Here is a 54,882-nt window from a genome sequence, read left to right as displayed (position 1 = left end):
ACCCGTGGGGCGAAGTGCCCCGGAACAGGCGGTATGTGACGCGACAGGTGGCGCCTGCCTCTGTTGCTTTACGAGGCGACATGGCACGATCGCGACGTTGCCGAAAAGTTACTGACGGTAAGTCAGATGTGCGTTACCCGGCTTCGGTTGCCTTTCTCGCATTCAGCTTGATTGTCACCATTGCCGGAATTGCCCGCCATCGCTGTCATTGCCGCCACCTCTGTCATCGCTGTCATTGCTGCCGTTGCCGCCAATATCGACTGAGTCGCCTTCACCTGGAGGCGAGCCCGGAGAACCGACCCGGAGGGGGAGCTCGTGAACCGACGCCACTGTGCCACTGCCGCGATCACGCTGGTCTGTGCGCTGGCCCTGCTGACGGCCCCGGTTCAGGCCATGGCCGCCCCGGCTCCGAACCCTTCGCCGTCCCCGGCCGCCTCTTCCCCGGCCGACTCCTCTCCTTCCCGGTACTCCAACGCGGACCTGGAGAAGGTCCGCGAGCAGATCGAGACGCTGTACCGGAAGGCGGGCGCGGCGACGGACGCGTACAACCTCGCCGAGGAGCAGACGAAGAAGCAGTCCGGCGAGATCGTGAAGCTGGCCAAGGCGATCGTCGACGGCCAGGCGCGCATCGCCGCGCTGAAGGACCGGGCGGGCGCCCAGGCCCGCGAGCAGTACCGCAACGGCGGTCTGCCGCCCGGCGCCCAGCTGGCCCTCAGCAACGACCCGAAGCTCTTCCTCGACGGGATCAACAAGGTCCGGCAGAGCCAGCAGGCGTCCAAGTCGCTCCTGACCGAGCTGAACCAGACGCAGAAGGACCTGGAGCTGTACACCCAGGACGCCAGCGCCAACTGGGAGAAGCTGGAAGCGAACCGGGTCAAGCAGGCCAAGGCCAAGAAGAAGATCAACGCCCAGATAGCGGCGGCGAAGAAGCTTGAGTCGCAGCTGGAGAAGAAGGAGCGCGACCGGCTGCGCCAGCTGGAACAGGACGCCGCGAACAAGGCGCAGACCGCCTGGCTCTCCTCCGGCGCGATCAAGGAGGTCAGCGGCGAGGCGAGCAAGGCCGGCCAAGCCGCGGTGGCCTTCGCGACCGCGCAGATAGGCAAGCCGTACGTCTGGGGAGCCGAGGGCCCCGGTTCGTACGACTGCTCGGGCCTGACGTCCCAGGCGTGGCTGGCCGCGAAGCGGCCGATCCCGCGCACCTCGCAGGAGCAGTGGCGGCTGCTGCCGCGCATCGACATCCGGGACATGCGCCCCGGCGACCTGATCATCTATCACGCCGACGCCAGCCATGTCGGGATGTACGTCGGCGACGGCGCGATCGTCCACTCCCCGCGCCCCGGCCGCAGTGTCACGCTGGCGGGCGCGGGCTCGATGAAGATCCTCGGCGTGGTCCGCCCCGACAAGTAGGCGCAGCAGGCATCGAGCCCAACGAGTAGGCGCAGCAAGCAGCGTGCAGCCGTCGTGAGCGGTGGCTCCCTGCTCATGTGAGCCGGGCCACGCGGCCGTTCACGGGCGGGTGATGTTCGTCATGGGCCCTTCCCGGCCCGTACGACGGCCCATCGCGCCGGATCCGTGTCAGGACGCGGCTTATGGCGCCGCATATGACAGCGGCCGCTTTCCGCGTGCCATTCCGTTCCCCCGCCGTGTGCCGCTATCGTCCCCGACTGGCGGTGCGTCGATCGGCGTTCCGCCGCACCCTCGGGGGAGGGAAGGAAACCCGAACCGATGCCCGTACCCGTACCGCAGCAACGCGCCGTTCCCGCTGCGGAGACCACCCATGGCGCCGACCTCACCCTGCTGGTGATCGAGGACGACCCGGCGGGCACCACCATCACCGTCCCCGAGCTCTCGGCAGCTGCCGGAACCCGGGTCCGTATCCGTACCGCCCGCAACCTCACCGAGGCCGGGCGGCTACTCACGGACGACGTCGACTGCATCCTGCTGGACCTCGCGCTGCCGGTCACGGGCGCGGGACCGGCGGCCCCCGACGCCGGTGAGCGGCCCCAGCCCGCCTCCGAACGGCCCGAGCCCGTCTCCGGGCGGGCCGACGAGCTGGCGGCCCTCACCCACGTACTCCGCATCGCCCCGCTGCACGCGGTGCTCGCGCTCACCGCGCGGGACGACACGGAGCTGGCGGCCGAGGCGGTACGGGTCGGGGCGCAGGACTACCTCTTCCGGGGCGAGCTGGACGCGCGCGTCCTGAGCCGGGCCATCCGGTACGCCGTGGAGCGCAAGCGCGCCGACATCGCTCAGCACCAGCTGACCGAGTCCCGGCTGCGCGCCCAGGAGAACGCCCGCCTGGAACGCGGCCTGCTGCCCACCCCCCTGCTGGACGGTTCCGACCTGAGCTTCGCCGCCCGCTACCGCCCCGGCCGCAGCCGCGCCCTTCTCGGCGGCGACTTCTACGACACCGTGCGCACCCCGGACGGCACGGTGCACGCGATGATCGGCGACGTCTGCGGGCACGGCCCGGACGAGGCGGCGCTCGGCGTCGAGCTGCGGATCGCCTGGCGGGCGCTGACCCTGGCCGGGCTGTGCGGGGACGAGCTGCTGTCCACGCTCCAGCAGGTGCTGGAGCACGAACGGCAGAGCGAGGAGATCTTCGCGACGCTCTGCACCGTCGACATCGCGCCCGACGGGCGCCGGGCCGGGCTGTGCCTGGCCGGTCACCCCGCCCCGCTGCTCGCCCGCCACGGGCAGCCGGCCCGGCTGCTCCCCTACGAGGACGGCGGCCCGGCACTGGGTCTGCTGCCCCGGGCGAGGTGGCCGCGCAGGCAGGTCGAGCTGGGCGGGTCCTGGAGCCTGATGATGTACACGGACGGCCTGATCGAGGGCCGTGTGGGGACGGGCGGCAGCGAGCGCCTCGGCCAGGACGGCATGGTCGCCATGGTCAACGAGCGGCTGGAGCAGGGCCTGGCGGGCGAGGAGCTGCTGGAGGCGGCGGTCACCGAGGTCCGGGAGCTGAACGGTGGCGAGCTGACGGACGACGTGGCGGTACTGCTGCTGGGCCGGGACCCGGAGCGGACACGACGGCGGGGCGGCAGCGCACCGCGCTCCCGCCCCGCGTCACCCGTGGCCGGGCGCCCCCTGGGCGCTCAGCGCCCGCCGTTGTAGGGGCCGTACGGGCCGTCGCTGCTGGACCCGCCCCGGCGGCCACCGCCGCCGCCCGAGACTTCCTTGATCGCGGGCCGTACGTCGACCATGAAGACGATCGACGCGATGAGGCCGGCGATCTGGAGGAAGAGCATGGGGATGAGCAGGTTCACGGCGACGGCGACGCCGAGAATGATCAGCCAGAACGACTTGCTCTTCTTGTCGGCGGCGCGGTAGGCGTCCTCCCGGGCGGTCGCCGCGAAGACGAACGCGACCACAGCCAGCACCAGCATCGCCAGATAGAGCAGCTGGAGGATCGTGCCGAATCCTGAGAGCAACATGGTGTACCGCCTAGTGAGTGGATGAACGCCCTGCGGCCGAGTGGGCCACGGTACCGGGACAACGATCCGGCCACCGGTAAAGGTGCCCGCCCCACGCCCCGGTCACGCGTACCGGGGCGCGGAATGACCCTCCGGGGTCACGTGCCGGCGGGCGGCGGGGTCTTCTTGGCCGCGGGCTTGCGCGGGGCGGGCGTCTTCTTGGCGGCCTTGGCCTCGGCGGCCGCGGCCTTCGGCTCGTCGGACTTGACTGCTACGGACTCCACGGGCGCGGGCTCGGCGGATTCGGGCTTGGCGGCACCGGCCGCGGGAGCGCTCTTCGGGGCGGCCTTCGGCTCGGCGGACCTGGGCGCGGCGGACCTGGGCGCGGCGCTCCTGGGCGCGGCCTTCGGCTCGGCCTCGACGACGGCCGAGATCTCGACGATCTCCTCGGCCGTCTCGCCGCGCCAGGTCCGCACAGTCTGCTCGCCGCGCTCGGCGACCTTCTCGTACGTCTCCCGGGCCTTGATCGCGTACTCGGCGGCCACGCCCACACTGCGCAGCGCCAGGTCCTGAGCGGTCTCGCCCAGCTTCTTCAGGTCGGCGGCGTCGAACGATCCGAACACCTCGGTGACCTTGGCCTGCACGGTGGCCTGGGCCTCCTTGGCCTGCGTGGTCACCTTCTCCTGCACAGCCTTGGGGTCCGTGTTGCGGACGGCGTCGATCCGCTCGGGCGCCTCGGCCCGCAGCTGCTCGATCAGCGCCGGAACCTTGCGCGCCTGCTGCACGGCCAGGTCGGCCGTGCCTGCGGCGAAGTAGAGGGGAGTGGGGTCGGTGAGGGTCTTGCGCAGGTCATCGGTGATGGCCATGACTGTGGTCCTCCCGGATCATCAGAACCAGCTGCTAGCTGTGAGGGTCGTGGTCTTTCCTGGCGTCCGCACCGGCGTCCGCGCCCGTGTCGACGCCCATGTCCGCGTCAGCGTCGGCGGCCGCGCCGACGTCCGCGCCGACGTCAGCATCGGCTTCGGCTTCGGCTTCGGGGACGAAGCCGTTCTCGCGGCGGAAGGAGTCATAGATCTGCAGCAGGACGTTCTTCTGCCGCTCGTTGATCGAGGGATCGGCCAGAATGACGGCCCGCGTCTCCAGCTCCTCCCGCTCCCGCTCGTCGAGAATCCCCGCACGCACGTAGAGGGTCTCGGCCGAGATCCGCAGCGCCTTGGCGACCTGCTGGAGCACGTCCGCACTGGGCTTGCGCAGCCCGCGCTCGATCTGGCTGAGATACGGATTCGACACCCCGGCGGCATCGGCGAGCTGCCGCAGCGAGAGCTGCGCCGCACGGCGCTGCTCCCGCAGGTACTCACCGAGATTGCCGACGTTGAGTGATGCCATGACTCGATAGTGCAACATCTCTGCTAACTATTGCAAGCACATGCTTGCAATAGTGTCGCGCGCCACGGCCTTGCCGTCGAAGATCATTCCGTTGGAGCCTGGGGCATGCAGACTCTCCCGACCTTCGTCCTTGTCCACGGAGCCTTCGCGAACTCGTTCTCCTTCGCGCCGCTCCAGGCCGAACTCGCCCTGCTCGGACACCGTTCGGCCGCGGTCGATCTTCCGGGGCACGGGTTCGAGGCCACGTTTCCCGCGGCCTACCAGGCGCCTCAGGATCTCGGGGCGCTCGCCGTTGAACCGGGTGGCATCAAAGGGGTCACCCTCGCCGACAACGCCGCCCGGGTGATCGACGTCCTGGAACGCGCCCGGCGGAACGGGCCCACCGTCCTCGTAGGCCACAGCCGGGGCGGGGTCACGGTCACCGCGGTCGGCAACCAGCGACCCGACCTGGTCGACCGCATCGTGTACGTCTCCGCCTGGTGCCCGGTCGACCTGCCCGTCGGCGACTACTACGCGGAGCCGGAGATGGCGGACGTGGACCCGGCCGCCTTCGCTCCGGCAGTCGCCGGGAATCCGGTCGAGCTCGGCCTGATCCGCACCAACTTCCGGACCGCCGACCCGGATGCGCTCGCCGCGTTCCGCCACGCCTTCGCCGCCGACCTCACCGACGACGAGTTCCGGACCTTCCTGAACACCTTCCAGCCCGACGAGAACCTCGACGCCGGCACGTCCGCCGACCGGGCGCAGGCGGCCACCTGGGGCCGGATTCCCCGGACCTACGTCCGCCTGACCGCCGACGCCAGCCTGCCGCCCGCCGTGCAGGACCGCATGATCCGCGAAGCGGACGCGCTCACCCCGGACAACCCCTTCGACGTCCGGACGCTGGAAGGAAGCCACCTGCGCTGGCTCGCCCGCCCGAAGCCCGCCGCCGAGCTGCTCGCGAGCCTCGCAGAGCTCTGATCGCTCCGCGCCGAGTCCGGCGGGCCGGAAGGCAGGAGAGGTGTCAGAGCCCAGTCGTGTCCTCCCTCGTACGGGACAGGGCCGCCACCTCCGCCCCCGACAGCGTGAGACCGGCCGCCGCGGCCGAGTCGCGGGCGGAGGCGGGCCTGCGGGCGCCCGGGATCGGAATCACGACCGGGGACTGCGCCAGATGCCAGGCCAGGCAGACCTGCTGCGGGCTGACACCGCGGGCGCGGGCGACGGCGTGGAAGGGGGTCTCTCCGGGCGGCACGGTGGCTCCCGGGGCGTCGACGGCGCTGGGCGAGATGCCGCCGAGCGGACTCCACGGCAGGAAGGCCAGGCCGAGTTCGGTGCACATGTCGAGGGTGTCCCGGGTGGAGCGGTGCAGCGGGGAGAAGCGGTTCTGTACGGCGACCAGGCGTGGGCCGAGGATTTCGCGTGCCGTACGGATCTGCTCGCGGTCCACGTTGGAGAGGCCGACCCTCCGGATCGTGCCGGCGTCGGCCAGGTCCCGCAGTGCGCCGACCGACTCGGCGAAGGGGACCGACGGGTCCGGTTTGTGCAGCTGGTAGAGGCCGATGGCCTCCACGCCGAGCCGGGCAGCCGAGGCCTCGGCTGCCCGGCGCAGGTGGCGCGGGTCGCCGTTCACCGTCCATGACCCGTCGCCCGGGCGGCCGCGACCGCCCTTGGTGGCCACCAGCACCTCGCCCGCGCCGCTGCCGTAGGCGGCCAGCGCGCGGGCGATCAGCCGTTCGTTGTGGCCGAGTTCACCGGCGTACCACTGGTAGCAGTCGGCGGTGTCGATCAGCCGCACACCGGCGTCGAGCGCGGCGTGGATCGTGGCGATCGCCTGCTCCTCGCGCGGGCGCCCCTCGACGGAGAGCGGCATGGCGCCGAGGCCGATGCGGCCCACCGCCACGCCGTCGATGGTCCGGGGGCCCTCGACGGCCCGGGTGCCGGGCGTCCCGGGCACCCCGGGCATGGTGGGCGCGGTGGGAATCGTTGCGGTCGGCCTGGTTTTCATCGTTCTTCGTGCTCCTTCAGGGCCTGCGGCAGCCAGTCGGTGACGGAAGAGAAGCGGAAGCCCAGACCGGATGCCCGGCCGGTGTCCATCGCATAGCAGCGGTCGAAGGAGAACGGGGAGAGCAGCTCGTCCGGGCCCTCCACCAGCCTCGGCCGCGTACCGGTCGCGCGGCCGATCTCCGCGCACAACTCCCGTACGTCCAGGGCTCCGTGGGATGCCGCGTTGACGGGGCCGGTGAAGTCGGCCGCCGCGGTCCAGGCCAGGAAGCGGGCGATCTCCGGCTCGTGGATGAAGGACGCGGGCTGCGGAGCGGCGTGGACCACGACCGGAAGGCCGCGTCCGATCCGCTCGGCGTAGTGGGCGAGCCGCCCGGTGAAGTCGGCGCCGCCGAGGACGTGCGCGGTGCGGACGGCGGCGACGTCGAAGGGCGCCTCCCGGGTGAGCACCGCCTCGGCCTGGCGCTTGCCCTCGCCGTAATGGCCCGCCAGGAAGCGCTGGTCCGCCCAGGGCAGCCCACGGTCGACCGGCCAGGCGGACGGGTCGACGGCCGCCTCCGGGAAGGGCGCCCCGCCCGGCCGGCCCGGTCCGCCCGGCCAGCCCAGCTCGGCGTACACCTCGACCGTGGAGGTCATCACATAGCGCCGGGTACGGCCGCTGAAGACCCGGGCGGCGACGGCCGCTTGGAGCGGTGAGTAGCAGACCTGGTCGACGACGGCGTCGAAGCTCCTGCCCGCCAGGGCGGTGCGCAGCGCGGCCTCGTCGTCGCGGTCGGCGCGCAGGTGGATCACACCGTGCGGTACGGGTACCGAGCCCCGGTTCACGACGGTCACCGCCGCGCCGGAATCCCGCAGGTCCTTGATCAGCCGCCGCCCGAAGTAGCGGCTTCCCCCGATCACGCACACGTCCATACCGTGGCCCCTCTCCCATGCGTCGGCGTCTCCGTACGGCGGCGTCCCCGTACGGCGTCCACGTGAGTCTGTTCGACCTCAGTCAACGGCGGTAGTGTTGATCCAGGCACCACGTCGTTAGGAAAACTATTGATCGACGTTCAACGGCTGGCCGTCCTGCGCGAGGTCGCCCGGCACGGCAGCTTCAACCGCGCCGCCCTCGCCCTGCACTGCACGCCCTCGGCCGTCTCACAGCAGATCGCCGCGCTGGAGCGGGGCCTCGGCGCACCCGCCGTCGAGCGTTCCACCCGAGGCGTCACGCTGACCGACGCGGGCCGTCTGCTGGTGGAGGCCGCGGACTCGATCGCCGCCGAACTGGCCGACACCCAGAGGCGTATCGAGCAGCTGACCGCCGAGCGGACCGCGCTCACCATCGCCACCTTCGCCAGCGGGGGCCGACGGCTGCTGCCCTCCGCCCTGTCCGGATTCGTCGCCGACCACCCGGAGGTGGAGCTGACGGTCCTGGAGGCGGAGCCGGAGGAGAGCCTGCCGGGCGTCCGCGAGGGGCGGGCCGATCTCGCCCTCGCCTACCACTTCGAAGGCCCGCCGCCCGCCCGGCCCGGCGACCGGTCCGGCCTGGACTGGACGCCCCTCGGCGAGGACCCGCTACGGGTCGTGCTGCCGCGCGGCCATCCGGCAGCGGCCCGCTACCGGCAGCGGCCCGAGCCACTGCACCTGGCCGAACTGGCCGACCAGCGCTGGGTCCTGGGCTGCCGCAAGTCGGCCTCCCAGCTCGCCGGGTACGCCGATCTCGTCGGCGTCGAGCTGAGGATCTCGTGCACGGCGACGGACTACGACTTCGCCCAGTCGCTCGTCCGCGCGGGTGTCGGCATCGCGCTGATTCCGGAGATCGGACTGATCCCGGAGATCGGTGTGGCCCCGGAGATCGGACCGACCCCGGACACCGGGCCGGCCTCCCACCCGGAGCTCACCGCTCTCCCGCTGGCCGAGCCGAGCCCCCGCCGCCACCTGGGCCTGGCTCTCTCCCGCCGCCGTCGTGGCCCCGCGGCCGTCCTGGCCGAGGAGTTGGCGTCCAGGCTCCTGGGCCGGACGGAACTCGCCGCGCCACCCTGAGCCCCGGCGCCCTGAGCTCCGGCGCCCTGAGCTCCGGCGCCCTGAGCTCCGGCGCCCTGAGCTCCGGCGCCCTGAGCTCCGGCGTCCTGAGCCCAATGCCGCCAAACGCCTCACGGCATCTCGTGCAGCACCAGCGCCTGAGCGAACGGTACGCCCGTACGTTCCGCGTACGTCATGCGCTCGCGCACCTCTCGCAGGGTGCGCGGCCGGTAGCCGGGTCCGCCGCCGGGCTCCCGTCCGCCGAGGCGCTGACGCGAGCTGCCGGTCGGCGTTCCCGTCGGCGCGGGTCACCTCACCGCCGACTTCGTGGTCGACGCCCTGCTGCTCCGCCCGCGCCACCGGACAGAATGGCCCCGGAACCCACGGCAGCTGAGAGCCGAACGGAGCTCGGGCATGACCAAGAAGTGCGTCCTCTTCGACGTCGACGGCACCCTGATCGACGCCGCCGACAACCAGCGCCGGGTCTGGGCCGACTGGGCCCGGCAGCACGGGCTCGACCCGGAGGCCGTGCACCGTACGGCGCTGCGCACCCGCCCCCTGGAGACGTTCGCCGAGGTCGCGCCGGACCGGGACCCGCAGGCCTGCCTGGACCTGCTGCACGCGCTGGAGGACGAGGACGTACGCAACGGCTCCTACGCCGCGTTCGACGGTGCCGCGGACCTGCTCGGCGCTCTGCCCGCCGGGTCCTGGGCGCTGGTGACCTCCAACTACGCGCACCGGGTGCGCGGCAGATTCGCCCGTACGGGGCTGCCGCTGCCCGCTGTGATCGTGGACGCGGCGTCGGTGCCGGAGGGCAAGCCGTCCCCGGTTCCGTACCTGCTGGCGGCCGAACGGCTGGGCGCCGATCCGGCGGACTGCCTGGTGATCGAGGACGCCCCTTCGGGGATACGGGCCGGACTGCGGGCGGGGATGACCGTATGGTCAGTCAACTCTGTTGGCCAGGAAGGCACTTCATCGGCTCACCGGGAGTATCCGGAACTACGCGCGGCCCTGCCGGACATCCACGCCTTCCTCGGCGACGGACCTCCCGTCACCTTCCCCGCCGCCCGCGGCTTCGACGCCGTGCTCTGCGACCTCGACAACGTCATCCGCTTCTACGACACCGCCCCGCTCGCCGCCCTGGAACGGGCCGCCGGACTGCCGGAAGGCACCACGACGGAGGTGGCCTACGCGCCCGAGGTCGATCTCCCGCTGCTCCTCGGCCGGATCACCCCGGACACCTGGGTGGAGTCCATCACCGCGAGCCTCACCGGCCGCGTCGGCGCCGACCGCGCCCGTGAGCTCGGCCGGGCGCTCGCCGACGCGCCCTTCCGGGCCGACGAGGAGGTGGTCGAGCTGCTGCGCCGGGCCAGGACCCACGTACCTCTGGTGCTCGTCACCAACGCGACTCCCCGACTGGACGCCGATCTGGCCCTGCTGGGCCTGAGCGACCTGGCCGACGCGGTGGTGAGCAGTGCGGTGGAGCAGGTGGCCAAGCCCGACGCGGCCATCTACCGCATCGCCGCCGCGCGGGCGGGCGTACCGATGGAGCGCTGCCTGTTCGTGGACGACCGCCAGGAAAACGTCGACGCGGCCACCGCCCTCGGTATGACCGGCATCCTCTACCGCGAACCCGCCGATCTACGGCGGGCGTTGGGGCCGTGCGCGCAGTACGCGAACCACCCGGGTCGGGCGCGCTGAGCCCCGGGCAACGGGAGCCGGTTCACCCCCGCCCCCGCCCCTCCAGACCCGTCCGCAGCTGGACGAACGCCTCCTCGGCCGCCTGGACCGCGCTCGCGTAGACGCGGTCCGCGCTCTCGCCCGCGTCGATCCGGCGCCAGTTCTCCAGGGCCAGGATGCGCAGGACCGCGATGATCTGCCCGGCCGCGAGCTTGTCGGGGACCCCGCCGCCCAGGGCGCGGGCGAGGGCGGCCTCGGAGCGGCTCTGGTAGGCGTGCAGACGGGCGACCAGGGACGGGGTGCCGTACAGCAGGCGGAGGAAGGCCAGGACCTGGGGGGCGTCGCAGAGGCCGGTCACCGGGTCGCGGCGGTCCAGGCCGTCGAGGAAGTGGCGGCGCAGGGCGTCCAGCGGGGTCTCGTCGGGGGAGCTGGCCGTGACCACCCGCGCGGCCTCGTCCTCGTGGTCGGCGAACCGGTGCAGGACCAGGTCCTCCTTGGCGGGGAAGTACCGGAACAGCGTCGGCTTGGAGATGTCCGCCGCGGCCGCCACCTCCGCCACGGACACCTTGTCGAAGCCCCGCTCCAGGAACATCGCGACGGCCGCGTCGGACACCGCCTGGTAGGTCAGCCGCTTCTTGCGTTCCCGCAGGCCGACCGGCGCGGGCTCATGCCCCCGGGCGGGTCCGCGGGAGGGCGCGCCGGCGCCGGACCCGTCAGTGCCGCCGTTCCCGGGCTTCTCTCCGTTCATGACCATGAAGCGTACGCCCTTGACGTCAAGCGGACTTGACGTCACCGCTCGTCCTTCGGATGAGCGCCTCGACCCCGTCCAGCAGGCGTTCCAGCCCGAAGACGAACTCGTGGTCCGGGTCGTCCGGCTCGCTCATCACCCCGGACTCCAGCAGCCGGGAGATCCCGGGGTGCCGTTCGGGGTCGACGAGCCGCCTCAGCGTGCGCTCGTTCGAGGCGACCACGTCCTCGGGCGCCACCCCGCGCGTCGTGACGGCGGCGGCCAGGTCGCCCATCAGGAGCGCCTCGCTGCGGACGAAGTTGGAGACCAGCAGGATCACCGAGATCTTGTCGCCCTCGCTGAGCCCGCTGTCCGCCAGCGCCTGGAGCCCCTGCTCCCACCAGGCGAGCGAGTTCGGGGTCGCGGGCGGGCCCCCGATGGGGATCCGGAGGACCCACAGATTGGCGTGGAACCGGTCCCGCTGCGCCGACGCCCACTCGGTGAGCGCCTCCCGCCAGCCCGCGCCGGCCTCCAGGGCGGACAGCGGCTCCGGGGGGCCGACAGCCGCCTCCTGCATCAGGACGTACAGCTCGTCCTTGGCGGAGACGTACCGGTACAGCGACATCGTCGACGCGCCGACCTCCTGGGCGACCCGGCCCATCGACACGGCCGCCAGCCCGTCGGAGGCCGCGACCGCGACCGCCGCCGCCACGATCCGCTCCAGGCTCAGGCCGGGCTTCGGGCCCTTGGCGGGGCGCTCCCGCAGCCCCCAGGCCGCCTCCAGGCTGGCCGGCAGATCGCCGCCGCCCGGGCTGGTCCTCTCCGTCACCCTCATCCCCTTGCCCGGCGTCTCGTCCACGCCGCCGCCCTGTCCCGCGCCCCCGCACGCCTTGACCCCATCCTAGGGATGCGTAATGCTTACGCAATAACGCGTATGGCATACGCAGAAAGGGGGCCGGTCATGACCGACCCGATCCACCGCGGCGGAAGCACCACCGCCGCCATCGACGCCACCGCCACCGCCACCGCCACCGCCACCATCGAGGCGTACGGCCTCACCAAGTCCTACGGAAAGTCCGCAGTCCGCGTCCTCGACGGAATCGACCTCCGCGTCGGGCCCGGCAGCGTCTTCTCCCTCCTCGGGCCGAACGGGGCCGGGAAGACCACCACCGTGCGGATCCTCGCGACGCTGACCGAGGCCGACTCCGGCACCGCCCGCGTCGCGGGGTACGACGTCGTCGCCGACCGGAGCGCGGTACGCCGCTCGATCAGCCTCACCGGGCAGTTCGCCGCCGTCGACGAGACCCAGACCGGCGAGGAGAACCTGCGGATGATGGCCCGGCTCACCGGCGCCAACCGCGCCGATGCCCGCCGCCGGGCCGCGGAACTGCTGGAACGCTTCGACCTCACCGCCGCCGCCCGCCGCCCGGCCGGTACGTACTCCGGCGGCATGCGGCGCCGCCTGGACCTGGCCGCCGGGCTCGTCGGATCACCGGAGCCACGGGTGCTCTTCCTGGACGAGCCGACGACCGGGCTCGACCCGCGCAGCCGCCAGCAGCTCTGGGAGGTCGTCCGCGAGCTGGCCGAACGCGGCGCGACCGTCCTGCTCACCACGCAGTACCTGGAGGAGGCCGACCACCTCGCCGACCGGATCGCCCTGATCGACAAGGGCCGTATCGCCGCCGAGGGCACCGCCGCCGACCTCAAGTCCCGCGTCGGGGGCCACCGCCTCGACCTGGCCCTCACCAGCCGCGAGGCCTACCTCCGGCTGGCGGGCCGCGCGGTCCACCATTCCCCCGAGACCCTGACGCTCGGCATCCCCACGGACGGCTCCGCCGCCCACGTACGAGCCCTGCTCGACGAGACCGACCCGACGGGCCGCGACATCGACCGCTTCAGCCTGCACAGCGCCACCCTCGACGACGTGTTCCTGGCCCTGACGTCCTCGGAGGCTCCCGCCCATGTCTGACATGACCGCCGTCCGCACGCGCGGCAGCTCGCCCGGTTCCCTCACCCACACCGCCGTCATGGCAGGGCGCAGCCTGCGCATCAGCAGCCGCAACACCGACGCGCTGATCACGGCGCTGGCCCTGCCGATCATGCTGATGCTGATCTTCGTTTACTTCTTCGGCGGCGCGATCGACACCGGGACGGACTACGACTCGTACGTCATGTACGTCGTCCCGGGCGTCCTGCTCCTGTCCGCCGGGTTCGGCGCCGCGACCACCGCCACAGCCGTCAGCGAGGACATGAAGGGCGGCATCATCGACCGCTTCCGCTCCCTGGACGTGAGGGGTACACCGGTGCTCGCCGGTCATGTGGCGGCCAGCACCGTCCGCAATCTCTGCGCCACCGCCCTGGTCTTCTGCGTCGCCCTGCTGATCGGCTTCCGCCCCGCCGCATCCCCGGCAGGCTGGCTGCTGGTGGCCGCCGTCCTGGTCGCCTACATCGTGGCGCTGTCCTGGATCTCGGCGGCGATCGGCCTGCTGGCCCGGAGCCCGGAGGCGGCGAGCGGCTTCACGTTCTTCATGTCGTTCCTGCCCTACCCGAGCAGCGCGTTCGTCCCGATCGACAAGATGCCGAGCTGGCTGCACGGCTTCGCCGAGCACCAGCCGATCACCCCGGCCATCGAGTCCCTGCGCGGGCTGCTCCTCGGCCAGGACGTGGGCAACGCGCCCTGGATCGCGCTGGCCTGGGCCGCCGGGCTGCTCGTCGTGGCGGTCAGCGCCTCGGAGGCGCTGTTCCGCATCCGGACGCGCTGATCACCCGGCGCCGTGCCGTTCCGGCCCCGGGCGCACCGGCCCCGGTCCCCCGGCCGGCGGTCCTCAGAACACGTCCGGGCACCACGGCCGCCGCCCCGTACGGAACACCGCGTCCCCCGTCGCCACCGCACCCGCCCGCAGCTCCTCGGCCCGGCCCAGGTCCACCAGCCGCCGCAGCGACTCGTCGCCCAGGTAGAGCGCCGCCAACTCCCCCACCCCGAGGGCCAGATCGGCGCTCCGGGTGGTCGGGGTGCAGCGCGCCCCCGAATCCGAGACGTCCAGCAGGAAGCGGCCCCCGGCCAGCCCCGCGTCGTCCCGGACGTCGAGGACGAGCGACGCCTCCACACCGTAGGTCCGGGCCTCCAGGGCACGCGGCACGTCCAGCATCCGCAGCCACAGCCAGTCCGCGTTCGTGACCATCCGGGCCGCCCGGGGGTCCGGAAGCAGCAGCGGGAGCAGGTCGTCGGGGGCGCGGTAGCCCGAGCGGACCGTGGTGATCCAGTCGATCGAGCAGAGGTAGTGCCACAGGGCCCGCTCGGCCGCCGGATTCAACGCGATCAGGTCCCGTACGGTCGCCGTGTTCAGCGGCTGCTTGGCGTCGCCCCACTTGTCGTCCGCGCCGTAGACCATCAGGCCGTCGACCTCGCCGTCGGCCGTGCGGTGCACCACGTAGAACGGCTCGGTCCACTTCTCGTGCTCCGGGCGGAGCCCGGACCCGGTGTGCTGCTGCCACCAGCGCTCGTCGCGGCTGACGACACCGGGGCGGAGTTCGGCGAGCCGGGCGTGCACCTCGGGGCCGAGCTTGCGGACGTCGGCACCGTCGACCAGCTCGATCCGGCCGCCGCCCTCCGGCTGCCCCGACCGCCGCGGATCGAGCCCGGCCCGGTGGACGGAGACCTCCCACTCGGCGGTCCAGGTGGCGGGGCCGAAGCCGTACCGCCCGTAGATCGGATACTCGGCGGCGATCAGCGAGGCGAGGGGCTCGCCGCGCTCCTTGGCCGCCGCCAGGTCCGTCGCCATCATCCGGCTCAGCAGTCCGCGCCGGCGGTGCGTGGGCGTCACCGTCACCCCGCTGATCGCGTCGGCCGTCACGGTGCCCCCGCCCACCACGGTCAGCTGCTGGGCGAACGAACGGAACGTCGCCACGCAGCGCCCGGCGTCGAAGGCGCCCTGCACCCGCGAGAGGTCCACCTGGGCGACCCGGTCGGCGACGAGCTCCTCGCCCGGTGTGTTCGGAGTGAGGAAGCCGGTGCCCACCGCCTTCATCCAGTCGGCGAATTCGGGCGCGGTGACCGTGCGGACATCAAGGCTCATGCCCCCACGCTAGGCACGCGCGTCTCAGAATGTCGCGCGAATTTCCCCGACCTCGGCAGCCCCGCCGAGCAGCGGCGAACGCCCGATCCGGGCGACGACCGGGGCGTCCACGCCGAGCAGTTCGAGCGCGCGGGCCAGCACCGGGCCGAGCGCCCGGCCCGCCCCGTCGTCGACCTTGAAGGCCAGGGCCCGGCCGTCGGCCAGGGCCACCGCCTGGACAGCCTCGGCGCCCATCTTGGAGAGCGCCCCGGGCACCTCGCTCATCAGCCAGGTGTCCGGCCGCCTGGTGCCCGCGACGTACTCCGGGTGGGCGCGCATCGCGTCCGCGACCCGGCGCTCGGCGCTCCCGGGCTCCGCCAGCACGAACGACCGGAAGGCGCGGGCCAGACCGGTCAGCCCGATCGCCATCAGCGGGGCCCCGCAGCCGTCCGTACCGACCGCCGCGACCGGCTCGCCCGCCGCCTCCGCGACGACCTGCCCCACCAGCCGCTGGAGCGGGTGGCCGGGGTCGAGATAGCTCGCGGTGTCCCAGCCGTTGCGGACGCAGACGGCGAGCATGGCCGCGTGCTTGCCGGAGCAGTTCATGGTGATCCGCTCGCGTACCTTCCCGGCGGCCAGGTACGCCTCCGCCTCCACCGGGTCCAGCGGCAGGTCCGGCGGGGTCTGGAGGTCGGCCGCGCGCAGCCCGTGCTCGGCGAGCACCGTGCGTACGAGTTCGAGGTGGAAGGGCTCCCCCGAATGGCTGGCGGCGGCCAGGGCCAGCCGCTCGCCCGACAGATCGAGGCCGGCCCGCAGGATCGCGGCGGCCTGCATCGGCTTGTTGGAGGAGCGGGGGAAGACGGGCGCCGCCGGGTCCCCGACCGCCCGCTCGACGCTGCCGTCGGCCGCCAGCAGCACCAGCGAGCCCCGGTGGTGGCCCTCCACGAAACCGGACCGTACGACCTCTGCCAGAACGGGCGGGGCGGGGGCCTGAGCAGGGGATATGGCGGACGAGGCGTCGGTGGACGTCATGGTGGGCCTTCCGGGGACGGGGGTGCGGGACCCGCGCCCGGAAGGATCGCTTCAGGCGAGCAGGTCGTCTACTTGTGCTTCACCGTCACGGTACCTGCGGGCGATCTCCGCGCTGCAATCGTCGGCCGTGCGCTGGAGCTCGTGACGACGCCGGGAGACCTGCTGTTCGTAGCGGACGAGCCGGCCCATGGCCGTGAGCAGCTCCTCGTCCGTCCGGGCGTCCAGATCGGACAGCTCGACCTCCGCGAGCGTCTCGGCCGCCAGCTGCCGGAACTCGTCCCCGCGCGGCGTCGTCAGCGTGACGTGCCGGGCGGACGAGCGGTGCCGGGACGGGGTGTCGGCCAGGATCTCCGAGAGCCGGTCGACCACCGCGGCCTCCTCGACCGGCGCCTCCGGGTCCCGGCGGCGGGTCAGTTCCGCGCGCAGGATGTCGATCCGGCCCTGCACGAGGCGGCGTACGTAACTGAGATCGGCCTCGTCGCGCTGGGCGTCCCGGCGCAGCGTCCGCAGCTCCGGCAGCCGCAGCCCGCCGAACCCTCCGTCGCCGCCCGCCTGCTCCGGCACGGCGGTCCCGGGCGCCCCGGGTACCGGCGGCACGGACGGGAGCACGGGCCCCTGTCCGGTCAGACTGCGCTGTACGGGTGACCGCAGGGTGCTGGCGCGGTGACGTGTGCCCGGTACGGCACCGGGAGATTGTCCGGCTCCATATGTACTCATGCTGTTCCGTCCCCTCGACCGGTGCGTCGGCACACCGACATCGTGCATCGTGCCACCCCGCAGCGGGCCCACGCAGGTGCTCTGTACCCGTTCAGCCCAAGATAGGTTGGTCTGTATGCGTGCAGTGGTACAGCGAGTGGATGGCGCGAGCGTCTCCGTCGCCGGTGCGGGCGACGACCCCTCGGCGCCCGGAATCGTCGGGGAGATCGTCGGCGAGGGCCTGTGTGTGCTGGTCGGGGTGACCCACGACGACACCCCCGAGAAGGCGGCCCAGCTGGCCCGCAAGCTCTGGTCGGTGCGCATCCTGGAGGGCGAGAAGTCCTGTTCGGATGTGAACGCCCCCCTCCTGGTGATTTCCCAGTTCACTCTCTACGGGGACGCCCGCAAGGGTCGCCGTCCCACCTGGAACGCGGCCGCTCCGGGCCCGGTCGCCGAGCCGCTGGTCGACGAGGTCGTCGCCCAGCTGCGGGCCCTGGGGGCGCAGGTGGAGACGGGCCGGTTCGGAGCGGACATGCGGGTCTCGCTCACGAACCACGGCCCGTTCACGGTGATCATCGAGGTGTAGCCGTACGCGGGCGGGGCAGCCCTCCACGGCTACGGCTCGACGACCGTCTCCTGGGCCGCCGCCGTGTCCCCCGCGATCAGCTCGGCGTCGACCGCCACGTTCCGCTTGACCAGGGCCAGCGCGATCGGCCCCAGCTCGTGGTGGCGGGCCGAGGTGGTGATGAAGCCGAGCTGACGGCCCTCCTCGCCGTCGGCGGCCAGCCGCACCGGCGTCCCGTGGCCGGGCAGGTGCACCTCACTGCCGTCCAGGTGCAGGAAGACGAGGCGACGCGGCGGCTTCCCCAGGTTGTGGACGCGGGCGACGGTCTCCTGACCCCGGTAGCAGCCCTTCTGGAGGTGGACGGCGGTACCGATCCAGCCCAGCTCGTGCGGGATGGTGCGGTGGTCGGTCTCGAAGCCGACGCGCGGCCGGTGGCCTTCGACGCGCAGCGCCTCGTAGGCCAGGATGCCCGCGGCGGGCCCGCTGGCCGCCGCGTACGACTCCAGGTCGGCACGCGGCAGGAACAGGTCCCGGCCCTGCGGGGTCTCCCGTACGGTCGCGCCGTCGGGGGCCTCCGCGATGGAACCGGCCGGCAGGTGCACGACCGCGATGTCCTCCGTCCGGTCGGCGACCTCGACCCGGTAGAAGAACTTCATCGACTCCAGGTAGGCGATCAGCTCGCCCTGTGTCCCCGGCTCGACGTGCATCCACACCGTCGTCCCGTCGTCCACCAGGTACATCGCGTGCTCGATGTGCCCGTTGGCGGAGAGGATCAGCGCCTCGGTGGCCTGGTGCGGGGCGAGGTCGCTGACGTGCTGGGTGAGCAGCAGGTGCAGCCAGCTCAGCCGGTCGTCGCCCGTCACGGTGACGACACCGCGGTGGGAGAGATCGACGAAGCCGCTGCCGTCGGCGAGGGCGCGTTGCTCGCGGAACAGATCGCCGTAGTGCGCCGCGACACCTTCGTCGCGGCCTTCGGCGGAGACGGCGCCTGGCAGGGACAGCAAGGGGCTCTTCATGCGCCCAGCCTACGACTTGGCGGAGGCGTCCTTCGCGGCCGTCGGCTCAGCCGTCTTCGTAGCCGTCTTCGTAGCCGTCTTCGTAGCCGTGCAGTCCGCGCAGCGGCCGAAGATCGCGAAGTGCTTCATATCGGTGTCGAACCCGAAATCGGCGCGCAGCTTCTCGGTGAACTCGGCGACGACCGCGAGATCCGCCTCGATGACGTCCTTGCAGTCCCGGCAGACCAGGTGGATGTGGTGGTGCCGATCGGCCAGGTGGTACGTCGGGGCGCCGTGCCCGAGGTGGGCGTGGCTGACAAGACCGAGCTCCTCCAGCAGCTCCAGGGTCCGGTACACCGTGGAGATGTTCACGCCGGACGCCGTCTTGCGCACCTCGCACAGGATGTCGTCCGGAGTCGCGTGCTCCAGGGCGTCGACGGCCTCCAGAACGAGCTGGCGCTGAGGCGTCAGCCGGTAGCCACGCTGCCGAAGATCGGTCTTCCAGTCGGTGCTCACCACAGGGCCAGTGTAGGGCGGGACGAGCACCGACCGGCCGTGCTCGTTCCGGAAGGACGCTCTCCTTCCGGAGAGGGGCCTACTTGAAGAACGCGATGCCGTCGTCCGGCATGTCCCCGAGGCTCTTCGCCATCTCGGCGACCTCCTCGGGGGTGACGACCTTCTTGAGGTGCGCCGACATGTAGGGGCGCAGCTCGACCTCGGGCGTCGCCTTCTCGCCGACCCACATGAGGTCGCTCTTCACATACCCGTAGAGCCGCTTGCCCCCGCTGTACGGGCCGGAGGCCGCCGTCCGGGCGACCGCGTCGGTGGCCAGGTCGATCTGCGGCTTCTGGTCGGCCAGCTCGCCGTACCAGATCTCGACGACGCCCTGGTCGCGGACCATGACGACCTCGACCTTGCGGTTCTTGTCGATGCGCCAGTAGCCGGACTCCGACTCCAGCGGCCGGACCTGCTTGCCCTCGGCGTCCAGGACCCAGGTGCGGGAGACGTACTCCAGGAAGTCACGGCCGTCGTGGCTGAAGGTGACCTCCTGGCCGAAGTTGCACTTCTCGGCGCCGGGGAAGTCGGACACGCCCGCGCCCGCCCAGTTGCCGAGGAGGAAGGCCAGCGGGACGAGGTCCGGGTGGAGGTCGGACGGAATCTCGATCATGAGCGGCTCAGACGATCTGTGAGGGGGTGCGGGCGGGCGATCGGGGTACGGCGAAGGTCAGCGCTGGCCCTGGTACAGCTTCTTCACAGCGACCGCGGTGAAGGCGAGGACGCCCACGCAGACCAGGACCAGCAGGGCGGTGAAGAATGCCTCAAGCACAGGGGGCTCCTCGTGACGAGCGGGTGGCGGCGGTACAGGGCCGGGCCCCAGCCTAATGGGTGGGGGCCCGGCCCTCTCGTCCAGGTGGCCGCTGCGTCGGCCCTGTTCCGGCGCTCAGGCCAGCAGCTGGTTCTGCAGGATCACCGTCTGCTGGAAGGGGACGCGCGCCGCCTCTCGCTTGCCCGGGCGCTCGTGGACGATCAGTGCGACCGTGTCGCCCGCCAGCGTGTACGCCTGCCGGACGTGCTCGGCGCCGAAGGGAGCCTGCTCCTCGAAGACGAACGACGAGAGGTTCTCGATGTCGTTGTCCGAGCCCCAGTGGTCGTCGAACCGCATGGTGTCCGTACGGTCCAGCGGCGTACCGGCCGACGAGCCGACGTTCAGGTCGTCGATCAGGCCGCTCGCGAACGCCGTCGAGTTGAACCTCAGCAGATAGACCCGGGACACCGTGCCGTCCGGCATGGTCCACCCGCGGGCCGCGATGTGGCGCGGCGGCGCGTCCTTGAGGAGCTGGGCGACCGACTCCCGGTTCTGCGGCCGGTAGGCGGCGAGGAAGGTCTCCGTGGAGATCCAGCCGCCGGTCAGCTTCTTGTCCGGCTTCGCTCCGGCCGGGGCGGGCAGGAGCAGCTCGCGCAGGTCGGCGTGGTGGATCTCGGCCGGGTTGCCGGTACTGAACGGCCGGGGCTTACCGGCCGGGAGCGCGGGCAGCGACAGCTTCGGGTAGTCCCAGCGCCCGTCGCCCTCGGTGGCGAGCCCGGGCACGTCGGTCCGCTCCAGGGACGCGATCCCGAAGGCCGTACCGGTGCCGAGCAGCCCGAACACCAGGGCGGCGGCCGTCCACCGCGCCACGGCCCGCAGGACGCGCCGGGGCGGCCGGGGCGGCGTGGGCGACAGCGGCACGGCAGCCGCCTCGGGTGCCTCGGGTGCCTCGGGTGCCACGGGCATCTCGGGTGCCGCAGGTGTCCCGGGCGCCTCGGGCACCTCGCGCGCCTCGGGCTTCCCGGGCGCCTCGGGCATCCCAGACGACTCGGGCGTCCCGGGCGTCTCCGGGGTCATCGTCCGCTCGCTCATATGTACTCCCCCGGGGACGTGATGTGGTCGAGCTGGTCCTTCACCAGGTCCCTGACCCCCGACGGGCTGAACGGCTTGCTGCCGTACGCCTCCACGGAGACCGAGACCTCGCCGTCGTACGCCAGGCACAGCACACCGTCGAGGGTGTTCTTGTCGCCCTTGGGCAGGCGATAGCAGGTGGCCTTCTTGTGGCCCTCGATGCGCGGCCCCTTGCGGAAGCCTCGGAAGGAGTCCATCAGTTCCTTGCGGTCCAGGTAGGACCGGCGTACCGCCCGCTTGTCCTGCATCTTCATGACCTGGATGTTCACGACGAGGTCGTTCGCCTGCGAGGTGTACGAGCGCTGCGCGATGCCCTGGATACGGAGCTTCTCGACGAACTTGTTCAGCTCGCGGCGGTCCTTGCCCGCCAGGCCGCGCCCCATCTCCTTCATCGCCGCGGTGGCCTTCGCTCCGCTGGTCTCGTTGTCGTTGCCGAGTTCGCCGATGTCCGGGCCGAGGCGGTAGTCCTCGGGCACCGGCAGCAGCAGCTTGGACAGCTCCGTGTCGTGGCGGCCCCGGGACGGATCGCCCGCCGGGCCCTTGCCGGCAGGCGCGTGGTCCTCGTCCCAGACGGTCGTCGTGACCTTCCGGTCGGCGGTGTCCACGGTGGCGTTGGTGTAACCGGCCGCACCGCCGACCGCCGCCAGCACCAGAACGACGGGCAGCGCGGTCATCAACACCCGGCGCACGCGGCTCGCCGGGGCGGGGGCAGCCGCGGGCGCGGGCTCGACGGTCGGCTCCGACTCGGCGGTCGGCGCGGGCTCGGCGGTCGGCGCGGGCTCGGGTGCGGGCTGCGCCACAGGGGTCGTCTCGTCGTTCACAGCCGCTCCAGCTGTCGCTCGGCCAGCGTCCGGATGTCCTTCTTGCTGATCGGGACGGTGTCGTAGATGTTGATGTCCATCGCGATGTCACCGCGTACGGCCAGCGCCCTGGCCCGGTACGACGGGAGGTATCCGGCCTCCCGCTCGACCGGGAACAAGAAGTACCGCCCCTCGCGGCTCCCCTTGATCGCGTGGCCGAGGTTGCCCGCGCCGCCCTTTTCCTCGTCCATGTACGCGACTTGGTCGGCGACGTGGTCGGAGGCGCCGAGCAGGTCGCCGGACCGGAACTGGATCAGCTGGACCTGGATGTCGCCGTACTGCCCCCGCCGCCACGAGGCCGAGGCCACCCGGCGGAAGTCGCCCCCGGCCAGCGACTCGAACATGTAGTTCGGGTCCTTGTAGAAGTCCTGGGCGTATTCGGGCAGGGTCGCCCAGCCGTCACCGATGCCCAGTTCGTCGGCGAGCGACTTCTTGGCGCCCTTCGGCTTGTCGACGAGCAGCTTGCGCAGATCGCCGTCGGTCTTGACCTGCCGGTCCTGCGCAACGGGCAACGGGGCGGGGACCCGGTCCGCGGGCAGCGCCTTCGCCGGGTAGCCGAGGCCGGGCTGCGACAGCGCGGAGAGCGGTGTCGGCGGCCGCTCGGCCTGTATGCCGTAGCCCACGGCGACGCCGCCCGAGATCCCGAGCAGCGCGGCCGCGGTGATGATCAGCGTCGTACGCCCACGCGGCCGGCGGCGAGGCCCGGGCGTGCCGACCGGGGCCTCCGGCGCGGCAGGAATGGTGTCGTTCGGTTCCAAAAGGGTCCCCCCAAGAGACCTGAGGCGCGGGTTCCCTTACCTGCGCGCACATGTGACCCCCAGGTCAGCAAGGAGGTTGCCCCTCGGACGATTACAGTTCGGCATATGCCGAAGAAGCTAGTGATCAAGGTGACCGCCGGGCCCGAGGCCGCCGAGCGCTGCTCGCAGGCCTTCACCGTGGCGGCGGTGGCCGTCGCCAGCGGTGTCGAGGTCTCGCTCTGGCTGACCGGGGAGTCCTCGTGGTTCGCCCTGCCGGGCCGGGCGGCCGAGTTCGAACTGCCGCACGCCGCCCCGCTGCCCGATCTGCTGGACTCGATCCTGGCGGGCGGCCGGATCACCCTGTGCACGCAGTGCGCGGCCCGGCGCGAGATCACCGAGAAGGACGTGCTGGAGGGCGTACGCATCGCGGGGGCGCAGGTCTTCGTGCAGGAGGCCATGGCGGACGGCACCCAGGCGCTCGTCTACTGACAGCTCAGTAGCGCTTCTTGCCGTCCAGCTCGTCCCACCACTCGTCGGACTGCGGGTCCCCGGTGGGGTCGTCCCACCAGCGGTCCTCCGGGCCGCGCCGGCTGGCGATCATCGCGGCGATCGGCGGGATCACCATGGCGACCCCGCACATGCCGATGGCGACCGGCATGGACCACAGGCGCACGACGGCCCAGGCGGACACGAAGAGCGCGATGCATCCGCCCATCATGAGGAGGTAGTTCCGCCTGCGTCGGGCGTACATGCTTCCAGCGTAGGACTCCGGGCGCCGGACGGCACGAAGGGCCGCACCCCGCGTCAGGTGGCGTCCAACCCCCTGGGGTGCGGCCCTCCGGCCGTTCTGGGTGCCGGGGAAACCCGGCGTGCCGTGGATCCCGGGGGATCAGACGGCGATGGCGACCTCGGAGAGTCCGCCCGTCTGCGCGACGACCGTGCGGTCGGCGCTGCCGCCCGGGACCAGGGCGCGAAGCGTCCAGGTGCCCTCGGCGGCGTAGAACCGGAACTGTCCGGTGGCCGAGGTCGGGACCTCGGCGGTGAACTCACCGGTCGAGTCCAGGAGGCGCACGTAGCCGGTGACGGGCTCGCCGTCGCGGGTCACGCTGCCCTGGATGGTGGTCTCACCGGGCTTGATCGTCGAAGCGTCGGGGCCACCGGCCTGTGCTCCACACATGGTTCTGTCCTTCTGGTCGGGTCGTGCGGGTCGGTCGGAACTGCTGGGTGTGCGCTACTTGTTGGCGCCGAGTTCGATCGGCACGCCGACGAGGGAGCCGTACTCGGTCCAGGAACCGTCGTAGTTCTTGACGTTCTCCTGGCCGAGCAGCTCGTGGAGCACGAACCAGGTGAGCGCGGAGCGCTCACCGATGCGGCAGTAGGCGATGGTGTCCTTCGACAGGTCGACCTGCTCGTCCTCGTAGAGGGCCTTGAGCTCGTCGTCCGACTTGAAGGTGCCGTCGTCGTTGGCGTTCTTCGACCACGGGATGTTGCGGGCGCTCGGCACGTGGCCCGGGCGCTGCGACTGCTCCTGCGGGAGGTGCGCCGGGGCGAGCAGCTTGCCGCTGAACTCGTCGGGCGAACGCACGTCGACCAGGTTCTGGCTGCCGATGGCCTTCACGACGTCGTCGCGGTAGGCGCGGATCGACTCGTCCTGCGGCTTGGCCTTGTACTGGGTGGCCGGGCGCGTGGGAACGGCATCGGTCAGGTCGCGGGAGTCCAGCTCCCACTTCTTGCGGCCGCCGTCGAGGAGCTTGACGTTCTCGTGGCCGTACAGCTTGAAGTACCAGTAGGCGTACGACGCGAACCAGTTGTTGTTGCCGCCGTAGAGGACGACCAGCGTGTCGTTGGCGATGCCCTTCTCGCTGAGCAGCTTCTCGAAGCCGGCCTGGTCGACGAAGTCGCGGCGGACCGGGTCCTGGAGGTCCTTGGTCCAGTCGATCCGGATCGCGTTCTTGATGTGGTTCTTCTCGTACGCCGAGGTGTCCTCGTCCACCTCGACGATCGCGACCTGCGGGTCGTCGATGTGGGCCTCGACCCAGTCGGCGTCTACCAGGACGTCGCTGCGGCTCATGTTGTTCTCCTCCGGGGCAGTCTGCGGCGGGGTGGTGCGGAGTTGCTGAGTGCGGGTGCGGGGTGCGGCTGTACGCGCGGAGGCACGGAACGCGGCGCGTACGGGACACCCGGGGGCGGCCCTGACGACGGTCGAAGGGCCGGGGGAGGCGGGGCGGTGGGAACGGCCCCGTTCAGAAGGGGCGACAGAGCATGGCGGCGACGCGGCACAGGTCTACTGCCCGCCGCTTCGTGAGATCCGCCTGTCGCTTCATGGGTCCGATCGTAGGGAGGTACGCACGGAGATGTCACCGCCGTGTCGTATTGTGAGACACGATCATCCATGATGCGGGACGAGAGTGTGGTCGCCGCGCCGCGCATCCGCCGCCGGGCCCCTGGCGGCGGCTCCGGCATCTGCGGACCGGACGGGGGCGTCTCACTATCCGGATCAGCGGGTACGTACCCGCTCCCGGCCGGGCTCTCCCCTGCGTACAGCCCCGTCCGGCGCTCAGCCCGTCAGGGAGACGTCCGAGCCGGTCACCTGGATCTCCAGGCCCTTCTCGGTCACCTCGATCTTGCGCAGCTCCAAGCCCTTCGGCAGGCCGTCGATGTCACCCTCGAAGTCGGTCTTCTTACGGACCAGTTCCTCGACGCCGGGCAGTCCCTCGCCCGGCACCTGATCCGCGCGCACCTTGATCGTGTGACCGTCGAGGCGGGTCACGGTGGAGAGCACGCTGCGCGAGATCGGGCGGCCGAGGATCTCGACCGTGCCGGTGACCTTCGCCTTGCCGTTGCCGCCGTACTCGACGACGACGCCGTCGCTGGCCGCCGCCGTCAGGTCCTCGTAGGTGACGAGGGCGGTGCCGGTGGCGCGCGCGGCCGTAGCGCTGCGGTAGCCGGAGCCGAGCTTCACGTCGTGCAGCTGGGCCCGCACCTCGCTGACCCGCGTCGTGCGGCCGGCGGCGCTGGTGTTCATGCCGGTGAGGCTCACATCGACCCGGTCGAGCTGTGAGCCCGCGAGCTGGGTGAGGAAGGGGAATCCCTTGATCGAGATGTCCGTGGAGCCCGCGCTGCCGCCGCTGATCGTGACCCGGTCCTCGGCCTCGGACTCGGCGAAGTGGACCGCCACACGGTCGACGGCGATGAAGAGGCCGCCCAGCACCACCACCAGGACCAGCAGTATTCGCAGTGCGCGCATGTGTGTCGTTCCCCCACCCTGAGCCGATCGGTCCCCCCGGCGCCGCCCGTGAGCCTACTGCCGCAGGAATGGACGCCCCGGATGATCGACGAGCGGCGGCCCCCGATCGGTTCCCGGGGAACCGGTCGGGGGCCGCCGCGGACGAGCGTGCCGGTGGGCGTGGTGGCCGTCAGACGATGGCTCGGCCGATCAGATAGACCGCCGGGGCCGCCACGGTGAGCGGCAGCGCCACCCCGGCCGTCATGTGCACGAACCGCGACGGGTAGTCGTAGCTCGCCACCCGCAGCCCGATCAGCGCGCAGCCGCCCGCCGCGAGGCCCAGCAGGGCCCCCTTCACGCCGAAGTCCGTCCATCCGCCCACCGCGACCCCCGCGCCCGTACCCGCGAGCAGGGCCACCGCGACGGAGACCGTGCCGGGCAGCGGCAGCGCCCGGGCGAGCACAGCGGCCGCGACCGCCACCCCTCCGACCGTCACCGCGTCCGGGACCGCCGCGAGGTGTCCCCCCGCGAGGACCGCGAGGGCGGCCGAGACGACGGTGGCCATCAGGCCGTACATCCGCTCGTCGGCTCCCGCGTGGCTGCGGAGCTGGAGGACCACGGTGAGCAGCACCCAGACGCCCAGGGTGCCCAGCAGCGCGGCGGGACCGTGCTCCCGGCCCGCCGCGAGCAGGGCTGCATCGGCGACGAGCCCGCCGGCGAAGGCGAGCACGATGCCCTGGCGGGCGGGCCACATGCCGTTGAGCCGGAACCAACCGGCAGCGGTCACCGCCTGGAGCAGCACGACCGGGACGAGCAGGGCGTACGACCCGATGGCCGCGCCCCCGGCGAGGAGCAGGCCGAGGACGGCGGTGAGCGCCGCGGGCTGCATCCCGGGCGCGATGATCGGCGAGCGCCCCTCGGCGCGGGCCCGCTGGGCGTCGGTGATCCGGGCGTTGCCGAGAGTGGTGGGGGCGCTGTACCCGGAGCCGTCGGCCACCGGCCGCGCGGTCGCGGGCTCGGGCGCGGGCGACGGCGGTGCGGCGGGTGCGGGCGCGGCCGGGACCTCGGGCGGCAGCGGAAGGGATCCCGAGGCCGCCTGGGACGGCAGATAGGCGGTGTCGGCCGCGGCCTGCGGGTACGCCTGCGGATCGGCCGCGGCCTGCGGGTACGCCTGCTGCTGATACGGCTGCTGCTGCTGATGCGTCTGATGCTGATACGGCTGCTGCGGCTGCTGCGGCTCTTGCTGATACGGCTGCTGCGGCTGCGGCTGCGGTGTGCCGTACGGATCGGGCCCCTGTGCCCCGTACACGCCCGGCTGTCCTTGCGGCTGCCCGTCCGGCCGGATCGTCGGCTGGTACTGCGTGTCCCAGGTCGGCGCCTGCCAGGTCTGCGTCGCGCCCTGGTCGAAGTTGTCCGGTGTTCGGGGGGCCGCGGGCTGCCCGGCCGTCCCGTCGGGCCAGTACGGCTGCTGCTGCGGGTCGTACGGGTACGGGTACTGCTGATCGCTGCTGCTCATGGCCTGCGGTTCACCCTCCTGCGAACGGCGGGAGCACCTCGACCGTGCCGCCCTCGGCAAGGCGTACGGTCTCATGCCCGCGGGTCCCGACGGGGTGCCCGTCGATGAGGAAGGAGCACCGCTGGAGCACCCGGCTCAGCTCGCCCGGGTGCCGCTCGCGCACCGCGTCGAGCGCCTCGGCGAGGGTCGCAGCCGCGTACGGTTCCTCCGCGGTGCCCGCGGCGGCCTTCGCCGCAGCCCAGTAGCGGATCGTCCCCGCTGCCATGGCGCCACTCCTTCGGTTCGGTCGTCGGACGTGGTGTGCGTCCTGTGCGTCAGTTGTCCATGATGGGGCACGCCGCGACCGCCCAGTCGGCGATGCGGGTGAGGAGGGCGTCGTCCGCCGCGTTCTCCGCGTGCCCCATCCCCCGCTCCAGCCACAGTTCCGCACCGCCCGCCCCCGCCGCGTCCGCCAGCATCCTCGGGTGGTCCAACGGGAAGTACGGGTCCCGGTCGCCGTGCACGAGGAGCAGCGGGGCCGGGGCGATGAGCGGAACGGACTGCACCGGGGAGAGCGGGACGGGGTTCCACTCCTCGGTGGCGATGCGGGTGCGGAGTCCGTAGCGGCCGACGAACCGGCCCGAGGGGCGGGTGACCACCCAGTGCAGGCGGCGCATCGGAGCCGTACCCCGGTAGTACCAACGGGCGGGAGCACTGACGGAGACCACGGCATCCGAATGCGCCCCCATGCGCCCCCTATGCCTCTCGCGCGCCGCTACGCGAACGGAGGCATCCGGCACCCCGGAATCCGCCGTACCCGACCTCGTACCTGTGTCCGTATCCGCATCCGCATCCGTATACAGAGCGCCGTGCCGCAGCACCACCGAGCCGCCCATCGAGAACCCGACCGTAACCACCCGCGCGTGCCCCAGCTCGCGCGCCCAGGCCACCGCGGCGGCCAGGTCCAGCACCTCGCGGTCGCCCACCGTGGAGCGCCCGCCGGACCGTCCGTGCCCCCGGAACGAGAACGTGATCACGGCCGCACGCTGCGCGAACGCCCGCGCGGCCCGGCGGACGGCCGGACGGTCGGCCGAGCCGGTGAAGCCGTGTGCCACCACGATCGCGAGGGTCTCGGCGGCTGTGTCCACCGGTGCCCCGGAACCCGCCGTACACGGTTCGTACACCGCCTCGACCGGTACGCCGTCATCGGTCAGCAATGTGGCGAATCGTGGGACCCGCGTGAGCAAGGGAACAGAAGAACTCAGGAATCGACCCTCGGACACTGAACTCATGTGGGCTATTCTGCTGCGAAGAGGATCCGGGCAATGCAGCCCCCGGGTCCTTTTGTGCTTTCCGGGCGTTGTTACGGAGACGTTTCGACAAGCTCAGCGGTCCCAGGGCGCGGGACCGCACCGTGAAACCTGTATGACGTACGAAGCAGTGCCGCATACTCCCCCGGGTCCGACCCGGGAGTGCCCCTCTCGCAGGGAACGAGGAGGACCGACGTAATGGGCGAGCGAACCGTGCAACACGATCGACCGAACCGGGCAGGTGGGCGGCGATGAGTTCACTGCTGCTTCTGACGAACGCACTCCAGCCGTCGACGGAGGTGCTCCCCGCCCTGGGCCTCCTGCTCCACAGCGTGCGGGTGGCCCCCGCCGAGGGCCCGGCCCTGGTGGACACCCCGGGTGCCGACGTGATCCTGATCGACGGGCGCCGCGACCTGCCGCAGGTCCGCTCGCTCTGCCAGCTGCTGCGGTCCACCGGGCCCGGCTGTCCGCTGATCCTCGTCGTCACCGAGGGCGGCCTCGCGGCCGTCACCGCCGACTGGGGCATCGACGACGTCCTGCTGGACACGGCGGGTCCGGCCGAGGTCGAGGCGCGGCTGCGGCTGGCGACCGGGCGGCAGCAGATCAGCTCCGACGACTCCCCGATGGAGATCCGCAACGGTGATCTCTCCGTCGACGAGGCGACGTACAGCGCGAAGCTCAAGGGCCGGGTCCTCGACCTGACGTTCAAGGAATTCGAACTGCTGAAATACCTCGCCCAGCATCCGGGCCGGGTGTTCACCCGCGCCCAGCTCCTCCAGGAGGTCTGGGGCTACGACTACTTCGGCGGTACGCGGACGGTCGACGTCCACGTCCGGCGGCTGCGCGCCAAGCTCGGCCCCGAGCACGAGTCACTGATCGGCACCGTGCGCAACGTCGGCTACCGCTTCGTCGCGCCGGAGAAGATCGAGCGGGCCGCCGAGGAGCCGAAGGACCGGGCGGCGGCCGAGCAGCCGTCCGGCGAAGCCATCGCCCGTTCGGAGCAGTCGCCGGCGGCCGGGGTGACGGAAGAAGCCCCGGTAGAGGCTGCCAAGCGGTAGTTCCATCCGCGTAGACTGCCGCGCGTGGCCAAGGTGACGCGGGACGATGTGGCGAGACTGGCGGGGACGTCGACCGCGGTCGTCAGCTACGTCATCAACAACGGACCCCGGCCGGTCGCCCCGGCCACGCGCGAGCGGGTACTCGCCGCGATCAAGGAGCTGGGCTACCGGCCCGACCGGGTCGCCCAGGCCATGGCCTCGCGGCGCACGGACCTCATAGGCATGATCGTGCCGGACGCCCGGCAGCCGTTCTTCGCGGAGATGGCGCACGCGGTCGAACAGGCCGCCGCCGAACGCGGGAAGATGGTGCTCGTCGGCAACTCCGACTACCGCGACGAGCGCGAGGTCCACTATCTGCGGGCCTTCCTCGGGATGCGCGTCTCCGGGCTGATCCTGGTCAGCCAGGGCCCCAGCGAGCGGGCGGCGGCCGAGATCGAGGCGTGGGACGCCCGGGTCGTCCTGCTGCACGAGCGGCCCGAGGCGATCGACGACGTCGCGGTCGTCACGGACGACGTGGGCGGCGCGCAGCTCGCCACCCGCCACCTGCTGGAGCACGGCAACGCGTACGTGGCCTGCCTCGGCGGTATGGAGTCGACCCCGGTGGTCGGCGACCCGGTGGCCGACCACGTCGAGGGCTGGCGCCGGGCGATGCACGAGTCGGGCCGCTCCACGGAGGGCCGGCTCTTCCAGGCCCCGTACAACCGTTACGACGCCTATCAGGTGGCCCTCGGCCTGCTGTCGGGCCCGGACCGGCCCCCGGCGATCTTCTGCGCCACGGACGACCAGGCCTTCGGCGTGCTGCGGGCCGCCCGGGAGCTGCGCATCGACGTGCCCCGGGAGCTGGCGGTGGCGGGCTTCGACGACGTGAAGGAAGCCGGTCTCACCGATCCGCCACTGACCACGGTCCACTCCGACCGCCCGGCGATGGCGCGGGCGGCGGTGGACCTGGTGCTGGACGACGCGCTGCGGGTCTCCGGTTCGCGGCGGGAGCGGTTGAAGCAGTTCCCCTCGGCGCTGGTGGTCCGGCGCTCGTGCGGCTGCGGGGAACCCCCGCCCGCCGCCTGATCCTCCTGATCAGCCTCATCCGCCTCATCCGCCTCATCCGCCGCCGTGCCCTCTCCTCGTACGGCCCCTGAATGCCTTTTACATCGGGCATACGCGGTTCTGCCGGGCTTCTCAGGACGTACTCAGACCCTTCTCATGTTCGCTCGCCAGCCTGGTGCACATGACGGAGAACCCCCGCCCGAGCGGCGCGTACACGACGGACCAGGACCCCACCTCGTACTCGTACGACGGCACGGCGTACGGCACCACGCACGCCGACGCCGCGGGCGGCTACCCGCCGCCGCCCCCGTACGCGCCCGCCGGCAGGCGCCGGGCGAAGCGACCGGTGGCCCTGCTGACGGCGGTGGCGCTCGCCGCCGCCGTGATCGGCGGCGGCACCGCGACGCTGGTCGGGCAGCTCACCGACGGCGGGGCGCGTGCCACCGGCTCCGGCGGGGCGGTCAACGGCACCACGGTCTCGCAGAGCAGCAAGGGCACCGTCGCGGGCGTCGCGGAGGCGGTCTCCCCCACCATCGTGGAGATCGGCGCGTCCTCGTCGGCGGGCAGGTCCACCGGGTCCGGGGTGGTGATCACCGCGGACGGCGAGGTCGTCACCAACAACCACGTGATCTCGGGTGCGCAGCAGATCCAGGTCACCCTCTCCACCGGGAAGACCTACACCGCCGATGTCGTGGGCACCGACCCCGACAAGGACCTGGCGCTGATCAAGCTCCGGGGCGCGAGCGGGCTGAAGACGGCCACGCTCGGGGACTCCTCGCAGGTCGAGGTCGGTGACCAGGTCGTCGCGATCGGCTCGCCGGAGGGCCTGACCGGCACGGTCACCAGCGGGATCATCTCCGCGCTGGACCGGGACGTCACGGTGGCGAAGGACGACTCCGGGCAGGGCTCACGCCAGGGCCAGAGCCAGGGTCAGGGTCAGCGCGGCGGGAGCGACCCGTGGCCGTTCGAGTTCGGCGGCCGGCAGTTCAACGGCGACACGGGCGAGCAGACGACCACGTACAAGGCGCTCCAGACCGACGCCTCACTCAACCCCGGCAACTCCGGCGGGGCGCTGATCAACATGGACGGGGAGATCATCGGCATCAACTCCGCGATGTACGCGCCCAGTTCGTCGGCGGCGGGCAGTGGTTCAGCGGCGGGCAGCGTGGGCCTCGGCTTCGCGATCCCGGTGAACACGCTGAAGGCGGACCTGGACACCCTGCGGGCGGGCGACGCCTCCTGATCCCGTACAGCACCCCGGCCGTGCAAGGCTGAGGGCGCCCCGTCGGCCGGACACGAGAAGAGGACACGCAGCGATGAGCCCCGCCGAAGACGATCCCCAGCGCATCCTGATCGTCGACGACGAACCGGCCGTACGCGAGGCCCTGCGACGCAGCCTCGCCTTCGAGGGATACGGCACCCAGGTCGCGGTCGACGGGTACGACGCCCTGGCGACGGCCGAGGCGTACGCCCCCGACCTCATCGTCCTGGACATCCAGATGCCCCGGATGGACGGCCTCACCGCAGCCCGCCGCATCCGGGCCACCGGCTCCACCACGCCCATCCTGATGCTCACCGCCCGCGACACCGTCGGGGACCGGGTCACCGGCCTCGACGCGGGGGCGGACGACTACCTGGTCAAGCCGTTCGAGCTGGACGAGCTGCTCGCCCGCATCCGGGCCCTGCTGCGCCGCAGCTCCTACGCGTCGACGGCGGCGGGCGCGGACACCCCGGACGACGACGTGCTCTCCTTCGCCGACCTGCGGATGGACCTGTCCACCCGCGAGGTCACCCGGGGCGATCGCCGGGTCGAGCTGACGCGCACCGAGTTCACGCTGCTGGAGATGTTCCTGTCCCACCCGCGCCAGGTGCTGACCCGGGAGCAGATCCTCAAGGCGGTCTGGGGCTTCGACTTCGAGCCGAGCTCCAACTCCCTGGACGTGTACGTGATGTACCTGCGCCGCAAGACGGAGGCGGGCGGCGAACCGCGCCTCGTCCACACCGTGCGCGGGGTGGGCTACGCGCTGCGCACGGGCGGGAGCGGCGAGGCGTGAGCACGGCGCGACCCCCCGCGGGCCGGGCCGGGCCCGCCGTGAACCGGTTCGTACGCCGCTTCCGGGCGCTGCCGCTGCGCTCCCGGCTCGCGATCCTGGTCGCCACGGCGGTGGCGGTGGCGGTGGCGGCGGTGGCGGTGGCGTGCTGGTTCGTGACCCGCGCCCAGCTGGAGGACCAGCTCGACGACTCGCTGCGCGACGCGAAGATGGACAACGCGCCGATGCGCGATCTGCTGAGCTCGTGCCTGAGCGGCGGGCAGTTGCCCGCCCAGGAGTTCCCCGGCCAGTACACCGTGCAGATCGTCGCGGCGAACGGGAGCTACTGCACGGCTCCGAACACCACCCCCGTACCCGCCCAGCCGAGTGACGTGGCCGTGGCGGCGGGGGAGCGGAGTGACGCCCTGCACACGACGGAGAACGACGCCGGACAGGACATGCGGGTCTACACCCGCAAGCTGCCCCCGGTGGTCAGCTCCGGCCAGGCCAACAACCAGCTCGCGGTCTCCGTGGCCCGCCCGCTCAGCGAGATCGACGCACCGCTGTCCACGCTCGCCTGGGTGCTGGCCCTCGTCGGCGGCATCGGCGTCGTCGGCGCCGGCGCGGCAGGCCTGTGGGTGGCCAGGGCGGGCCTGCGCCCCGTGGACGAACTGACGGAGGCCGTCGAACACGTGGCGCGCACGGAGGACCTGACCGTACGTATCCCGGTCGACGGGGAGGACGAGATCGCCCGCCTCTCGAACTCCTTCAACTCCATGGCCGCCCAGCTCGCCTCCTCCCGCGACCGCCAGGCCCAGCTGATCGCGGACGCGGGCCACGAACTGCGCACCCCGCTGACCTCGCTGCGGACGAACGTGGAACTGCTGGCGCGCAGCGACGAGACGGGCCGGGTGATCCCGCCGGAGGACCGGAAGGCGTTGATGGCCTCGGTGAAGGCCCAGATGACGGAGCTGGCGGCACTGATCGGCGACCTCCAGGAACTGGCCCGCCCGGACGCCGCGGAACCGGGCCCGCTCCAGGTGGTGGCCCTGCACGAGATCACCCGCACCGCCCTGCGCCGCGCCCGGCTGCGGGGCCCCGAGCTGACGGTCACGGAGGACCTGGCCCCCTGGTACGTACGGGCCGAACCGGCCGCCCTGGAGCGGGCGATCGTCAACGTCCTGGACAACGCGGTGAAGTTCAGCCCGCCGCGCGGCACGATCGACGTACGGCTGCACCGGGGCGAACTGACCGTCCGGGACCGCGGCCCCGGCATCCCCGCCGAGGAACTCCCCCACGTCTTCGAACGCTTCTGGCGCTCCCCCTCCGCCCGCCAGCTCCCCGGCTCGGGCCTGGGCCTGTCGATCGTCGCCCGTACGGTGCACCAGGCGGGCGGCGAGATCACGCTGCGCCCGGCCCCCGACGACGGCCCCGGCACGGTCGCCACGATCGGGCTGCCGGGGGCGCCGACTCCACCGCCGGAGCTGTGAGGCCGCTCCGGCGGACCGGGCGGGCGTCTCGGAGGCGGCGGAACCGGGCGCTGGAGGAGATCCGCTCGCGTCGGCACCGACGGCGTCATCCCGTGGTCGCTCTGCGCCCGCCGCACGGGCGAGCACCGGTCGCCCTGGCGACGGATGCTGAACAGCCACCCTTCACACGATGATCGACGACATCGGATCTCGTCGAGGAGGGCACACGTGACCACACGGACCAAGGCCACAGCAGCAGCACCGGCAACCGAGTCGTCAGTCCGCGCGCCGGCCGGCGGCGAACCCGTCGAGCCCGTTCCCCGCTGGGCGGTCCGGATGGCCCATGCCATCCCCCTGTGTGTCCTGCCGTCCGGGTTGTGGCGTGTCGCGCTGGTGCTGGGCCTGGCCGGATACGACTCGGACTACCAATGGGCGGTGTGGGAACGCCCTTACGTGATCGGACTGTCCGTGGTATCCGAAGGACTCGCGCTGCTCGCCCTCGGGCTGGTGCGGCCGTGGGGCGAAGTCGTCCCGCGTTGGGTGCCGGGGCTGCGCGGCAGACGGATACCGATACCGGCGGTGGTCATTCCGGCCGCACTCGGGGCGGCGCTGATCATGATGCTCTGCGCGTACGGCACGCTGAACCAGATCTTCGGCTTCATGGAGCCGCTGAACGACGACGGCACCGGTCTCCCTACCAGTGGTCCTGCCGCCTGGGCGCTGTGGACGACGTACGCCCCGCTCCTCGCCTGGGGCCCGCTCCTGGTGATCCTCACCGTCGCGTACTACCGACGCCGCCGGGCGAACGACGCATCGGCTGCCGCTCGGCCCGCGGCCGGATAGCGGGCCCGGCCGGGCCCGCCGTCGCGCAGGCCGCCCGCGAGCGCACAACCGCCGGCGCCGCAGGCCCGAGCCTCCCCGCCCCGGACCGAGGCGGGGAGGCTCAGCGGCGGCGCGTGCCCCTCACTCGGCCGGGTTGTGCCGGATCAGCGACTCGACCAGACCGGACCGCTGATTCGGGTAGTCCATCGGGACGATGCCCAGCCCCGTCCACCCGGCGGTCTCGGAGCGCTCCAGGAAGGAGTGGACCTGGGGGTTGAGCCGGTCCGCGTTCCAGCGGGGCGGCATCAGGGCGGCGGTGGAGACGTAGTTCATGAAGAACTTGCCCGGCTGCTGGGCCGCCCTGCGGAACTGGGCTTCGATCTTCGGGTACTTGGCGAACGGCTCGGCCATGTAGTCGTCCTGGATGTCGAAGACGGCAGGATCGCCGTAACGCACCCCGGGCAGGCCCCCGTTGTCCGCCAGCAGCACCACCTTGCCGCGGGCCCCGCCGAGGTCGGGAAGCGCGGAGCCGAGGCGGAACAGGGGCCGCCAGCCCCTCGCGTCCAGGTAGTCGTCGAAGACCGCCCGGAACGCGGCGTCGCTCTCGGAGGAGTACTCCTGCTTGACCCTCATCAGCACCGTCTCGCTCGGCCGCGCGGCGAGGAAGTCCCAGCAGGCGACGAGGACATCACCGAACATCATGTTCTGGAACGCGGCCCCGTGATGGATCGCGAACGAGCCGTCGATGAGGCGGCAGCGTACGTCCAGGAAGCGGATGCCGCTCTCCAACTGCTGTGCGATCGTGGTGTTCTGGCACTCCGACCAGGGCCCGCCGAACCGGGCACCCGAGTCGTGTGTCCCCGGGATCGTCAGCCGCTGGAGTGCGGTGCCGTCGGGCAGGCCGCCCATCCAGTCATGCGTCCCGCGTACGGTCCGGGACGCCTCGCGCGAGGCGGCGACGGCCGGTGCGGCGCCGAGGATCGCGGTGGCGGAGACCGCGAGTGCGCCGGCCAGGAATCCTCTGCGGGTGCTCAGGGGCGCGGGCACGGGGGTGGACACGGGGTGCCTCCAAGGGCCGCGGGGGAAGGGCCTTTGGATTGTGACGGGTACACGTCATGTCCGGAAGAGGGTGGACGGCACCTTGGGTTCGGAGCCGTCGCACCCGGCCTCGACCGCCCGGCGGCCGACCAACGCGCACGACTCGACGTGCTCGGGCACCTCGGACTTCTCCGGGACGCGCGGCATCGACGTGGACTGCGGGCCCGTTGGCGTGGACACGTCGCCGACCGCAGCGACGGCGGAGGGCCCGACGGCTGAGCCATCCGGCGGCGCTCTCTCACACGTGGCGGTGACCCTGTTCCTCAGCCGGATCAGCGCCGGACGCCAGGGGTGGGCGCTCCGTGCTCCCCGAGCCGAGACTCACGCCATGAGACATCTTTCCCTCTGGCGCCATGGGCGTCCTCGTAGGCGTATCGGCTCCGCCGGACTCGCCTGCGTCACGGCCCTCGCGGCCGCCCCCCTCCTCGTGCTCGGCCCCGGTGCCGTTCCGGCATCGGCCGCGCCCCTGCCCGGCGGGCTCGGGCCCTGTGTTCCCGGAGACTGCCCCGACCCGTTCCCGGGTATCAACAACGGCCCCATCGCGGGCCGGGACAACGCGATCAACATGTTCGTGGGTGACGACTTCCTCGTCCGCGGTTCTGCGGCGGAGGCCGAGGGGCGCGTCGTCGTCCTGGACGACTTCGACATGAACAAGGACGCCCAGGCGGGTCAGGCCTACAACGTCGGAGAGGCGGGCGTCGGATCGCGTGTCGCGCCGCCCGTCGGAGCGGACTGGCTGACCACCGGTGGCGATATCACCGTGGCGACCGGCCAGCGGGTGCTGGCCGAGGCCGGAGTCGTACGGTACGCCGGCTCGCTGACCGGCACGGTCGAGGCCACCCTCACCCAGGACGACGCGGCCGTCGCCCCCTACACCGCCCTCAGGGACGAGCTCACCACCGCGAGCCGCTGCTACGCGCGCGTCGACGGCTCCCCGAGGACGCCCACGGGGACAGCCGTCAACCAGGGCACCCAGACACTGTTCACCGGTGACGGGACCTCCGCGCTCCAAGTCTTCAACGTCGACTTCGACCTGACGGGGCCCTCGGGCGCCCAGCAGGGCATCGTCTTCGCCGGCATTCCCGACGACGCGACGATTCTCGTCAACATCGTGGGCGCGAACCGTACGCTCAACACCTACAGCGGCGGGATCGACGACGCCACCGATCCGCTCAACGCCTACCGCGAGCGTCTTTTGTGGAACATCCCCGACGCCACCACGGTCAACCTCACCGGAACCGGCCAGTTCCAGGGCAGCTTCCTCGTCGGGGAGCAGAGCTCGGTCACCACGGTCACCCTGCCGGGCATCAACGGACGCTTCTTCACCACCGGATCGCTCACCCACACCAGCGCCGCCACGGGTGGCGGCGGCCAGGAGTTCCACGCCTACCCCTTCAACGGCGACCTGCCCGACTGCACGACCCCGCAGCCCGTCACCGGTGCGGTGGAGGTGCTGAAGACGGACTCCGAGACCGACGCGGCACTGCCGGGCGCGACGTTCCAGCTCTGGGAGGAGACCAACGGGACTCCCGGCCTGCAGACCGGCGGCGCCGACCCTGACACGACGGTCGGGGCATCCTGCACCACCGACGCGGAAGGTACGTGTGCCCGGACGGTGGAGACAGGGACGTACTACTGGCAGGAAACGCAGGCCCCGGACGGATACGACCTGCCCGACCCCGCCGTCTTCGGACCCCTCGTACTGACCGAGGAGAACGCGAACACCGGCGTCTCGGTCACCGCCGCCAACACCCGCACACCGATTCCGCCGGGCACCGGCACCGTCAAGCTGCTCAAGACCGATGCCGACAGCGGTCGGCCGCTGCCGGGCGCGACGTTCGAGCTGTGGGAGGAGACCAACGGGCGCGAAGACCTCCAGACAGGCGGCAGCGACCCCGATACCCGTGTCGGGACCACCTGCACCACGAACGGCGCGGGCCTTTGCTCCTTCGGCGACCTGGACCACGGCACGTACTACCTGCGCGAGACCGGCGTACCGGATGGCTACGTCCTGCCCGGCGACCCGGTCGCGGGACCGTACGTGGTCAGCGCCGACCAGGAGGTCGTGATCGCGCGGCTCGCCAACAACCGCGACGACAAGCCCTGTAAGGACACGGGCTACGGCTACGGAGACGACGCGTACGGTTCGGGGCCCGGACGTAAGGGGCACGCCGGGGTCGCCTGACCGCCGTAGGTCCTGCCGTCCCGGCTTCGAGTCCGGCGACCCGGACACGTGCACGTACCCGCGACCGGTGCCACCCCCCAGGTGGCACCGGTCGCTGCGAAGCGTCCGCGCCACCAACGGACTTCGCGGCGAACTCGACCTCGCCCATCACCCGAAACCGGATCCGGGCACCCTCACCCGCGACGCTCGCGCCAAGTCCCCTCGGCATCGGGCCCGTTGCCCTCTGCGGCGCCGCCGGCCTCGGCCTCCTCACCCACTGCACACTGCGCGCACGGGAACGCGGGGCGGACTGGAGCCTCCGGCCCCTGGGGTGCGCTGCCGCCGTCCGCCGGAGAGCTGGGTGGCGGACCTCCCCCGCGGCCCATGAACCGGCCGTCGTCCACCGGGCCGTGGGCACCGTGGACACCGTGGGATCAGACCGCGTACGAGGACCGGAACCTGCTCCGGTACTCCGTCGGTGTCGTGTTCAGCCGCCGCCGGAACGCCCGTACCAGAGTGTCCGTCGTGCCGAACCCGCAGGCGGACGCGATGCGTTCGAGGGTGGCGTCGGAGGACTCCAGGTCGTTACGGGCCTTCTCGACCCGTACGGACTCGATGTAGGCGTGCGGGGTCATGCCCAGCTCGGCCTTGAAGATCCGAGTGAGGTGGCGGTCGCTGACATGAGCGTGGGCGGCCAGGTCCACCACGGTCAGCGGGAGGTCGATGTTGCGCATGATGTGGTGGCGGAGGTCCTCGATGCGGCGCGTCGTGGAGACCTGCTCCAGCGGCACGCTGAACTGGCTCTGCCCGCTCTGCCGCTTCAGATACATCACCAGCTGCCGGGCCACCCGCAGCGCGACCGCCTCGCCGAGGTCGTCCGCGATCAGGGCGAGGGAGAGATCGAGGCAGGCGCTGATCCCGGCCCCGGTCCACACATCGCCCTCGCGGATGAAGATCGGGTCCGCGTCGACCTCGATCTCCGGGTGATCGGCGGCGAGTTGATGCGCGGTCGACCAGTGGGTGGTGGCACGCTTGCCGTCGAGGAGACCGGCGGCGGCGAGGAGGTGCGCCCCGACGCAGACGGACGTGACCCGCCGGGTCCGCCCGGCGAGCACCTTCACCCAGCCGACCAGCTCGGGGTCGACGATGGCGTGTACGCGGCGCTCACCGTCCACCTCCACCGAGCCGGGCACGATGAGGGTGTCGATGTTCCGCTCCGCCGCCTGCCGGAAGGTGAGATCGGGCAGGATGCGGACCCCGGCTCCGGTGGTGACGGGGTCCAACGACTCGGCTGCCAGGACGACTTCGTACCCCGCCGCGTCATCGGTCTCGCGCCGGGCGAGCGAGAACACCTCCGGCGGCCCGGTGACGTCGAGCAGATCGACATCCTCGAAGAGCACGATGACGACCAGCCGCCTGGCACCGATCACGGTCCACCTCCGCCTCGCTGCCACCTGCACAGACACCCCGGACCCGGATGTCGGTATCTGCATGCTAGCTGTCATTGCAGACATGCACGGAGGTCCATAGCGTTGAAGACAGCTCGCCGCCCGGGACGGGGCGAGCGCCTCCCCGACGCACGCATGACCTCAAGGCGGTACACCCATGTCCAGAACCACGCTGCGCGAACTCAACGGCTTCGACGACACCCCGGCCACGCTCGCCGACGCGACGCTGATCCTCGTCGACTACCAGAACACCTACACCGAGGGCGTAATGGAGCTCGACGGCTGGAAGCCCGCCGTGGACAACACCGCGTCCCTGCTGAAGCGCGCCCGCGCGGCGGGCACACCGGTCATCCACATCGTCGACCAGGGCTACGACCTCGCGTCGGAGGCGGGCCGGATCATTCCCGCCGTGAAGCCCGTCAAGGGCGAGCCGGTCGTGGAGAAGAGCGTCCCGAACGCCTTCCACGGCACGAACCTCGCCGAGGAGGTGAAGAAGGCCGGACGTAAGAACGTCATCATCGCCGGGTTCATGACCAACATGTGCACCCTGTTCACCACGCAGGGCGCATTCATCAACGGCAACAACCCGACAGTGGTGGCCGACGCCTCGGCGACCCGCCCGCTGCCGCTGAAGGGCAACCCGAACGGCGTCCCGGCCGAGCAGCTGCACCAGTCGGCGCTCGCCACGATCCAGGACCTGTACGGAGTGGTGGTCCCGGCGCAGAAGTCGCTGAAGTAGCTCTTCAGGGCGGGTGACCGCAGGGCGCGCACGCTCGGGCGCGCCCTGCGCCACGCCCGTACAGCAAACCCCTGTGCCCCACCCCCAGATGCCCCACATTCCCCCTATTCCCCCCATCGGAAGTGAACCCTATGAACACGTTCCCCCTGTCCCGCCAGAGATCGCACGACTATCCCCAAGGGAGATCACGAAGATGGCTACCCGCAGAGGCTTCATGACCGGCGCTTCCGGAATCGGCACCGCGGCCCTCCTGGGCTACGCGGCCGCCCCGCAGACAGCAGCGGCCGCCGCCGACGGCCCGGCGGGCGCGGTACAGGTCTCGCCGCAGCAGGCGAAGGACTCCCTCCTCGCCGTCAACGCCGGAATGCGCACCAACTACGCGGCGCTCAAGGCAGAGCTGATCAAGCACCTCTCCCCCGTGGTCGTCGTGCAGAACGACGCCAAGGGCGGCCGGTTCACGCTCGTGACGGAGAGCGGCCAGGAGAGCGCCGGACCCGTGCCGGAGACGTTCGAGCTGGCGAAGTCCATCGCCCACGTACCGCTCGGCGTCTTCTCGGTGATCGCCTCGTACCTGGCGGACCACATCCCCAACCTCCCGAACGCCGACCGGATCGACCCGCACGATCTGCTGATGGTGGCGTTCAACGACGACTCGTCGACCGCCTGGATCCCCCCGCTCGAGGCCTACGCCGCCACCCTCGCCACTGCTCGCCGGAACCTCCCCGACGCCGGGCTCCCGGCCGCGCTGACGACCTCGTGCGGCAACATCCTGGACGCCGCGCTCCGGTTCATCGACACCTCGGTGACGACGCGGTCGTTCGACATGAAGTCCTTCGAGGACTTCTCCGGTGGCGTCTACCCCGACATCCGCACCAATGTGGCGCACGCGGCGCAGGCCCAGATCAAGGGCGTGCAGGACCAGATGAGGGCGTGGCGCACGAAGGTCGGAGAGGCGGGCTGGGCCAACCTCTACTGCGTGGTGATCTCGCAGTGGACGACGAGCGTGCTGAACCAGAACACGATCATCATCAAGGACTGCATGAACCCGGCGAAGGTCGCCACCCACCTGATCGACCTGCCCGGCCTGGAGAGCCCGGCCGACCCGGTGTTCACCGCCCTGGACAACCTCGCCCGGATCGTGCAGGACAACGTGGCGGCGGAGATGGTGTCCCCCAAGGACACGAAAGTCGCGGACGCCCTGAAGGGCAGAAAGGACCTGCTCGCCGACGAGATCCTCGACCAGCTCGGCACCCGTCGGGCGGTTACGAAGTCCGCGCCGACGTACGACATGTCGGCGGGCGGGGTGTGCCCGGTCGGGAAGTAGCGTGTGGCGCATGAGCGTTGCCTCCTCCCGCCGGAGCGGCCGTGCGGTCCGGGAGGAGGAGGCGTCTCCGAATCGAGGACGCCACGGTGGTGGACGCCGACCGCGCCACGTCTGATCTGCGCATCCTTCACACCCGGGCCTTGCGTCGCATGTGTGCCGGGTGGCAGTGTTCGCACAACTGAACATGTGTGCGGCTTCCAAAGACCAGGTGGGGATGGACGAGCAGGCGTTCGACGCCTTTTACGCCGGGAGCGTGGGTCGGCTCATCGGCCAGCTGTACGCCATGATCGGTGACCGTGCCGAGGCCCAGGACGTCGTCCAGGAAGCCTTCGTGCGGGCTTGGGAGCGCCGGACCGCGCTGGACAAGGACGGGGCGCCCGAGGCGTGGGTGCGGACCGTGGCCTACCGGCTGGCGGTCAGCCGGTGGCGGCGGGTGCGCACCTCCCTCACCTTCGCGAGGCGGCAGGGGCCGCCCCCCGACGTTCCGCCACCGGACGACCACCATGTGCTGCTGGTAGCGGCGTTGAAGCAGATCCCCGCGGCGCAGCGACGGGTCATCGTGCTCCACCACCTGTGCGATCTCGAAGTGAAGCAGGTCGCCGAGGAGACCGGCTCCCCCGTCGGTACGGTCAAGGCGCAGCTGAGCCGGGGGCGGGCTGCGCTGGCGAGGATTCTGGCCGATACTGAGCTGGATCCGCGCGCGGGCCGGGTTTCGGAGGTGGAGCGTGGCTGAAGAGACCAGCTTGGACGAGCGGCTCGCCGACCTTGCCACCGGGGGCCGGCAGGCTGCCGTGCCGCTGGCCGCCGAGCAGATCCGGGCGCGCGGGGACCGGCGTCGGCGGCGCAAGCGGGCGGCTCGGGCCTCGGGCGGTGTGCTGCTGGTCGCTGCTGTGGTCGTGGGGGGTCTGTCGCTGGTCCGCCCGGGGCAGGATCGGGCGCCGACCGCCGCAGATCCGAACCCGTCCGCGAGCGCTTCCCTCTTCGTTCCCCCGACGCCGGCGCAGGGGGAGGAGTACGCCAGCGAACTCGGCTACGTCTACGACGCGGTGGCGCTCGACGGCGGCAGGGTCCGGGTCACCGTCCAGCAGCTCCGTGACGAGAAGGGGACGGGCGTCCCCACCGGTGTGGTGCACAGTCTGACTCTGCCGGCGGTGACCCCGGTCGAGGTGGAGCACCTGTCCGGGGGAAAGCCGGGAGACCTGCGGCTGGAGGATGTCGTGGACCGGCTGCGGGCCGGACCGCAGTGGGTGTTCGCCCTCGATTACGACGGTGAGGGCCGGGTTCAGTCGCTGCGGGAAGCGCACTGGCTGTCCGTGGAGTGACGGCCGGGCGCTCGCGCCGGAACACCGTCGTGGACGCCTCGTGGGCAGCAAGCCACGGCGGACCTCCCAGGAGCAACCACAGCTGACGCCGTAGGTACGGGTACTCATGCGCGGGTTGTGAGCGCTGCCTATCTTCGCGGGATGCCCACAGATCCAGCACAGCCGTCATCCGCTTCCAGCAGGAGTGGCTGGTGCTGCTGCCTGGTGTTCGCTGGACTGCCCCTCCTCTGGTTCATCGCCGCCCCCTTCCTGCCGGAGCAAGTGTTCTGGTTCCCGTTCTGGTTGGGGGCTGTGATCTGGAACGGCGAGGACGGCCAAGGCGGCATCAGCCACCTGCTCGGCTAGCAGCAGGTGGGGGCCAGAGCGGTCCGGCGTAACTCTGAACGTCGAATCACCGGATCAGCGCCTGTCTCAGACCGGTTGAAGATTTCTTCCGGCCGGATGCAACCCGGTGGGCGGTGTGGGGCGTAGAGACCGTGTACCCCGCCCGCACCGGTTGCCAGGAGAACGTTGACCATGCACACCTCACGCCGCCAGGCCGCGTTGCGCCTGCTCACCGTCGTCGCCTTCGGCGCCCTTGTCCTGACCGGCTGCGGCGGGGCGACCGCGGGTCCCGCGGAGCCCTCCCCCGTGGAAGCGACGGCCACCGGATCAACCGCAAGCCCTTTCGCCGGTACCAAGCAGTTCGTGACGATCGACAAGGCCTGGACCGAGGACGGACTGACCAAGCTGTCGATGCGGCCCGCCGAGAAGAAGGTGAACACCCAGTTCGACACCTGGCAGATCGTCCCCGGCACGGGTGAATTCGTCACGGTGACCATGGCGAAGGACGCCCGGGTGCTGCTGACCGTGCCGATCCGCGGCGACGACGCCCCGGAGGCCGGGCGCGGTGAACCGGTGCCGACCACGCAGGCCGAGTTCGTCACCCTGCTGACGCGATTGGACTCCCGGATCCGCGAAGACTCCGGGTTCGACCTGAGCTTCGACGGAGAGGGACAGGTCACCAAGTTGCAGTCACTGTACAAGCCGTGAGCCGGGTGAACCGGGTACGCCGGGATCTGCCGAGGGCCGCAGCGGAGGTGGGGCATGGCCGATGAGAGCGGTCTGGAGGGCCGGCTCGCCGACCTTGCCTCGTCGGGGCAGCGGTACGCCGCGCCGCAGGTCGCGGAGCAGGTCCGGGCGCGCGGGGACCGGCGTCGGCGGCGCAAGCGGGCGGCCCGGGCCTCGGGCGGCGTGGTGATGGCGGCAGCACTGGCCATGGGGGTCCTGTCGGTGACCCGGCTCGGACCGGAGGCGGTACCGTCCGCCGCGAAACCGACGGCAGCAGCGAGCGTCTCCCTGTTCGTGCCCCCGACGCCCGCACCGGGGGAGGAATACGCGAGCGAACTCGGTTTCGTTTACCACGCGGTGTCACTCAAGCAGAATATGGTTCAGGTCACCGTGGCACAGGTTCGCACCGGGAATGGTGTCGCCGTTCCCACCGGAGTGGTCCACAAAGTAACCCTGAAACCGGAAACTCCGGTCGAAGTCGAGCATGTGGCAGGTGGCGAAGCGAGGGACATGCGGGTAAGTGAACTGGTGGACCGGCTGCGCACGGGTCCACAGTGGGTGTTCGCCCTCGATTACGACGGTGAGGGCCGGGTTCAGTCGCTGCGGGAAGCGCACTGGCTGACCACCGACTGACCGCTGACCGGCCGCTGACCGGCCACCGAGCGGCCACCGAGCGGCCACCGAGCGGCCACCGAGCGAGCCTCTGACCTCGCAGGACACACCCCCGCCCCCCGCGTGGAAATATCGACACCTTCTCTCCAGTCTTCAGCATGTTCACTCAGGAGCAGCTTTCGAGATCCCACCGGCTTTCCTTGCCGGTCGGGATCTCTCTCGTTTTCTGGAGGGGACAGGGGGGCGGCACGGCCGTAGAAATCGAAGGGAAAATACTTCGGATCGGATGCAACCCCGGGGCCGATGTGAGGCGTAGAGAGTGTGTAACCCAAACACGCTGATCAATAGGAGCAGTTGACAATGAACGCTTCCCGCCGCCACTTCGCCAAGGGCTGGCTCACGGCTATCGCTCTCAGCACGCTCGTTCTGACCGGCTGCGGCCAGAAGTCCGCAGACCACACAGCCCCTTCCGCGGCCGCCAAGCCGGTTTCCTTCCCCACGGCCGACGACACGGCGGACGCAACGGACGCGGCCCGGTCCGAGGACGGCGACAAGGCCGCTCCTCCCGCCACGAGCGGCAAGCAGCGGACCACGCCGCCCTCGCAGGCCGACAGGACGAGCTTCCGGACGGACGCCGACAGGAAGTCCGCCGGGGCTGCCGCCCCGTCCTCCGCGCCGACAGCCCCGGCAGGCTCCAAGGACACCTCGGGGACGACCGCCAAGGCCCCCTTCGCCGGCACCGAACAGTTCGTGACCATCAGCAGGGCCTGGACCAGCGACGGGCGCACCTACCTGTCCGTGCGGACCGCCCAGAAGAAGATCAACACCCGGTTCGACACCTGGGAGATCACCCCGGGCACGGGTTCCTTCACGACGGTGCCCATGGCCAAGAACGGCCGGCTGCTGCTGGCGGTCCCGGTTCGCGGCGAGGTGGCCGGCACCAGCCGCGCCGAGCTGCTCGGGCACTCCCCCGCCGAGCTGGTCACCCTGATCAACCGGCTCGACCCCGCACTCTCCGACGGCATCGGGTACGACCTGGAGTTCGACGGTGCGGGCCAGGTGACCGGCCTGACGTCGCTGTACCGCCCCTGACCTGCCTCGGACCTCCGCGAAGGGGGTCGGCGTCCCGGAGGCGCACGCCATCGAACCGCACGGAGCCCGCACCGTCCACGCCCCGCCTCCGGGGCAGGTCGGGCGACGCTCCGGCGGGCCCGCGCCTCATGTTCGGGCCGCGTATCGTGCTGGGCCGACGGAGCGTCAGCGCCAAGGGGGATGAGATGAACATGGGAAATGGGGGAGGGGCAGCAGGCCCGAAGGCCCACCGCCCCTCATGCGTCAGAGGTCAGGTAGTTACTCGACGACCGTGATCCGGTCCGTAGCCGGCGGCGCCAGCGGGGACGAGGCCGTGGCGTGGGCAGCCAGGTAGGCGTTGAACAGGTCCAGGTCGGACGCGCCGACCAGCTTGTTCGTGCCCTGGCCCAGGACCGGGAAGCCGTCGCCGCCGCCCGCGAGGAACTCGTTCATCGCGACACGGTAGGTGCGCGCCGGGTCGATCGCCTCGCCGTTCAGCTCGATGGTGTCGGCGACCACGCGGTCCGCGCCGCTCTTCGTCAGGTCCAGGGTGTAGGTGAAGCCCTTGGAGACCTGGAGGATCTTCGGGCTGGCCTCGTTGGCACCACTGACCTGCTGCTGGAGGGCGGTGATCAGCTGGGCGCCGGTCAGGTCGACGACGTTCATCATGTTGGTGAACGGCTGGACGGTGAACGTCTCGCCGTACGTGACGACCCCGTCGCCCTCACTGCCGGACGCCTCGTACACGAGGTCCGAGCGGATACCGCCCGGGTTCATGAACGCGACTTCCGCGCCGCCCTTGTCCGCCGGGGCGAGGCCTTCGAGCTGGGCGTCGGCGATGACGTTGCCGAGCGGCTTCTCGGGGGCCGTGGAGCCGCGGCCGTTGATGTCGGCGGTGATCCAGCCCTGCGCCCTGTTGGCGACCGGGGCGGCGAGCTTGTTCCAACGGTCGATCAGGCGCGTCATGTCGGCGGCCTTGGGCTGGTCCCGGGTCACCACGTGGTTCGCGGACTTCACCGACGTACGGACGATGTCCTTGGTACGGCGGTCGTAGGTGAGCGTGGTGTCCGTGTAGAGCTTGCCGAAGGACGAGGCCGAGGTGACCATGCGCGGCTTGCCCGACGGGTCGGGGATCGTGCAGACGTACGCCTGGTGGGTGTGGCCCGTGACCAGGGCGTCCACCTTCGGCGTGATGCCCTTGGCGATGTCGACGATCGGACCGGAGATGCCGTCGCCCGCGCCGGGGCTGTCGCAGTCGTAGTTGTACGAGGTCGAGGCCGGGGCTCCGCCCTCGTGGATCAGGGCCACGATGGACTTGACGCCCTTGCGGTCCAGCTCCTTGGCGTACTTGTTGATCGTCTTGACCTCGTCGTGGAACTTGAGGCCCTTGACACCGTTCGCGGTGACGATGTCCGGCGTACCCTCCAGGGTGACGCCGATGAAGCCGATCTTGACGCCCTTCTTCTTCCATATCGTGTACGGCTTCAGCAGCGGCCTGCCGGTCTTCTCCTTGGTGACGTTGGCCGCCAAGTAGGGGAAGTCCGCTCCCTTGAACTTCTCGCCCTTCTTGTAGCAGCCCTCGACCGGGTGGCAGCCGCCGTTCTGGAGGCGGGCCAGCTCGGTGGCGCCCTCGTCGAACTCGTGGTTGCCGACCGCCGAGACGTCCAGCTTCAGCTTGTTGAGCGCCTCGATCGTCGGCTCGTCGTGGAAGAGGCCCGACAGCAGCGGGCTCGCGCCGACCATGTCGCCGGCGGCCGCCGTGACGGAGTACGGGTTGCCCTTGCGCGCGGTGCGCAGCGAGGTCGCCAGGTACTCGACGCCACCGGCCGGGATCGTCTCGACCGTGCCGTCCGCGTGCGTCTTCTTGACCGTACCGGCGGAGCCGGACGGGGGCTCCAGATTGCCGTGCAGGTCGTTGAACGACAGCAACTGCACGTCGACGGTACGGGACTTGTGGCCGTGCCCGTGGCCGTGTCCATGCCCGTGCCCGTGGCCGTTGCCCCGGTCATGAGCGCCGGCCGGCATCGCGGCGATGAGCGCGCCCACGGTGGCCAGACCGGCCGCGGCGGCGATCACCCGCCGGGACGCACGGTTCTTCTGCGGAGTCGCTGACATCGGTCCCCTTGTGGTGTCAGTGGTCGTGGTCTCACAGGTGCGCCGTCGGTGCCGTCGGTGCCACCGGTGTCGTAGCCGACGCAGCTGCGGTTGCTGTCGTAGCTGTCACCGGTTGTCACTTGCGGCGGCACACATCGGGAATCCTGCGTCCCGCAGCCTAGAGTCAACGCGCGTAGCGCAACAGGTGTCCGGGGTTACGACCTGGTTGCCATCCGGCCAAACGGGTGCCACGAACCGGCCGCCCGACCACTCCGGCCACCCCACCACCCCGGCCGCGCCACCACTCCGGCCGCCCGGCCGCCCGGGGCCCTCCCGTCCCGGCTCCGGGACGTACACCCCCGGCGTAGCGCCCGCACCCGCACCCGCTCCCCGTACGCTCGTCCTCATGACGACTGACGTACCCCTCCCCGCCCCCGGACGTGAGATTCAGGCCCTCGACGCACTCGACCCCGGCCAGGCCGAGGCCGTCCTCGCCCTGCTCACCGAGGCGGCCAGGTCCGACGGCCGTCAGGCGGTCTCCGAGCAGGGGCGGCTCCGCATCCGGGGCGGACACCGCGACGGCGTACGGCACTTCCTGCTCACCGTGGACGGCGCGCTCGCCGGATACGCCCAGTTGGAGGACGTCGACCCGGTCGAGGCCCCGGCCGCCGAGCTGGTCGTCCACCCCGCGCGGCGCGGCAGCGGGCACGGCCGGGCCCTGGGCGCCGCCCTCCTGGCCGCGACCGGCAAGCGGCTGCGGGTCTGGGCGCACGGCGGCAGCTCGGCGGCCCGCCACCTGGCACAGGTCCTCGGCCTCTCCCTCTTCCGCGAACTGCGCCAGCTCCGGCGGAGCCTGGCCCCCCTCGACCTCGCGGAGCCCGTACTGCCCGAAGGCGTCACCGTACGGCCCTTCGAGCCGGGCCGTGACGACGAAGCCTGGCTCGCGGTGAACCGCGCCGCTTTCGCTCACCACCCCGAGCAGGGCTCGCTGACCCAGCAGGACCTGGACGACCGCAAGGCGGAGCCCTGGTTCGACCCGAAGGGCTTCTTCCTGGCCGAGCGGGACGGGGAGATCGTCGGCTTCCACTGGACGAAGGTGCACGCCGAGGAGCAGCTCGGCGAGGTGTACGTGGTCGGCGTGGCGCCCGACGCCCAGGGCGGCGGCCTCGGCAAGGCGCTGACCGCGATCGGTCTGCACCATCTGGCCTCCGAGGCGCTGCCCACCGCGATGCTCTACGTGGACGCGGACAACACGGCGGCCGTGACGGTGTACGAGCGGATGGGCTTCACCACGCACGAGGTGGATCTGATGTACCGCACGGAGTCCTGACTTACCGCCAGACCTGTCCGGGGCGGCGTCACTTGACGCCGCCCCTCTTTTGCACCACCCTTTCACTACTCAATTAGTGAAAAGGTGGTGCGGTCCATGGCAGCCGAGTCCGCAGCGGTCGAGTTCCGTATCGACCGGCGCAGCGGCGTCGCCACCTATCTCCAGATCGTCCAGCAGACGAAGCAGGCCCTGCGCCTGGGCGTCCTCGAACCGGGCGACCGGCTACCGACCGCCCGCGAAGTCGTGGAGGCCACCGCCATCAACCCGAACACCGTCCTCAAGGCGTACCGGGAGCTGGAGCGCGAAGGACTCGTCGAGGCCCGCCGCGGGCTCGGCACCTTCGTCCGCAGGACGCTGGGCGGCGCGGCCGGGGCAACCGCCGCCGACGCGCCGCTGCGCACCGAACTCACCGACTGGGCCCGCCGGGCGCGGGCGGCCGGGCTGGAGCGGGACGACGTCGCCGCACTCGTCACCGCCGTACTGGACGGCACCTACAACACACCCAGCACACACAGTTCGCACGAGGGGGAACAGGAACGATGACCGGCGTCGCGATCGAGGCACACGGCCTCGGCATGACCTACGGGCGCGGGGGCGGGGGCCACCGCGCCCTGCACGACTGCTCGTTCCGGCTGCCCGCCGGACGCGTCTGCGCCCTCGTCGGGCCCAACGGAGCCGGGAAGTCGACCCTGCTGAACCTGGCGGCCGGGGCAGCCCGGCCGAGCGCCGGCTCCCTGACCGTCCTCGGCTCCACCGGTCCCGCCGGTCCCGCCGCCGTACGCGAGCGCATCGCTCACGTCCCCCAGGACAAGCCGCTGTACCCGCAACTCACGGTCGCCGACACGCTGTGGGCGGGCGGCGAGCTGAACCCGGGGCGCTGGGACCGTGCCACCGCCGACCGGATCGCCGGGCCGCTGCCGCGGCAGGCCCGCGTCCGTACGCTCTCCGGCGGACAGCGCACCCGGCTCGCCCTGGCCCTCGCGCTCGGCAAGCGACCCGAACTGATGCTGCTGGACGAGCCGATGGCCGACCTCGACCCTCTGGCCCGGCACGAGCTGATGGGCGTCCTGATGGCGGAGACCGCCGAGCACGGCACCACCATCGTGATGTCCTCGCACATCCTCACCGAGCTGGAGGGCGCCTGCGACTTCCTGCTGTTCGTGGACGGCGGGCGCGTCCGGCTCGGCGGTGAGGCCGAGGACATCGTCTCCGCCCACGCCCTGATCACCGGGCAGGCAGGGCGCGACCTGGCCCCGCACACCGCCGTCGAAACCCGCACGACGGGCCGTCAGCTCACCGCTCTGATACGGAAGGAGGGCCCCGTGGACGACTCCCTGTGGTCCGTCACGGAACCCTCCCTGGAGGATCTGCTCCTCGCCCATCTCCGCTCCCCGGACGCCCCGCCCCTGCTCACCCCGAGCGCGAGCGCCGTCCCCGGCGGGCCCCGTGAGGCGGTGGCGTCGGCATGAGCGTCTCCACCATGAGCTCTCCCCCCACGAGCGCCCCCGCCACGAGCGCCCCCACCACAGGCCGCGCCTCTCTGCGCGGGTCCGCCCGCGTGGTGCTGCGCCTGCACCGCAAGGCCCTCTGGGCGGCGGGCGCCCTGCTGGTGCTCGGCATCGGCATCGTCGTGGCCCTCCGTGTCTGGATGGCGTCCGCGAAGGAGCTGTGCGCCGACGGCGACATCACCCCGTGCGGCGGCCCCGTCCACCAGCCCAGCTACGCCCGTACGTCCACCGAGACCTTCCTCGCCGATGGCGGCACGGTGCTGCTCCTCCTGGCCGCGCTCGTCGGCGTCTTCGTGGCGGGCCCGCTCATCGCCCGTGAACTGGAGAGCGGCACCTTCCGGCTGGCCTGGGCCCAGTCGGTCTCCCCCGCCCGCTGGCTCGCCGCCCGGCTGGCGGTGCCCGCCGCCCTGGCAGTCAGCGGCCTGGCGGTGCTGGTCGTCGTCTACCGCTGGGGCCTGTGGGCGCTCAGGGGGTACCCGTACTCACACCGGATCACCTGGTACGGCTCCGGCGTCTTCCCCGGCACCGGGCCCGCCCTCCTCGGCTACGTGCTGCTCGCCGTGGCGGTCGGCGCCCTGTGCGCGGTCCTCGTCCGTCGCACCCTGCTGTCCATGTCCCTCACCGCCCTCGTCCTCTGGACGGTCGCGTTCGGGCTGGAGAAGCGGCGGTCCGAGCTGTGGCCGACCGTGTTCCGGACGGACCAGGACGCTCTCCAGTCCTTCTCCGCCGGGGACTGGTCCATCGATGCGGGCATGGTCACCGCGTCAGGCAGGAGGCTGTACTGGCAGGACTGCTACGACGCCGACCTGGCGCAGGGCTACGACGGCGACCTGGCGCAGCACATCGAAGCCTGCCTGCGCGACCGGGGCGCCGTCAGCGACTTCATCGAGTACCACCCCGCCTCGCACTACTGGCCCCTCCAGCTCGTCGAGACCGGCATCCTGCTGGCCCTCGCCGCGCTCGCCGTGCTCCTCGCCTTCCGGGCCCTGCGCCGCCTGCACGGCTGAGCGGAGACGTCCGGCAGAAGCCGTCGTCCGGGCCCTACGAGGGGTGGGCCCGGACGACGAACACGTACGGTCACCGCAGGCCGGATCTCGGGCTCGATCTCAGGCCCGATTCAGGCCCGTCCGCGTCCGATCCGCAGGCACACCGCTTCCTGGACGTCATGTCGCCGTTACCGGCCATTCAGACACCCTTGCGACCCTCGCGGAATGCAGCCAGCTGTGCCCGCCCCCCGCCGCAACGGGAGAGCCCGGGGCGGCGCCTCTCCAGGCACCCCGGACCGCGCCCTCGGGTTTCCCGGGCCTTCCGCGATCTTTCCCGGCTCCGACGCGACCGAGGGGCCCTCCACGCGGAACAATGGGCCCATGAGCCAGCAGCCCAGCTCCGAGGTCCCGGTCCAGCCCGCCCAGCCGTCCGTCGGCTCGCTCGCCGCGCACCGGCCGCACGCCGTGGCCGGCCCCGCGTCCAACGGGGTCGGCTTCTCCACCGCCGCCGACCTGGACCCCGACCTCGACGCCGACGCGGACGCCTACGAGCCCGACCGGGACGGCGACGAGCTGCCCCAGGGCCGCTTCCTGGACCGGGAGCGCAGCTGGCTCGCGTTCAACGAACGTGTGCTGGAGCTGGCCGAGGACCCGGCCACACCCGTCCTCGAACGGGCTAACTTCCTCGCCATCTTCGCCTCGAACCTCGACGAGTTCTTCATGGTCCGGGTGGCCGGTCTCAAACGCCGCATCGCCACCGGCGTCGCCACCCGCTCCGCCTCCGGACTCCAGCCCCGCGAGGTCCTCGACCTGATCTGGACCCGCTCGCGCGAACTCATGGCCCGGCACGCGGCCTGTTTCCAGCAGGACATCGCCCCGGCCCTGTCCGACGAGGGCATCCAGCTGATCCGCTGGCCGGACCTGACCGAGAAGGAACAGGCCCGGCTGTTCACCTTCTTCCGGCAGCGCGTCTTCCCGGTCCTGACCCCGCTGGCCGTCGACCCCGCACACCCCTTCCCGTACATCTCCGGACTCTCCCTCAACCTCGCCGTCGTCGTCCGCAACCCGGTCAGCGGCCACCGGCACTTCGCACGCGTCAAGGTCCCGCCGCTGCTGACCCGCTTCCTGGAGGCGTCCCCGCAGCGGTACGTGCCCATCGAGGACGTCATCGCGGCACACCTGGAGGAGCTGTTCCCGGGGATGGAGGTGCTGGCGCACCACATGTTCCGGGTCACCAGGAACGAGGACCTGGAGGTCGAGGAGGACGACGCGGAGAACCTGCTCCAGGCGCTGGAGAAGGAGCTCATGCGCCGCCGCTTCGGCCCGCCGGTCCGGCTGGAGGTCGAGGAGTCCATCGACCCGTACGTCCTCGATCTGCTGGTCCGCGAGCTGAAGGTGTCCGACGCGGAGGTCTACCCGCTGCCCGGGCCGCTCGACCTCACCGGACTCTTCGCCATCGCCTCGCTGGACCGGCCGGAGCTGAAGTTCCCCAAGTTCATCGCGGGCACCCACCGGGACCTGGCCGAGGTGGAGTCCGCCTCCGCGCCCGACATCTTCGCCGCCCTGCGCGAACGGGACGTCCTGCTCCACCACCCGTACGACTCGTTCTCCACCTCCGTCCAGGCGTTCCTGGAGCAGGCGGCGGGCGACCCGGACGTGCTGGCCATCAAGCAGACGCTGTACCGCACCTCCGGCGACTCCCCGATAGTGGACGCCCTGATCGACGCGGCCGAGTCCGGCAAGCAGGTCCTCGTCCTCGTCGAGATCAAGGCCCGCTTCGACGAGCAGGCCAACATCAAGTGGGCCCGCAAGCTGGAGGAGTCCGGCTGCCACGTCGTGTACGGACTCGTCGGGCTGAAGACCCACTGCAAGCTCTCGCTCGTCGTCCGCCAGGAGGGCGACACGCTGCGCCGCTACTCCCACGTCGGCACCGGCAACTACCACCCCAAGACCGCCAGGCTGTACGAGGACCTCGGCCTGCTCACGGCGGACCCGCAGGTCGGGGCGGACCTCTCCGACCTGTTCAACCGGCTCTCCGGCTACTCCCGCCGCGAGACCTACCGCCGTCTCCTGGTCGCCCCGAAGTCCCTGCGCGACGGGCTGATCGCCCGGATCAACAAGGAGATCGCCCACCACCGCTCGGGCCGCCCCGCCTACGTACGGTTCAAGGTCAATTCGATGGTCGACGAAGCGATCATCGACGCCTGCTACCGCGCCGCCCAGGCGGGCGTGCCCGTCGACATCTGGGTGCGCGGGATCTGCGCGATCCGCCCCGGCGTCGCCGGTCTCTCCGAGAACATCCGGGTCCGTTCCATACTCGGCCGCTTCCTCGAACACTCCCGGATCTTCGCCTTCGGCAACGGCGGCGAGCCCGAGGTGTGGTTCGGCAGCGCCGACATGATGCACCGCAACCTCGACCGCCGGATCGAAGCCCTGGTCCGGGTCACCGACCCCGCCCACCGCGCCGCGCTCAGCCGACTCCTGGAGACCGGTATGGCCGACACCACCTCCTCCTGGCACCTGGGTCCCGACGGCAACTGGACCCGGCACGCCACGGACGCGGACGGCCAGCCGCTGCGGCACGTCCAGGAGATGCTCATCGATGCCCGGAGGCGCCGGCGTGCGACGCCCTGACCAGCAGACGACCACCTCCGCCGTTTCCGGGAGCCCGGAGGCGGCGAGGGCCCCCCGCCCGGCCGAGGACCTCACCACCGAGGCCGTTCTCGCGCCCTACCTGCGGGCGCAGGCCGCGGACTTCCTGCGGAGTCTGCGGCAGCACCACGAGCACAGCGCCCCCTCGGACGCCGGCGGACGCGACGCCGAGGAGGCCGCCCGCGCACTGCGCCGCTCGGCCCGCCGGATCAGCGGCTCGCTGCACACCTTCCGGGGTGCGCTCGACCCGCTCTGGGCCGATCAGCTCCGTACGGAACTGGCCTGGCTCTCCGGACTCCTCGCCCGCGAACACGCCTACGCCGCGCGCCTGACCCGGCTCGTCGAGGCCCTGCACCAGCTCTCCGGGGTCACTCTCCCGGCCGCCCGGGCCGGCAGACCCGCCGCGCCCGACGCCGCCGACGCCGCCGACGCCCAGGGCCGCGCCGCGCTCGGGGTCGGGGCG

At 71.6% G+C, this 54,882-nt stretch carries 58 protein-coding genes and 2 pseudogenes; 31 read left to right on the top strand and 29 right to left on the bottom strand.

Going from position 1 to position 54,882, the window contains the following annotated elements; translation table 11 throughout:
* Nucleotides 1-315: 315 nt before the first annotated feature.
* Both CIB93_RS24750 and CIB93_RS24745 read left to right on the top strand, forming a co-directional pair.
* The gene (locus CIB93_RS24750; protein ID WP_096629924.1) at nt 316-1,407 is read left to right on the top strand and encodes a C40 family peptidase; all 1,092 of its coding nucleotides are present in this window, start codon (nt 316-318) and stop codon (nt 1,405-1,407) included.
* A 318-nt stretch (nt 1,408-1,725) separates the two neighbouring features.
* Nucleotides 1,726-3,114, top strand: coding sequence for a PP2C family protein-serine/threonine phosphatase (locus CIB93_RS24745; protein ID WP_096629923.1), 1,389 nt, complete (start codon nt 1,726-1,728; stop codon nt 3,112-3,114).
* On the opposite strand, the gene CIB93_RS24740 is transcribed toward CIB93_RS24745, so the two are convergent.
* The 3 genes from CIB93_RS24740 to CIB93_RS24730 form a co-directional block, all read right to left on the bottom strand.
* Nucleotides 3,096-3,434, bottom strand: a complete 339-nt coding sequence (locus tag CIB93_RS24740) for a DUF2516 family protein (RefSeq protein WP_096629921.1) — start codon at nt 3,432-3,434, stop codon at nt 3,096-3,098. The genes CIB93_RS24745 and CIB93_RS24740 overlap by 19 nt on opposite strands.
* A gap of 137 nt (nt 3,435-3,571) precedes the next feature.
* A complete protein-coding gene (locus CIB93_RS24735) occupies nt 3,572-4,279 on the bottom strand; it encodes a hypothetical protein (RefSeq protein ID WP_096629920.1) in 708 nt (235 codons plus the stop codon).
* A 34-nt stretch (nt 4,280-4,313) separates the two neighbouring features.
* Nucleotides 4,314-4,799, bottom strand: coding sequence for a helix-turn-helix domain-containing protein (locus tag CIB93_RS24730; RefSeq protein ID WP_096629918.1), 486 nt, complete (start codon nt 4,797-4,799; stop codon nt 4,314-4,316).
* Nucleotides 4,800-4,904: 105 nt separating this feature from the next.
* On the opposite strand from CIB93_RS24730, the gene CIB93_RS24725 reads away from it, so the two are divergent.
* A complete protein-coding gene (locus tag CIB93_RS24725; RefSeq protein WP_096629917.1) occupies nt 4,905-5,759 on the top strand; it encodes an alpha/beta fold hydrolase in 855 nt (284 codons plus the stop codon).
* Nucleotides 5,760-5,802: 43 nt separating this feature from the next.
* On the opposite strand, the gene CIB93_RS24720 is transcribed toward CIB93_RS24725, so the two are convergent.
* Together CIB93_RS24720 and CIB93_RS24715 are read right to left on the bottom strand one after the other, a co-directional pair.
* The gene (locus tag CIB93_RS24720) at nt 5,803-6,741 is read right to left on the bottom strand and encodes an aldo/keto reductase (RefSeq protein ID WP_096629950.1); all 939 of its coding nucleotides are present in this window, start codon (nt 6,739-6,741) and stop codon (nt 5,803-5,805) included.
* A 38-nt stretch (nt 6,742-6,779) separates the two neighbouring features.
* Nucleotides 6,780-7,691: an NAD-dependent epimerase/dehydratase family protein gene (locus tag CIB93_RS24715; RefSeq protein WP_096629915.1), complete on the bottom strand. Its 912-nt coding sequence runs from the start codon at nt 7,689-7,691 to the stop codon at nt 6,780-6,782.
* Between the two features lie 129 nt (nt 7,692-7,820).
* Between CIB93_RS24715 and CIB93_RS24710 the strand changes: the two genes are divergently transcribed.
* On the top strand, nt 7,821-8,804 hold the full coding sequence (locus tag CIB93_RS24710) for a LysR family transcriptional regulator (RefSeq protein WP_096629914.1): 984 nt from the start codon (nt 7,821-7,823) through the stop codon (nt 8,802-8,804).
* A gap of 110 nt (nt 8,805-8,914) precedes the next feature.
* Here CIB93_RS24710 and CIB93_RS39075 read toward each other — a convergent pair.
* Nucleotides 8,915-9,028, bottom strand: a pseudogene (locus CIB93_RS39075) (deoxyxylulose-5-phosphate synthase); the annotation flags it as partial.
* A gap of 169 nt (nt 9,029-9,197) precedes the next feature.
* Here CIB93_RS39075 and CIB93_RS39070 point away from each other — a divergent pair.
* Nucleotides 9,198-9,815: pseudogene (locus tag CIB93_RS39070) on the top strand (HAD family hydrolase); the annotation flags it as partial.
* A 51-nt stretch (nt 9,816-9,866) separates the two neighbouring features.
* Nucleotides 9,867-10,484: an HAD-IA family hydrolase gene (locus tag CIB93_RS24700; protein WP_107470978.1), complete on the top strand. Its 618-nt coding sequence runs from the start codon at nt 9,867-9,869 to the stop codon at nt 10,482-10,484.
* 22 nt (nt 10,485-10,506) lie between these two features.
* Here the strand turns inward: CIB93_RS24700 and CIB93_RS24695 are convergent, their stop codons facing one another.
* Nucleotides 10,507-11,217, bottom strand: coding sequence for a TetR/AcrR family transcriptional regulator (locus tag CIB93_RS24695; RefSeq protein WP_179500237.1), 711 nt, complete (start codon nt 11,215-11,217; stop codon nt 10,507-10,509).
* Nucleotides 11,218-11,236: 19 nt separating this feature from the next.
* Nucleotides 11,237-12,025, bottom strand: coding sequence for a TetR/AcrR family transcriptional regulator C-terminal domain-containing protein (locus tag CIB93_RS24690; protein WP_373558802.1), 789 nt, complete (start codon nt 12,023-12,025; stop codon nt 11,237-11,239).
* Between the two features lie 126 nt (nt 12,026-12,151).
* Here CIB93_RS24690 and CIB93_RS24685 point away from each other — a divergent pair, with 126 nt between their 5' ends.
* Both CIB93_RS24685 and CIB93_RS24680 read left to right on the top strand, forming a co-directional pair.
* Nucleotides 12,152-13,159, top strand: coding sequence for an ATP-binding cassette domain-containing protein (locus CIB93_RS24685; RefSeq protein WP_096629912.1), 1,008 nt, complete (start codon nt 12,152-12,154; stop codon nt 13,157-13,159).
* Nucleotides 13,152-13,952: an ABC transporter permease gene (locus tag CIB93_RS24680; RefSeq protein WP_096629911.1), complete on the top strand. Its 801-nt coding sequence runs from the start codon at nt 13,152-13,154 to the stop codon at nt 13,950-13,952. The genes CIB93_RS24685 and CIB93_RS24680 overlap by 8 nt, the downstream gene beginning before the upstream one ends.
* Before the next feature lie 63 nt (nt 13,953-14,015).
* Here CIB93_RS24680 and CIB93_RS24675 read toward each other — a convergent pair whose 3' ends face one another.
* From CIB93_RS24675 to CIB93_RS24665, 3 genes are read right to left on the bottom strand one after another with little or no spacing between them, the layout of a single operon-like run.
* On the bottom strand, nt 14,016-15,266 hold the full coding sequence (locus CIB93_RS24675) for a GNAT family N-acetyltransferase (protein WP_096629909.1): 1,251 nt from the start codon (nt 15,264-15,266) through the stop codon (nt 14,016-14,018).
* A gap of 24 nt (nt 15,267-15,290) precedes the next feature.
* The gene (locus CIB93_RS24670; RefSeq protein WP_096629908.1) at nt 15,291-16,277 is read right to left on the bottom strand and encodes an asparaginase; all 987 of its coding nucleotides are present in this window, start codon (nt 16,275-16,277) and stop codon (nt 15,291-15,293) included.
* A gap of 51 nt (nt 16,278-16,328) precedes the next feature.
* Entirely contained in the window at nt 16,329-16,994 is a 666-nt protein-coding gene (locus CIB93_RS24665) for an ABC transporter substrate-binding protein (RefSeq protein ID WP_257002340.1), read from the bottom strand.
* Between the two features lie 115 nt (nt 16,995-17,109).
* Between CIB93_RS24665 and dtd the strand changes: the two genes are divergently transcribed.
* Entirely contained in the window at nt 17,110-17,559 is a 450-nt protein-coding gene (dtd, locus tag CIB93_RS24660) for a D-aminoacyl-tRNA deacylase (RefSeq protein ID WP_096629906.1), read from the top strand.
* 29 nt (nt 17,560-17,588) lie between these two features.
* Here dtd and CIB93_RS24655 read toward each other — a convergent pair whose 3' ends face one another.
* The 6 genes from CIB93_RS24655 to CIB93_RS24625 form a co-directional block, all read right to left on the bottom strand.
* Nucleotides 17,589-18,554 (bottom strand): folate-binding protein YgfZ, encoded by a 966-nt coding sequence (locus tag CIB93_RS24655; protein ID WP_096629905.1) that lies wholly within the window; start codon nt 18,552-18,554, stop codon nt 17,589-17,591.
* Nucleotides 18,555-18,563: 9 nt separating this feature from the next.
* Nucleotides 18,564-19,052 (bottom strand): Fur family transcriptional regulator, encoded by a 489-nt coding sequence (locus CIB93_RS24650; protein ID WP_096629943.1) that lies wholly within the window; start codon nt 19,050-19,052, stop codon nt 18,564-18,566.
* Nucleotides 19,053-19,128: 76 nt separating this feature from the next.
* Nucleotides 19,129-19,701, bottom strand: coding sequence for an FABP family protein (locus CIB93_RS24645; protein WP_096629903.1), 573 nt, complete (start codon nt 19,699-19,701; stop codon nt 19,129-19,131).
* A gap of 273 nt (nt 19,702-19,974) precedes the next feature.
* Nucleotides 19,975-20,931, bottom strand: a complete 957-nt coding sequence (locus tag CIB93_RS24635) for a hypothetical protein (RefSeq protein WP_179500236.1) — start codon at nt 20,929-20,931, stop codon at nt 19,975-19,977.
* Nucleotides 20,928-21,791 (bottom strand): hypothetical protein, encoded by an 864-nt coding sequence (locus CIB93_RS24630; RefSeq protein ID WP_373558800.1) that lies wholly within the window; start codon nt 21,789-21,791, stop codon nt 20,928-20,930. Before CIB93_RS24630 ends, CIB93_RS24635 begins: the two co-directional genes overlap by 4 nt.
* Nucleotides 21,788-22,588: a hypothetical protein gene (locus CIB93_RS24625; RefSeq protein ID WP_179500235.1), complete on the bottom strand. Its 801-nt coding sequence runs from the start codon at nt 22,586-22,588 to the stop codon at nt 21,788-21,790. Before CIB93_RS24625 ends, CIB93_RS24630 begins: the two co-directional genes overlap by 4 nt.
* Nucleotides 22,589-22,693: 105 nt before the next feature.
* On the opposite strand from CIB93_RS24625, the gene CIB93_RS24620 reads away from it, so the two are divergent.
* The gene (locus CIB93_RS24620) at nt 22,694-23,056 is read left to right on the top strand and encodes a DsrE family protein (protein WP_096629899.1); all 363 of its coding nucleotides are present in this window, start codon (nt 22,694-22,696) and stop codon (nt 23,054-23,056) included.
* 4 nt (nt 23,057-23,060) lie between these two features.
* Here the strand turns inward: CIB93_RS24620 and CIB93_RS24615 are convergent, their stop codons facing one another.
* From CIB93_RS24615 to CIB93_RS24585, 8 genes are all read right to left on the bottom strand, one after another.
* Nucleotides 23,061-23,318 (bottom strand): DUF3099 domain-containing protein, encoded by a 258-nt coding sequence (locus tag CIB93_RS24615; protein ID WP_096629897.1) that lies wholly within the window; start codon nt 23,316-23,318, stop codon nt 23,061-23,063.
* A gap of 138 nt (nt 23,319-23,456) precedes the next feature.
* The gene (locus CIB93_RS24610) at nt 23,457-23,744 is read right to left on the bottom strand and encodes a DUF1416 domain-containing protein (protein WP_003968135.1); all 288 of its coding nucleotides are present in this window, start codon (nt 23,742-23,744) and stop codon (nt 23,457-23,459) included.
* 54 nt (nt 23,745-23,798) lie between these two features.
* Nucleotides 23,799-24,638 carry a sulfurtransferase gene (locus CIB93_RS24605; protein WP_096629896.1) on the bottom strand — a complete coding sequence of 280 codons (840 nt, stop codon included), beginning with the start codon at nt 24,636-24,638 and terminating at the stop codon, nt 23,799-23,801.
* A 172-nt stretch (nt 24,639-24,810) separates the two neighbouring features.
* Entirely contained in the window at nt 24,811-24,891 is an 81-nt protein-coding gene (locus tag CIB93_RS39665) for an Ms5788A family Cys-rich leader peptide (RefSeq protein ID WP_350751515.1), read from the bottom strand.
* A gap of 233 nt (nt 24,892-25,124) precedes the next feature.
* Complete coding sequence (locus CIB93_RS24600) at nt 25,125-25,814, bottom strand: DUF2993 domain-containing protein (RefSeq protein ID WP_096629895.1); 690 nt, start codon at nt 25,812-25,814, stop codon at nt 25,125-25,127.
* A 169-nt stretch (nt 25,815-25,983) separates the two neighbouring features.
* Nucleotides 25,984-27,309, bottom strand: a complete 1,326-nt coding sequence (locus CIB93_RS24595; protein ID WP_096629893.1) for a hypothetical protein — start codon at nt 27,307-27,309, stop codon at nt 25,984-25,986.
* Between the two features lie 10 nt (nt 27,310-27,319).
* The gene (locus CIB93_RS24590; protein ID WP_096629892.1) at nt 27,320-27,574 is read right to left on the bottom strand and encodes a MoaD/ThiS family protein; all 255 of its coding nucleotides are present in this window, start codon (nt 27,572-27,574) and stop codon (nt 27,320-27,322) included.
* Nucleotides 27,575-27,623: 49 nt separating this feature from the next.
* Complete coding sequence (locus CIB93_RS24585; protein ID WP_257002339.1) at nt 27,624-28,505, bottom strand: S9 family peptidase; 882 nt, start codon at nt 28,503-28,505, stop codon at nt 27,624-27,626.
* A gap of 344 nt (nt 28,506-28,849) precedes the next feature.
* Between CIB93_RS24585 and CIB93_RS24580 the strand changes: the two genes are divergently transcribed.
* The 6 genes from CIB93_RS24580 to CIB93_RS24555 all read left to right on the top strand — a co-directional run bounded on the left by CIB93_RS24580 (nt 28,850) and on the right by CIB93_RS24555 (nt 35,042).
* Nucleotides 28,850-29,656 carry a response regulator transcription factor gene (locus CIB93_RS24580; RefSeq protein WP_096629889.1) on the top strand — a complete coding sequence of 269 codons (807 nt, stop codon included), beginning with the start codon at nt 28,850-28,852 and terminating at the stop codon, nt 29,654-29,656.
* 24 nt (nt 29,657-29,680) lie between these two features.
* On the top strand, nt 29,681-30,721 hold the full coding sequence (locus tag CIB93_RS24575) for a LacI family DNA-binding transcriptional regulator (protein ID WP_096629887.1): 1,041 nt from the start codon (nt 29,681-29,683) through the stop codon (nt 30,719-30,721).
* A gap of 160 nt (nt 30,722-30,881) precedes the next feature.
* Entirely contained in the window at nt 30,882-31,943 is a 1,062-nt protein-coding gene (locus CIB93_RS24570; protein ID WP_096629885.1) for a S1C family serine protease, read from the top strand.
* A 73-nt stretch (nt 31,944-32,016) separates the two neighbouring features.
* Nucleotides 32,017-32,754: a response regulator transcription factor gene (locus CIB93_RS24565; RefSeq protein ID WP_096629884.1), complete on the top strand. Its 738-nt coding sequence runs from the start codon at nt 32,017-32,019 to the stop codon at nt 32,752-32,754.
* A complete protein-coding gene (locus CIB93_RS24560) occupies nt 32,751-34,220 on the top strand; it encodes a HAMP domain-containing sensor histidine kinase (protein ID WP_179500234.1) in 1,470 nt (489 codons plus the stop codon). The genes CIB93_RS24565 and CIB93_RS24560 overlap by 4 nt, the downstream gene beginning before the upstream one ends.
* A gap of 207 nt (nt 34,221-34,427) precedes the next feature.
* A complete protein-coding gene (locus CIB93_RS24555; RefSeq protein ID WP_257002338.1) occupies nt 34,428-35,042 on the top strand; it encodes a hypothetical protein in 615 nt (204 codons plus the stop codon).
* Nucleotides 35,043-35,162: 120 nt separating this feature from the next.
* On the opposite strand, the gene CIB93_RS24550 is transcribed toward CIB93_RS24555, so the two are convergent.
* Together CIB93_RS24550 and CIB93_RS38070 are read right to left on the bottom strand one after the other, a co-directional pair.
* The gene (locus tag CIB93_RS24550; RefSeq protein ID WP_096629882.1) at nt 35,163-36,080 is read right to left on the bottom strand and encodes a phosphatidylinositol-specific phospholipase C; all 918 of its coding nucleotides are present in this window, start codon (nt 36,078-36,080) and stop codon (nt 35,163-35,165) included.
* Between the two features lie 54 nt (nt 36,081-36,134).
* The gene (locus CIB93_RS38070) at nt 36,135-36,299 is read right to left on the bottom strand and encodes a hypothetical protein (protein ID WP_179500233.1); all 165 of its coding nucleotides are present in this window, start codon (nt 36,297-36,299) and stop codon (nt 36,135-36,137) included.
* Between the two features lie 148 nt (nt 36,300-36,447).
* Between CIB93_RS38070 and CIB93_RS24545 the strand changes: the two genes are divergently transcribed.
* The gene (locus CIB93_RS24545) at nt 36,448-38,304 is read left to right on the top strand and encodes a choice-of-anchor A family protein (RefSeq protein WP_179500232.1); all 1,857 of its coding nucleotides are present in this window, start codon (nt 36,448-36,450) and stop codon (nt 38,302-38,304) included.
* 413 nt (nt 38,305-38,717) lie between these two features.
* Here the strand turns inward: CIB93_RS24545 and CIB93_RS24540 are convergent, their stop codons facing one another.
* Nucleotides 38,718-39,683, bottom strand: a complete 966-nt coding sequence (locus CIB93_RS24540) for a GlxA family transcriptional regulator (protein WP_373558801.1) — start codon at nt 39,681-39,683, stop codon at nt 38,718-38,720.
* A gap of 205 nt (nt 39,684-39,888) precedes the next feature.
* On the opposite strand from CIB93_RS24540, the gene CIB93_RS24535 reads away from it, so the two are divergent.
* The 8 genes from CIB93_RS24535 to CIB93_RS24505 all read left to right on the top strand — a co-directional run bounded on the left by CIB93_RS24535 (nt 39,889) and on the right by CIB93_RS24505 (nt 45,870).
* A complete protein-coding gene (locus CIB93_RS24535) occupies nt 39,889-40,470 on the top strand; it encodes a cysteine hydrolase family protein (RefSeq protein WP_096629879.1) in 582 nt (193 codons plus the stop codon).
* Between the two features lie 193 nt (nt 40,471-40,663).
* Nucleotides 40,664-41,794: a hypothetical protein gene (locus tag CIB93_RS24530; RefSeq protein ID WP_257002336.1), complete on the top strand. Its 1,131-nt coding sequence runs from the start codon at nt 40,664-40,666 to the stop codon at nt 41,792-41,794.
* Between the two features lie 214 nt (nt 41,795-42,008).
* A complete protein-coding gene (locus CIB93_RS24525; RefSeq protein WP_179500230.1) occupies nt 42,009-42,527 on the top strand; it encodes a SigE family RNA polymerase sigma factor in 519 nt (172 codons plus the stop codon).
* Nucleotides 42,520-43,116, top strand: a complete 597-nt coding sequence (locus CIB93_RS24520; protein ID WP_096629876.1) for a hypothetical protein — start codon at nt 42,520-42,522, stop codon at nt 43,114-43,116. Before CIB93_RS24525 ends, CIB93_RS24520 begins: the two co-directional genes overlap by 8 nt.
* Nucleotides 43,117-43,320: 204 nt before the next feature.
* Nucleotides 43,321-43,461, top strand: a complete 141-nt coding sequence (locus tag CIB93_RS38065; protein WP_179500229.1) for a hypothetical protein — start codon at nt 43,321-43,323, stop codon at nt 43,459-43,461.
* A 171-nt stretch (nt 43,462-43,632) separates the two neighbouring features.
* Nucleotides 43,633-44,148 carry a hypothetical protein gene (locus CIB93_RS24515; RefSeq protein WP_096629874.1) on the top strand — a complete coding sequence of 172 codons (516 nt, stop codon included), beginning with the start codon at nt 43,633-43,635 and terminating at the stop codon, nt 44,146-44,148.
* Nucleotides 44,149-44,202: 54 nt separating this feature from the next.
* Nucleotides 44,203-44,799 (top strand): hypothetical protein, encoded by a 597-nt coding sequence (locus tag CIB93_RS24510; protein ID WP_096629872.1) that lies wholly within the window; start codon nt 44,203-44,205, stop codon nt 44,797-44,799.
* A 339-nt stretch (nt 44,800-45,138) separates the two neighbouring features.
* A complete protein-coding gene (locus tag CIB93_RS24505) occupies nt 45,139-45,870 on the top strand; it encodes a hypothetical protein (RefSeq protein WP_096629871.1) in 732 nt (243 codons plus the stop codon).
* 258 nt (nt 45,871-46,128) lie between these two features.
* Here CIB93_RS24505 and CIB93_RS24500 read toward each other — a convergent pair whose 3' ends face one another.
* Nucleotides 46,129-47,964 (bottom strand): bifunctional UDP-sugar hydrolase/5'-nucleotidase, encoded by a 1,836-nt coding sequence (locus tag CIB93_RS24500; RefSeq protein WP_096629869.1) that lies wholly within the window; start codon nt 47,962-47,964, stop codon nt 46,129-46,131.
* 385 nt (nt 47,965-48,349) lie between these two features.
* Between CIB93_RS24500 and mshD the strand changes: the two genes are divergently transcribed.
* The 6 genes from mshD to CIB93_RS24470 all read left to right on the top strand — a co-directional run.
* Nucleotides 48,350-49,273, top strand: coding sequence for a mycothiol synthase (gene mshD, locus CIB93_RS24495; protein WP_096629868.1), 924 nt, complete (start codon nt 48,350-48,352; stop codon nt 49,271-49,273).
* Between the two features lie 96 nt (nt 49,274-49,369).
* Complete coding sequence (locus CIB93_RS24490) at nt 49,370-49,816, top strand: GntR family transcriptional regulator (RefSeq protein ID WP_096629866.1); 447 nt, start codon at nt 49,370-49,372, stop codon at nt 49,814-49,816.
* The gene (locus tag CIB93_RS24485) at nt 49,813-50,742 is read left to right on the top strand and encodes an ABC transporter ATP-binding protein (protein ID WP_096629864.1); all 930 of its coding nucleotides are present in this window, start codon (nt 49,813-49,815) and stop codon (nt 50,740-50,742) included. The genes CIB93_RS24490 and CIB93_RS24485 overlap by 4 nt, the downstream gene beginning before the upstream one ends.
* 11 nt (nt 50,743-50,753) lie before the next feature.
* The gene (locus CIB93_RS24480) at nt 50,754-51,788 is read left to right on the top strand and encodes an ABC transporter permease (RefSeq protein WP_179500228.1); all 1,035 of its coding nucleotides are present in this window, start codon (nt 50,754-50,756) and stop codon (nt 51,786-51,788) included.
* A 360-nt stretch (nt 51,789-52,148) separates the two neighbouring features.
* Nucleotides 52,149-54,401 carry an RNA degradosome polyphosphate kinase gene (locus CIB93_RS24475; protein ID WP_096629861.1) on the top strand — a complete coding sequence of 751 codons (2,253 nt, stop codon included), beginning with the start codon at nt 52,149-52,151 and terminating at the stop codon, nt 54,399-54,401.
* Nucleotides 54,370-54,882 (top strand): CHAD domain-containing protein (locus tag CIB93_RS24470; RefSeq protein WP_143660079.1); only part of this gene is annotated, 513 nt, incomplete at its 3' end. The genes CIB93_RS24475 and CIB93_RS24470, both read left to right, overlap by 32 nt.

It is taken from the genome of Streptomyces sp. WZ.A104 (assembly GCF_002382885.1).
Lineage (GTDB): Bacteria > Actinomycetota > Actinomycetes > Streptomycetales > Streptomycetaceae > Streptomyces.
Note: the sequence above shows the minus strand (reverse complement) of the source record. Positions and strands in the feature narration are given on the sequence as shown.

What these genes read in the sequence shown, in the direction of transcription:
- CIB93_RS24745 (WP_096629923.1), top strand. Translation starts at nt 1,726, where the DNA reads ATGCCCGTACCCGTACCGCAGCAACGCGCCGTTCCCGCTGCGGAGACC.
- CIB93_RS24740 (WP_096629921.1), bottom strand. Translation starts at nt 3,434, where the DNA reads ATGTTGCTCTCAGGATTCGGCACGATCCTCCAGCTGCTCTATCTGGCG.
- CIB93_RS24735 (WP_096629920.1), bottom strand. Translation starts at nt 4,279, where the DNA reads ATGGCCATCACCGATGACCTGCGCAAGACCCTCACCGACCCCACTCCC.
- CIB93_RS24730 (WP_096629918.1), bottom strand. Translation starts at nt 4,799, where the DNA reads ATGGCATCACTCAACGTCGGCAATCTCGGTGAGTACCTGCGGGAGCAG.
- CIB93_RS24725 (WP_096629917.1), top strand. Translation starts at nt 4,905, where the DNA reads ATGCAGACTCTCCCGACCTTCGTCCTTGTCCACGGAGCCTTCGCGAAC.
- CIB93_RS24720 (WP_096629950.1), bottom strand. Translation starts at nt 6,741, where the DNA reads ATGCCCGGGGTGCCCGGGACGCCCGGCACCCGGGCCGTCGAGGGCCCC.
- CIB93_RS24715 (WP_096629915.1), bottom strand. Translation starts at nt 7,691, where the DNA reads ATGGACGTGTGCGTGATCGGGGGAAGCCGCTACTTCGGGCGGCGGCTG.
- CIB93_RS24695 (WP_179500237.1), bottom strand. Translation starts at nt 11,217, where the DNA reads ATGGTCATGAACGGAGAGAAGCCCGGGAACGGCGGCACTGACGGGTCC.
- CIB93_RS24690 (WP_373558802.1), bottom strand. Translation starts at nt 12,025, where the DNA reads ATGAGGGTGACGGAGAGGACCAGCCCGGGCGGCGGCGATCTGCCGGCC.
- CIB93_RS24685 (WP_096629912.1), top strand. Translation starts at nt 12,152, where the DNA reads ATGACCGACCCGATCCACCGCGGCGGAAGCACCACCGCCGCCATCGAC.
- CIB93_RS24680 (WP_096629911.1), top strand. Translation starts at nt 13,152, where the DNA reads ATGTCTGACATGACCGCCGTCCGCACGCGCGGCAGCTCGCCCGGTTCC.
- CIB93_RS24675 (WP_096629909.1), bottom strand. Translation starts at nt 15,266, where the DNA reads ATGAGCCTTGATGTCCGCACGGTCACCGCGCCCGAATTCGCCGACTGG.
- CIB93_RS24670 (WP_096629908.1), bottom strand. Translation starts at nt 16,277, where the DNA reads ATGACGTCCACCGACGCCTCGTCCGCCATATCCCCTGCTCAGGCCCCC.
- CIB93_RS24665 (WP_257002340.1), bottom strand. Translation starts at nt 16,994, where the DNA reads ATGAGTACATATGGAGCCGGACAATCTCCCGGTGCCGTACCGGGCACA.
- dtd (WP_096629906.1), top strand. Translation starts at nt 17,110, where the DNA reads ATGCGTGCAGTGGTACAGCGAGTGGATGGCGCGAGCGTCTCCGTCGCC.
- CIB93_RS24655 (WP_096629905.1), bottom strand. Translation starts at nt 18,554, where the DNA reads ATGAAGAGCCCCTTGCTGTCCCTGCCAGGCGCCGTCTCCGCCGAAGGC.
- CIB93_RS24645 (WP_096629903.1), bottom strand. Translation starts at nt 19,701, where the DNA reads ATGATCGAGATTCCGTCCGACCTCCACCCGGACCTCGTCCCGCTGGCC.
- CIB93_RS24635 (WP_179500236.1), bottom strand. Translation starts at nt 20,931, where the DNA reads ATGAGCGAGCGGACGATGACCCCGGAGACGCCCGGGACGCCCGAGTCG.
- CIB93_RS24620 (WP_096629899.1), top strand. Translation starts at nt 22,694, where the DNA reads ATGCCGAAGAAGCTAGTGATCAAGGTGACCGCCGGGCCCGAGGCCGCC.
- CIB93_RS24615 (WP_096629897.1), bottom strand. Translation starts at nt 23,318, where the DNA reads ATGTACGCCCGACGCAGGCGGAACTACCTCCTCATGATGGGCGGATGC.
- CIB93_RS24610 (WP_003968135.1), bottom strand. Translation starts at nt 23,744, where the DNA reads ATGTGTGGAGCACAGGCCGGTGGCCCCGACGCTTCGACGATCAAGCCC.
- CIB93_RS24605 (WP_096629896.1), bottom strand. Translation starts at nt 24,638, where the DNA reads ATGAGCCGCAGCGACGTCCTGGTAGACGCCGACTGGGTCGAGGCCCAC.
- CIB93_RS39665 (WP_350751515.1), bottom strand. Translation starts at nt 24,891, where the DNA reads ATGAAGCGACAGGCGGATCTCACGAAGCGGCGGGCAGTAGACCTGTGC.
- CIB93_RS24600 (WP_096629895.1), bottom strand. Translation starts at nt 25,814, where the DNA reads ATGCGCGCACTGCGAATACTGCTGGTCCTGGTGGTGGTGCTGGGCGGC.
- CIB93_RS24595 (WP_096629893.1), bottom strand. Translation starts at nt 27,309, where the DNA reads ATGAGCAGCAGCGATCAGCAGTACCCGTACCCGTACGACCCGCAGCAG.
- CIB93_RS24590 (WP_096629892.1), bottom strand. Translation starts at nt 27,574, where the DNA reads ATGGCAGCGGGGACGATCCGCTACTGGGCTGCGGCGAAGGCCGCCGCG.
- CIB93_RS24580 (WP_096629889.1), top strand. Translation starts at nt 28,850, where the DNA reads ATGAGTTCACTGCTGCTTCTGACGAACGCACTCCAGCCGTCGACGGAG.
- CIB93_RS24570 (WP_096629885.1), top strand. Translation starts at nt 30,882, where the DNA reads ATGACGGAGAACCCCCGCCCGAGCGGCGCGTACACGACGGACCAGGAC.
- CIB93_RS24565 (WP_096629884.1), top strand. Translation starts at nt 32,017, where the DNA reads ATGAGCCCCGCCGAAGACGATCCCCAGCGCATCCTGATCGTCGACGAC.
- CIB93_RS24545 (WP_179500232.1), top strand. Translation starts at nt 36,448, where the DNA reads ATGAGACATCTTTCCCTCTGGCGCCATGGGCGTCCTCGTAGGCGTATC.
- CIB93_RS24535 (WP_096629879.1), top strand. Translation starts at nt 39,889, where the DNA reads ATGTCCAGAACCACGCTGCGCGAACTCAACGGCTTCGACGACACCCCG.
- CIB93_RS24530 (WP_257002336.1), top strand. Translation starts at nt 40,664, where the DNA reads ATGGCTACCCGCAGAGGCTTCATGACCGGCGCTTCCGGAATCGGCACC.
- CIB93_RS24525 (WP_179500230.1), top strand. Translation starts at nt 42,009, where the DNA reads ATGGACGAGCAGGCGTTCGACGCCTTTTACGCCGGGAGCGTGGGTCGG.
- CIB93_RS24515 (WP_096629874.1), top strand. Translation starts at nt 43,633, where the DNA reads ATGCACACCTCACGCCGCCAGGCCGCGTTGCGCCTGCTCACCGTCGTC.
- CIB93_RS24510 (WP_096629872.1), top strand. Translation starts at nt 44,203, where the DNA reads ATGGCCGATGAGAGCGGTCTGGAGGGCCGGCTCGCCGACCTTGCCTCG.
- CIB93_RS24505 (WP_096629871.1), top strand. Translation starts at nt 45,139, where the DNA reads ATGAACGCTTCCCGCCGCCACTTCGCCAAGGGCTGGCTCACGGCTATC.
- CIB93_RS24500 (WP_096629869.1), bottom strand. Translation starts at nt 47,964, where the DNA reads ATGTCAGCGACTCCGCAGAAGAACCGTGCGTCCCGGCGGGTGATCGCC.
- mshD (WP_096629868.1), top strand. Translation starts at nt 48,350, where the DNA reads ATGACGACTGACGTACCCCTCCCCGCCCCCGGACGTGAGATTCAGGCC.
- CIB93_RS24490 (WP_096629866.1), top strand. Translation starts at nt 49,370, where the DNA reads ATGGCAGCCGAGTCCGCAGCGGTCGAGTTCCGTATCGACCGGCGCAGC.
- CIB93_RS24485 (WP_096629864.1), top strand. Translation starts at nt 49,813, where the DNA reads ATGACCGGCGTCGCGATCGAGGCACACGGCCTCGGCATGACCTACGGG.
- CIB93_RS24480 (WP_179500228.1), top strand. Translation starts at nt 50,754, where the DNA reads ATGAGCTCTCCCCCCACGAGCGCCCCCGCCACGAGCGCCCCCACCACA.
- CIB93_RS24475 (WP_096629861.1), top strand. Translation starts at nt 52,149, where the DNA reads ATGAGCCAGCAGCCCAGCTCCGAGGTCCCGGTCCAGCCCGCCCAGCCG.